General features: G+C 58.1%; 46 protein-coding genes and 1 tRNA gene (1 of these 47 cut by a window edge). 12 read left to right on the top strand and 35 right to left on the bottom strand.

Going from position 1 to position 41,447, the window contains the following annotated elements:
- The 3 genes in view from yfcD to yfcF are tightly spaced (at most 57 nt apart) and all read right to left on the bottom strand, a layout consistent with a single transcriptional unit that may run on beyond the window.
- Positions 1–215: the start of an NUDIX hydrolase YfcD gene (gene yfcD, locus ACOI7Z_RS10300; RefSeq protein WP_002913197.1), read on the bottom strand. The gene continues 337 nt to the left of window position 1, outside the view; 215 of the gene's 552 nt are visible here — the first part of the coding sequence; its start codon is at positions 213–215; its stop codon lies beyond the left edge, outside the window.
- Between the two features lie 57 nt (positions 216–272).
- Complete coding sequence (gene yfcE / locus ACOI7Z_RS10305) at positions 273–824, bottom strand: phosphodiesterase (protein WP_023290517.1); 552 nt, start codon at positions 822–824, stop codon at positions 273–275.
- 56 nt (positions 825–880) lie between these two features.
- Complete coding sequence (yfcF, locus tag ACOI7Z_RS10310) at positions 881–1,525, bottom strand: glutathione transferase (protein ID WP_032453600.1); 645 nt, start codon at positions 1,523–1,525, stop codon at positions 881–883.
- A 180-nt stretch (positions 1,526–1,705) separates the two neighbouring features.
- Here yfcF and yfcG point away from each other — a divergent pair, with 180 nt between their 5' ends.
- The 3 genes from yfcG (at position 1,706) to ACOI7Z_RS10325 (ending at position 3,675) form a co-directional block, all read left to right on the top strand.
- Positions 1,706–2,335, top strand: a complete 630-nt coding sequence (gene yfcG, locus ACOI7Z_RS10315) for a GSH-dependent disulfide bond oxidoreductase (protein WP_023290519.1) — start codon at positions 1,706–1,708, stop codon at positions 2,333–2,335.
- Between the two features lie 65 nt (positions 2,336–2,400).
- Entirely contained in the window at positions 2,401–2,763 is a 363-nt protein-coding gene (folX, locus tag ACOI7Z_RS10320; protein ID WP_002913200.1) for a dihydroneopterin triphosphate 2'-epimerase, read from the top strand.
- Between the two features lie 18 nt (positions 2,764–2,781).
- Positions 2,782–3,675 carry a TIGR01777 family oxidoreductase gene (locus ACOI7Z_RS10325; RefSeq protein WP_087849540.1) on the top strand — a complete coding sequence of 298 codons (894 nt, stop codon included), beginning with the start codon at positions 2,782–2,784 and terminating at the stop codon, positions 3,673–3,675.
- Here ACOI7Z_RS10325 and ACOI7Z_RS10330 read toward each other — a convergent pair.
- Positions 3,655–3,762 (bottom strand): hypothetical protein, encoded by a 108-nt coding sequence (locus ACOI7Z_RS10330; protein WP_167878903.1) that lies wholly within the window; start codon positions 3,760–3,762, stop codon positions 3,655–3,657. The two genes, ACOI7Z_RS10325 and ACOI7Z_RS10330, sit on opposite strands and share 21 nt — an antisense overlap.
- Positions 3,763–3,890: 128 nt before the next feature.
- On the opposite strand from ACOI7Z_RS10330, the gene ACOI7Z_RS10335 reads away from it, so the two are divergent.
- Positions 3,891–4,418 (top strand): GNAT family N-acetyltransferase, encoded by a 528-nt coding sequence (locus ACOI7Z_RS10335; protein ID WP_023290520.1) that lies wholly within the window; start codon positions 3,891–3,893, stop codon positions 4,416–4,418.
- Between the two features lie 5 nt (positions 4,419–4,423).
- On the opposite strand, the gene hisP is transcribed toward ACOI7Z_RS10335, so the two are convergent.
- The 5 genes from hisP to argT all read right to left on the bottom strand — a co-directional run bounded on the left by hisP (position 4,424) and on the right by argT (position 8,503).
- Positions 4,424–5,197 (bottom strand): histidine ABC transporter ATP-binding protein HisP, encoded by a 774-nt coding sequence (gene hisP, locus ACOI7Z_RS10340; RefSeq protein WP_002913206.1) that lies wholly within the window; start codon positions 5,195–5,197, stop codon positions 4,424–4,426.
- A 7-nt stretch (positions 5,198–5,204) separates the two neighbouring features.
- Positions 5,205–5,921: a histidine ABC transporter permease HisM gene (hisM, locus tag ACOI7Z_RS10345; RefSeq protein WP_002913207.1), complete on the bottom strand. Its 717-nt coding sequence runs from the start codon at positions 5,919–5,921 to the stop codon at positions 5,205–5,207.
- Positions 5,918–6,604 carry a histidine ABC transporter permease HisQ gene (locus tag ACOI7Z_RS10350; protein ID WP_087849541.1) on the bottom strand — a complete coding sequence of 229 codons (687 nt, stop codon included), beginning with the start codon at positions 6,602–6,604 and terminating at the stop codon, positions 5,918–5,920. The genes hisM and ACOI7Z_RS10350 overlap by 4 nt, the downstream gene beginning before the upstream one ends.
- Before the next feature lie 66 nt (positions 6,605–6,670).
- Positions 6,671–7,453, bottom strand: coding sequence for a histidine ABC transporter substrate-binding protein HisJ (hisJ, locus tag ACOI7Z_RS10355; protein ID WP_002913209.1), 783 nt, complete (start codon positions 7,451–7,453; stop codon positions 6,671–6,673).
- Positions 7,454–7,720: 267 nt separating this feature from the next.
- Positions 7,721–8,503, bottom strand: coding sequence for a lysine/arginine/ornithine ABC transporter substrate-binding protein ArgT (gene argT, locus ACOI7Z_RS10360; protein WP_004180753.1), 783 nt, complete (start codon positions 8,501–8,503; stop codon positions 7,721–7,723).
- 40 nt (positions 8,504–8,543) lie between these two features.
- On the opposite strand from argT, the gene ACOI7Z_RS10365 reads away from it, so the two are divergent.
- On the top strand, positions 8,544–8,705 hold the full coding sequence (locus ACOI7Z_RS10365; protein WP_170927861.1) for a hypothetical protein: 162 nt from the start codon (positions 8,544–8,546) through the stop codon (positions 8,703–8,705).
- 65 nt (positions 8,706–8,770) lie between these two features.
- On the opposite strand, the gene ACOI7Z_RS10370 is transcribed toward ACOI7Z_RS10365, so the two are convergent.
- From ACOI7Z_RS10370 to pdxB, 10 genes are all read right to left on the bottom strand, one after another.
- The gene (locus tag ACOI7Z_RS10370; RefSeq protein ID WP_087849542.1) at positions 8,771–9,355 is read right to left on the bottom strand and encodes a UbiX family flavin prenyltransferase; all 585 of its coding nucleotides are present in this window, start codon (positions 9,353–9,355) and stop codon (positions 8,771–8,773) included.
- Between the two features lie 137 nt (positions 9,356–9,492).
- A complete protein-coding gene (purF, locus tag ACOI7Z_RS10375; RefSeq protein ID WP_004180758.1) occupies positions 9,493–11,010 on the bottom strand; it encodes an amidophosphoribosyltransferase in 1,518 nt (505 codons plus the stop codon).
- 33 nt (positions 11,011–11,043) lie between these two features.
- Positions 11,044–11,532, bottom strand: a complete 489-nt coding sequence (gene cvpA / locus ACOI7Z_RS10380; RefSeq protein WP_023290523.1) for a colicin V production protein — start codon at positions 11,530–11,532, stop codon at positions 11,044–11,046.
- 218 nt (positions 11,533–11,750) lie between these two features.
- Complete coding sequence (gene dedD, locus ACOI7Z_RS10385; protein ID WP_048336251.1) at positions 11,751–12,443, bottom strand: cell division protein DedD; 693 nt, start codon at positions 12,441–12,443, stop codon at positions 11,751–11,753.
- Complete coding sequence (folC, locus tag ACOI7Z_RS10390; RefSeq protein ID WP_087849543.1) at positions 12,433–13,701, bottom strand: bifunctional tetrahydrofolate synthase/dihydrofolate synthase; 1,269 nt, start codon at positions 13,699–13,701, stop codon at positions 12,433–12,435. The genes dedD and folC overlap by 11 nt, the downstream gene beginning before the upstream one ends.
- A 75-nt stretch (positions 13,702–13,776) precedes the next feature.
- Positions 13,777–14,697: an acetyl-CoA carboxylase, carboxyltransferase subunit beta gene (gene accD / locus ACOI7Z_RS10395; protein WP_004201773.1), complete on the bottom strand. Its 921-nt coding sequence runs from the start codon at positions 14,695–14,697 to the stop codon at positions 13,777–13,779.
- A gap of 186 nt (positions 14,698–14,883) precedes the next feature.
- A complete protein-coding gene (locus tag ACOI7Z_RS10400) occupies positions 14,884–15,543 on the bottom strand; it encodes a DedA family protein (RefSeq protein ID WP_002913221.1) in 660 nt (219 codons plus the stop codon).
- A 26-nt stretch (positions 15,544–15,569) separates the two neighbouring features.
- Positions 15,570–16,382, bottom strand: a complete 813-nt coding sequence (gene truA, locus ACOI7Z_RS10405) for a tRNA pseudouridine(38-40) synthase TruA (protein ID WP_032453605.1) — start codon at positions 16,380–16,382, stop codon at positions 15,570–15,572.
- Positions 16,382–17,395 (bottom strand): aspartate-semialdehyde dehydrogenase, encoded by a 1,014-nt coding sequence (locus ACOI7Z_RS10410; RefSeq protein ID WP_023290529.1) that lies wholly within the window; start codon positions 17,393–17,395, stop codon positions 16,382–16,384. Before ACOI7Z_RS10410 ends, truA begins: the two co-directional genes overlap by 1 nt.
- 63 nt (positions 17,396–17,458) lie before the next feature.
- On the bottom strand, positions 17,459–18,595 hold the full coding sequence (pdxB, locus tag ACOI7Z_RS10415; RefSeq protein ID WP_032453607.1) for a 4-phosphoerythronate dehydrogenase PdxB: 1,137 nt from the start codon (positions 18,593–18,595) through the stop codon (positions 17,459–17,461).
- Positions 18,596–18,705: 110 nt separating this feature from the next.
- Here pdxB and flk point away from each other — a divergent pair, with 110 nt between their 5' ends.
- Positions 18,706–19,683 (top strand): flagella biosynthesis regulator Flk, encoded by a 978-nt coding sequence (gene flk, locus ACOI7Z_RS10420; protein WP_080901554.1) that lies wholly within the window; start codon positions 18,706–18,708, stop codon positions 19,681–19,683.
- An 86-nt stretch (positions 19,684–19,769) separates the two neighbouring features.
- Here flk and ACOI7Z_RS10425 read toward each other — a convergent pair whose 3' ends face one another.
- On the bottom strand, positions 19,770–20,945 hold the full coding sequence (locus ACOI7Z_RS10425) for an MFS transporter (RefSeq protein WP_087849545.1): 1,176 nt from the start codon (positions 20,943–20,945) through the stop codon (positions 19,770–19,772).
- Positions 20,946–21,154: 209 nt separating this feature from the next.
- Positions 21,155–22,375, bottom strand: coding sequence for a beta-ketoacyl-ACP synthase I (fabB, locus tag ACOI7Z_RS10430; RefSeq protein WP_002913291.1), 1,221 nt, complete (start codon positions 22,373–22,375; stop codon positions 21,155–21,157).
- Between the two features lie 158 nt (positions 22,376–22,533).
- Here fabB and mnmC point away from each other — a divergent pair, with 158 nt between their 5' ends.
- Positions 22,534–24,522, top strand: coding sequence for a bifunctional tRNA (5-methylaminomethyl-2-thiouridine)(34)-methyltransferase MnmD/FAD-dependent 5-carboxymethylaminomethyl-2-thiouridine(34) oxidoreductase MnmC (gene mnmC / locus ACOI7Z_RS10435; RefSeq protein ID WP_080901575.1), 1,989 nt, complete (start codon positions 22,534–22,536; stop codon positions 24,520–24,522).
- Between the two features lie 159 nt (positions 24,523–24,681).
- Here mnmC and ACOI7Z_RS10440 read toward each other — a convergent pair whose 3' ends face one another.
- From ACOI7Z_RS10440 to prmB, 6 genes are read right to left on the bottom strand one after another with little or no spacing between them, the layout of a single operon-like run.
- Positions 24,682–24,963 (bottom strand): YfcL family protein, encoded by a 282-nt coding sequence (locus ACOI7Z_RS10440; protein WP_023290534.1) that lies wholly within the window; start codon positions 24,961–24,963, stop codon positions 24,682–24,684.
- A gap of 31 nt (positions 24,964–24,994) precedes the next feature.
- On the bottom strand, positions 24,995–25,543 hold the full coding sequence (locus ACOI7Z_RS10445) for an elongation factor P hydroxylase (protein ID WP_032453614.1): 549 nt from the start codon (positions 25,541–25,543) through the stop codon (positions 24,995–24,997).
- A complete protein-coding gene (locus ACOI7Z_RS10450; RefSeq protein ID WP_004201787.1) occupies positions 25,543–26,352 on the bottom strand; it encodes a sulfite exporter TauE/SafE family protein in 810 nt (269 codons plus the stop codon). The genes ACOI7Z_RS10445 and ACOI7Z_RS10450 overlap by 1 nt, the downstream gene beginning before the upstream one ends.
- Positions 26,352–27,176, bottom strand: coding sequence for a penicillin-insensitive murein endopeptidase (gene mepA, locus ACOI7Z_RS10455; RefSeq protein ID WP_023290536.1), 825 nt, complete (start codon positions 27,174–27,176; stop codon positions 26,352–26,354). The genes ACOI7Z_RS10450 and mepA overlap by 1 nt, the downstream gene beginning before the upstream one ends.
- Before the next feature lie 2 nt (positions 27,177–27,178).
- The gene (gene aroC / locus ACOI7Z_RS10460) at positions 27,179–28,264 is read right to left on the bottom strand and encodes a chorismate synthase (protein WP_087777303.1); all 1,086 of its coding nucleotides are present in this window, start codon (positions 28,262–28,264) and stop codon (positions 27,179–27,181) included.
- A 42-nt stretch (positions 28,265–28,306) separates the two neighbouring features.
- On the bottom strand, positions 28,307–29,239 hold the full coding sequence (gene prmB, locus ACOI7Z_RS10465) for a 50S ribosomal protein L3 N(5)-glutamine methyltransferase (RefSeq protein ID WP_023290538.1): 933 nt from the start codon (positions 29,237–29,239) through the stop codon (positions 28,307–28,309).
- Positions 29,240–29,406: 167 nt separating this feature from the next.
- Here prmB and smrB point away from each other — a divergent pair, with 167 nt between their 5' ends.
- Positions 29,407–29,958 (top strand): endonuclease SmrB, encoded by a 552-nt coding sequence (gene smrB, locus ACOI7Z_RS10470; protein ID WP_004201792.1) that lies wholly within the window; start codon positions 29,407–29,409, stop codon positions 29,956–29,958.
- Positions 29,959–29,976: 18 nt separating this feature from the next.
- Here smrB and sixA read toward each other — a convergent pair whose 3' ends face one another.
- The 4 genes from sixA to ACOI7Z_RS10490 form a co-directional block, all read right to left on the bottom strand.
- Positions 29,977–30,462, bottom strand: a complete 486-nt coding sequence (sixA, locus tag ACOI7Z_RS10475) for a phosphohistidine phosphatase SixA (protein WP_004201794.1) — start codon at positions 30,460–30,462, stop codon at positions 29,977–29,979.
- A 209-nt stretch (positions 30,463–30,671) separates the two neighbouring features.
- Positions 30,672–32,816 (bottom strand): fatty acid oxidation complex subunit alpha FadJ, encoded by a 2,145-nt coding sequence (gene fadJ, locus ACOI7Z_RS10480; RefSeq protein ID WP_087849546.1) that lies wholly within the window; start codon positions 32,814–32,816, stop codon positions 30,672–30,674.
- Complete coding sequence (fadI, locus tag ACOI7Z_RS10485) at positions 32,816–34,126, bottom strand: acetyl-CoA C-acyltransferase FadI (protein ID WP_048336257.1); 1,311 nt, start codon at positions 34,124–34,126, stop codon at positions 32,816–32,818. The genes fadJ and fadI overlap by 1 nt, the downstream gene beginning before the upstream one ends.
- A gap of 158 nt (positions 34,127–34,284) precedes the next feature.
- On the bottom strand, positions 34,285–34,569 hold the full coding sequence (locus ACOI7Z_RS10490; RefSeq protein ID WP_023290542.1) for a YfcZ/YiiS family protein: 285 nt from the start codon (positions 34,567–34,569) through the stop codon (positions 34,285–34,287).
- Positions 34,570–34,942: 373 nt separating this feature from the next.
- Here ACOI7Z_RS10490 and fadL point away from each other — a divergent pair, with 373 nt between their 5' ends.
- Positions 34,943–36,265 (top strand): long-chain fatty acid transporter FadL, encoded by a 1,323-nt coding sequence (fadL, locus tag ACOI7Z_RS10495; RefSeq protein ID WP_023290543.1) that lies wholly within the window; start codon positions 34,943–34,945, stop codon positions 36,263–36,265.
- 58 nt (positions 36,266–36,323) lie between these two features.
- On the opposite strand, the gene mlaA is transcribed toward fadL, so the two are convergent.
- Positions 36,324–37,085: a phospholipid-binding lipoprotein MlaA gene (gene mlaA / locus ACOI7Z_RS10500; RefSeq protein WP_032453618.1), complete on the bottom strand. Its 762-nt coding sequence runs from the start codon at positions 37,083–37,085 to the stop codon at positions 36,324–36,326.
- 289 nt (positions 37,086–37,374) lie between these two features.
- Here mlaA and ACOI7Z_RS10505 point away from each other — a divergent pair, with 289 nt between their 5' ends.
- The 3 genes from ACOI7Z_RS10505 to ACOI7Z_RS10515 all read left to right on the top strand — a co-directional run bounded on the left by ACOI7Z_RS10505 (position 37,375) and on the right by ACOI7Z_RS10515 (position 39,791).
- On the top strand, positions 37,375–38,304 hold the full coding sequence (locus ACOI7Z_RS10505) for a formate/nitrite transporter family protein (protein ID WP_023290545.1): 930 nt from the start codon (positions 37,375–37,377) through the stop codon (positions 38,302–38,304).
- Between the two features lie 89 nt (positions 38,305–38,393).
- Positions 38,394–38,465: transfer RNA gene (locus tag ACOI7Z_RS10510), tRNA-Arg, on the top strand.
- Positions 38,466–38,630: 165 nt separating this feature from the next.
- Positions 38,631–39,791, top strand: coding sequence for a tyrosine-type recombinase/integrase (locus ACOI7Z_RS10515; protein ID WP_004195404.1), 1,161 nt, complete (start codon positions 38,631–38,633; stop codon positions 39,789–39,791).
- A 4-nt stretch (positions 39,792–39,795) separates the two neighbouring features.
- Here the strand turns inward: ACOI7Z_RS10515 and ACOI7Z_RS10520 are convergent, their stop codons facing one another.
- From ACOI7Z_RS10520 to ACOI7Z_RS10530, 3 genes are read right to left on the bottom strand one after another with little or no spacing between them, the layout of a single operon-like run.
- On the bottom strand, positions 39,796–40,827 hold the full coding sequence (locus ACOI7Z_RS10520; protein WP_420702206.1) for a glycine-rich domain-containing protein: 1,032 nt from the start codon (positions 40,825–40,827) through the stop codon (positions 39,796–39,798).
- A gap of 11 nt (positions 40,828–40,838) precedes the next feature.
- On the bottom strand, positions 40,839–41,156 hold the full coding sequence (locus ACOI7Z_RS10525; RefSeq protein ID WP_420702208.1) for a hypothetical protein: 318 nt from the start codon (positions 41,154–41,156) through the stop codon (positions 40,839–40,841).
- On the bottom strand, positions 41,156–41,395 hold the full coding sequence (locus tag ACOI7Z_RS10530) for a hypothetical protein (protein ID WP_048336948.1): 240 nt from the start codon (positions 41,393–41,395) through the stop codon (positions 41,156–41,158). The genes ACOI7Z_RS10525 and ACOI7Z_RS10530 overlap by 1 nt, the downstream gene beginning before the upstream one ends.
- Positions 41,396–41,447 lie beyond the last annotated feature (52 nt).

Consider the following 41,447-nt stretch of genomic DNA (forward strand, 5'->3'; position numbering starts at 1 on the left):
GCGGTGGCATCCAGCATGCCCGGATGAAAGTCTTTTGTCTCGGTGCGTCGCTGCACCAGAATTTTCCCCATTCCGTCGTGAACGACGATATAGGTCGCCCGGTGGCGCAGGCACTGCGCGCGCATCTGCTCGCGGCTGGACTGTGCTATCACCTCATTGTTTTCATTAACAATATCGACCCATTCTGTGCTTGCCAAATGATTCTGTTCCGCCATCAGGAAACCTTACTTTAAAAGCGCTCTTGCGGCGCGTCTTTATGATTGAGGGCTAAATTACGGGTAAATTGCGACCTCTGCAATAACCTGATTATCATTGAGTGCTAAAACCTGCAGACGCCCCTCATCCAGTAGCCCATAGCTGGCGGAATATCCCCCTTTCGGGATACTCACTGAGCCAGGATTAAACAGAGAGATCGCCCCGCGTTTTTCAGCAACCGGAATATGAGTATGGCCATACGCCAGGACATCGCCAGCGGCAAGTGGCGGCAAATTGTCCGGGCTATACAGATGACCGTGGGTCAGAAACAGGCGATAGCCTTCGCCAAGCACCTGCTGCCAGGGTGCGGTCATGGGAAAACGAAGCAGCATTTGATCCACTTCGCTGTCGCAGTTACCGCGGACGGCAATGATGCGCTCCGCCACGCTGTTCAGCCGCTCGGCCACCTCCGCCGGCGCATAGCCCTCCGGCAACGCGTTGCGCGGTCCGTGATTAAGCACATCGCCGAGGATGATCAGCCACCTGGCGCCACTTTGCGCGAACCGTTCAAGCACGCGTTCCGTGGCGGGCAGCGAACCATGAATATCGGAGGCAAACATCAGCTTCATAGGTTCCATCTCCACTGGTTACGATGCCTCTATGATAGCGGAAGCGCAGCGGGTTATCAGCCTCCGCGTTTGGCGGAAAGCGCCACGTAACGCTGGATTGAGGCCCGCTGCCACTGGAACGCCGCATAATCCGCCAGCGCCTCCGGCACCTCATCGCCATTGAGAACCAGACGATTGAGCATCAGCGCCAGGTCGGCGTCGGCTATAGACCATTCGCCGAATAAATTTTGCCCGCCGTGGGCCAGCAGCGTGGTCGCGGTGGCAAACAGTTTTTCCGCCGACCGCTTGCCTGCCTCGCTGAGCGCCGGCATTTTCACTCCGCCAAACACCACGGCGGTGGATCGCTCTTCACGAATGGGCACCAGATCGCTGCGCAGCCAGGCCTGGATCTGCCGGGCGCGGGCCCGCTTTTGCAGATCGTGTGGATAAAGGCGCTCCCACTCAGGCGGCGCGAAACGTTCATCCAGATATTCGGTAATCGCCGAAGACTCGCTCAGCGCGAAATCGTCAACCTCAAGCAGCGGTACGCGACGGGTGGCGGCATAGCCCGTCCAGCCGGCCTGCAGATGTTCGCCGCGGTTCAGGTCGATGGTTTTAAGGCTAAAAGGCAGGCTCTTTTCCTGCAGCGCGACATAGACAGACATCACGTACGGTGAGAAAAAATCGGCATCGGACCACAGGGTAATCACAGGCTGGCTCATAGCTTCCTCAGGGTTGGTAGACAGGGCAATAAACCAACATAGCCTGTCTTACAGGCGATGTCACTGCTCGCCCGCTGCGTGGCTGGCGACAGACCGACGCGCCGCTCGCGGATTTTCTCCCGGGTCGCGCAGCTTCACCTATACTCGATCAGTTTGCGACCCACGACGGCGGGAAATATTATGATCGATCTCTACTATGCGCCCACCCCAAACGGCCACAAAATCACCCTCTTTCTCGAAGAGGCGCAGCTGGCCTATCGGCTAATCCGGGTCGATATCGGTAAAGGGGAGCAGTTTCATCCGCAGTTTCTGGCGATTTCGCCGAATAACAAAATTCCGGCTATCGTCGACCACATGCCTGCCGACGGCGGCGCGCCGTTGAGCGTCTTTGAGTCTGGCGCCATTCTGCTCTATCTGGCGGAAAAAAGCGGCAAGCTGCTGAGCGGGGAGCTGCGGGCGCGCTATACCACCCTACAATGGCTGTTCTGGCAGGTCGGCGGCCTGGGACCGATGCTGGGGCAAAATCAGCATTTTTCCCACTCAGCGCCGCAAACCGTGCCCTACGCGATTGAGCGTTTTCAGGTGGAAACCCAGCGACTCTACGGGGTACTGAATCACCGCCTGGGATCCAGCCCGTGGCTGGGCGGGGACCACTACAGCATCGCCGACATCGCCGCCTGGCCCTGGGTGAACTGCCATGTTCGCCAGCGGATCGATCTGGCGAACTATCCGGCGGTGCATAACTGGTATGAGCGCATTAAGCAGCGGCCGGCGACAGTGGAAGCGATGCTAAAAATTCAGTCTTATTAACCCCCTGCTCGCCCGTCGCGCTTTGTTGTATGATTGCAGGACTTACACCACGGAGGAAGCCTGCAATGTCTCAACCAGACGCCATTATTCGTATTAAGAACCTGCGCCTGCGTACTTTTATTGGTATTAAAGAGGAAGAGATCGCCAACCGCCAGGACGTGGTGGTGAATGTGGCCATTCACTACCCTGCCGATAAAGCGCGCGACAGCGAAGACATTAATGATGCGTTGAACTACCGCACCATTACCAAACGCATCATCAGCCATCTTGAGAATGGTCGTTTTTCGCTGCTGGAAAAATTAACTCAGGATGTGCTGAATATCGCATGCGAACATCACTGGGTCACATATGCTGAAGTGGAGATCGATAAACTTCACGCGCTGCGCTATGCCGACTCGGTATCCATGACCATGAGCTGGCGGCGCTAACCATGTCAGGGAGGTGGTATGAAGATCCTGCTTACTGGTGGTACCGGCCTGATTGGCCGACATCTGATACCCAGATTGCTGGAGCTCGGGCATAGCGTCACGGTCTCCACCCGACATCCGGATACCGCCCGCGCCCATCTCGATCCGCGCGTCACGCTGTGGCGCGATTTCGAGGGCCATCACCACCTCAATGACATCGATGCCGTCATCAATCTGGCGGGCGAGCCCATCGCCGATAAACGCTGGACCGCCGAACAGAAACAGCGCTTATGCCATAGTCGCTGGGATCTCACTCAGCGGTTGGTGGGCCTGATCCACGCCAGCGACACCCCTCCCTCCGTGCTGATCAGCGGGTCAGCCACCGGCTATTACGGCGACCTCGGCGAAGTGGTGGTGACCGAAGAAGAGCCGCCGCACAATGAGTTTACCCATAAGCTCTGCGCCCGCTGGGAGCAAATTGCCTGCGAAGCGCAAAGCAATCGCACTCGCGTTTGTCTGCTGCGCACCGGCGTGGTACTGGCGCCGCGGGGCGGTATTCTCGGCAAAATGACCCCGGCCTTTAAGCTCGGCCTCGGCGGGCCTATCGGCAGCGGCAGACAGTACCTGGCCTGGATCCATATCGACGATATGGTTAACGGCATTCTGTGGCTGCTGGATAACGATCTGCGCGGCCCGTTCAATATGGTTTCGCCCTATCCCGTACATAACGAGCAGTTCGCCCACGCGCTGGGTCATGCGCTCAATCGACCGGCGATTTTCCGCGTCCCCGCCGCCGCCATCCGCCTGCTGATGGGCGAATCCGCCGTCCTGGTGCTCGGCGGTCAGCGCGCGCTGCCTAAGCGGCTGGAAGCCGCCGGCTTCGCCTTCCGCTGGTACGATCTCGACGAAGCGCTAAAGGATGTGCTGAGTTAATGGCTGACACGGGGGGGCATTGGCTCCCCTGATTCCATTCTGCTGGCTAATGCCCCACGCCTGGATGTTCTCAGCCTGGCGCTGCAGTGTCGCCCTATCCCGGACAACCCGCGCCCTGAAGCGCCTGAGTTCATCGCCAGCGGGCCGGTTCGCCGGTGTTAACAGGCGGAGTAAAGTGCTAAGGTAGGCCTTTGCTTCTTTGTATTGACTGCTTTATGACGACCATCACCACGCCTCGCCTTTCGCTTACCCGCTTTGTTACCGATGACTGGCCCTTTTTTCTGCGCCTGCGCCAGGATCCGCAGGTGATGCGTTTTATGGGCGAAATGTTAAGCGAGGAGGCGTTGCGCAGCGTGTTCGCCAGTCGCTGCGCCGATCCCGGCGTGTATGTTCTGCGTAATCAGCGCGGCGATGCGCTGGGCGATATTGGGCTTCGCGTCAGCCCTAAAAATCCGCACGAGGCCGACGTCGGCTATGCGCTGCTGCCCGAGGCTCAGGGAAAAGGGTATGCCAGCGAAGCGCTGCGGGCGATCTGCGATTATGGTTTCAGTACGCTGGGGGTGCGGGCTATCAATGCCTGGGTTTTGGCAGAGAATCGTGGCTCATCGCGCCTGCTGGAGAAGCAGGGCTTTGTACGCACGCAGGTGCTGGAGAAAGCCTATCATCTGAACGGCGTCGATTACGATGACTGGATCTACCGGCTGGAGCGTGGATCCCACCCGGCGCCCGCGGACGCCGGGTGAGCCGTTTATTTCAGCGAACCTTTCAGAAACTGCTGCAGGCGCGGGCTTTTCGGCGCGCCGAACAGCGCGTCCGGATGCCCTTCTTCTTCAATTTTTCCCTGATGCAGGAAAATGACATGCGAAGAGACGTGGCGGGCAAAGCCCATTTCGTGGGTCACCACCACCATGGTTTTCCCCTCTTCCGCCAGCTGCTGCATAATGCGTAACACTTCGCCCACCAGCTCCGGATCCAGCGCGGAGGTCGGCTCATCAAACAGCAGCACCTCCGGCTCCATCGCCAGCGCGCGGGCAATAGAGACACGCTGCTGCTGGCCGCCGGAAAGATGCACCGGGTATTTCGCCTGCTGACGTTCGTCTATCCCGACCTTGGCCAGGTATTTTACCGCCCGTTCGCGCGCTTCCTGTTTGCTTAAGCCCAGCACCTGAATCGGCGCCTCCATGACGTTCTCCAGCACCGTCATATGGCTCCACAGATTGAAATGCTGAAACACCATGGTCAACCGGGTGCGCAGCAGGCGCAGCTGGTTCTTGTCGGCTACCTTCAGCTGGCCGTCTTTATCCCGTACCAGGCCAATATTCTGGCCGCTGACGACGATCGTGCCTTCGCTCGGTTTTTCAAGGAAGTTAATACAACGCAAAAAGGTACTTTTCCCGGAGCCCGATGAACCGATGATACTGATAACGTCCCCGGCTTTCGCCTGCAGCGAGACGCCCTTCAGCACCTCGTGTTCCCCATAGCGTTTATGCAGATCGATAACGTTTAATTTATTGTCGGACATGGCGTTCTCAATGCGTTGAAGAAGGTTTGATATGCTGCAACCAGCGCTTTTCCGCTTTGCGGAACAAGCTAATCAGCACATACGAGATAATTAAATAGAGCACCGCGGCGATGCCGAAGGCGGTGAACGGTTGATAGGTGGCCGAGTTGATATCGCGGGCGATTTTCAGCAGATCCGGCACCGTGGCGGTAAACGCCAGCGCCGTTGAGTGCAGCATCAGGATCACTTCGTTACTGTAGGCCGGCAGCGCAATCCGCAGCGCGGAAGGCAGGATGATGCAGCGGTACAGTTTGACCGAAGAGAAGCCGTAGGCCCGCGCCGCTTCAATTTCGCCCGCCGGTACCGAGCGGATCGCGCCAGCGAAAATTTCGGTGGTATAGGCGCAGGTGTTCAGGGTCAGCGCCAGCACCGTACAGTTTAACCCGCTGCGGAAAAAGGCGTTCAGCAGTTCAGTGCCTTTGACGATTTCCAGGGTGTACATGCCGGAGTAAAAGACCAATAGCTGCACGTACAGCGGCGTGCCGCGAAATATGTAAGTAAACAGCCAGATGGGAAACTGGATGAACTTATTGCTCGAAACGCGGCCGATTGCCAGAAAGACCGCCAGGATGCCTCCCATGACCACCGAAGAGATCAGCAACCATAAGGTAATCGCCACGCCGGTAAAGCGATACCCGTCGGTCCACAGCAGTGATTTCCAGTACTCCTGAATAATTTCAATCACAGGTCAGCCCTCTTCACGCCAACGGTATAGCGGCGTTCGAGCAGCAGCAGTACGCCATTAGACAGGGTGGTAAACACCAGATAAATCAGGCCGCAGACGATGGCGAAGTAGAACGGCTGCCAGGTGCTTTTGCCCGCCAGCTGCGTGGCTTTGACCACATCCTCCAGCCCCAGCAGCGAGACCAGCGCCGTCGCCTTGAGGATAACCTGCCAGTTGTTGCCGATCCCCGGCAACGCGTAGCGCATCATCGCCGGGAACAGGATGCGCCGGAACGTCTGCCCGCCGCTGAAGCCAAAGGCGGTGGCCGCTTCGATATGCCCCTTCGGCACCGCCTGGTAGGCGCCGCGGAAGGTTTCCGTAAAATAGGCGCCATAGATAAAGCCAAGTGTAATTATCCCGGCGATCATCGGGTCAATATCAAACTGCGACATGCCCAACGCGTCGGTGACGCTGTTGAGCGCAATCTGCAGGCCGTAGAAAATCAACAGCATCAGCACCAGGTCGGGGACGCCGCGAATCAGTGTGGTATAGCCTTCAAACACCAGCGCCAGAGGACGGTTGCTCGATAGCTTTGCGCCCGCGCCCGCCAGCCCGATCAGGACGGCGAGAACGACCGAGCTGAGCGCAAGCTCCAGGGTGACGAGCGCACCCTGCAAAATAACCTGTGAAAACCCATACAGCATGCTGCCTACCCTGTCTGTCATCCACCACTGCGCGTGAATCGGACGCGCAGTGGTGAGGCGTGAGAATTATTCGCCGTATACGTTAAAATCGAAATATTTTTTCGCCAGCTTGTCGTAGGTGCCGTCCTTACGCATCTCTGCAAACGCCTTATTCAGCGCTTCTCGCAGTTCGTTGTCTTCCTTACGCAGCCCCATACCGGTGCCGACGCCGAACAGCTTTTCGTCTTTAATCGACGGACCGCCAAACTGGTAATCTTTACCGATAGGCTGTTTCAGGAACCCTTCGCTGGCCGCGACCTCATCCTGGAAAGCGGCATCAATACGGCCGGCGGTCAGGTCGGAATAGATATTGTCCTGTCCCTGATAAGAGACAATCTCGATACCTTTCGGCGCCCAGTGCTCATTACCATAAGTTTCCTGCGTCGTGCCCTGCAGCACGCCCACGCGCTTACCCTTCAGGGTGGCGAGGTCCGGCGTCACGGGGCTGCCCTTTTTCACCACCAGACGCGAATCAGCCGCATACAGTTTGTCGGTGAAAGCGATTTCCTGTTGACGCTTTTCGGTAATCGACAGCGAAGACATAATCGCGTCGATTTTCTTCGCTTTTAAAGAGGGGATCAGCGCATCCAGCGGGTTTTCCACAAAGGTACATTGGGTATTTATACGCTTACACAGCTCTTTTGCCAGATCGATATCAAAACCTACCAATTCCCCCTGCGCATTCTTCGATTCGAAGGGAGCATAAGTCGGATCGGTACCGATACGAATTTTTTGCGGAATAGCGGCAAAGACCGTGGAAACGCTGGAAAGGGCCAGCGCTAAAGAGAGAGACAACGCCAGTTTTTTCATAACTATCCTCGACAGACTGTCATTCTAACGGGTTTATTAGAACTATTAACACCAGTTATCGTGCCATTATTCGCCCCTTGAGGGCAAAGATTTATGCACCAGAAAGGCCATTTTTTTGCATCACAAACGCTTAACTATGCATTTTTTAGCCACAAAAGCGGCCGCCTTTGCACTAAAATGATCCACAGCGTCTGGCGATGCACCTTTTCAGGGCTTTTACACGAGCATGGCGGCAGGCCCACCCGATAGCGCGGGCCTGCGGCAGTCTTAGTCGCCGTAGACGTTAAAATCGAAGTATTTCTTCGCCATTTTGTCGTAGGTGCCGTCTTTGCGCATCTCGCCCAGCGCTTTATCAAACGCGGCTTTCAGCTCGGCGTCGTCCTTACGCAGGCCGATACCGGTGCCGTCGCCAAAATACTTTTTGTCTTTAACCGACGGGCCGGCGAAGGCGAAATCTTTCCCGGCGGGCTGTTTGAGGAAGCCTTCGCTGGCGGCGACTTCATCCTGCAGCGCCGCATCCAGACGACCTGCGGAGAGGTCGGAATAGATCAGGTCCTGGTTTTGATAGGCCACCACGTCAACGCCCTGGCTGCGCCAGCGATCGTTAGCATAGGCTTCCTGCGTGGATCCCTGCAGCACGCCGACGTGTTTACCTTTCAGCGCCTCCAGCGTCGGCTGGATCGGCGAGCCTTTGGCCGCGATCAGACGGGAGTCGGCGGCATAAAGCTTGTCAGAGAAGGCGATCTCTTGCTGGCGCTTCTCGGTGATGGAGAGCGAGGAGATGATGGCGTCAATTTTCTTCGCCTTGAGGGAGGGGATCAGGGAGTCAAAATCACTGCCGACCCAGGTACATTTCACCTTAATACGGGAGCACAGTTCATTGCCTAAATCGATATCAAAGCCAACAAAGTCCCCTTTCGCGTCTTTCGACGAAAACGGCGCATAGGTCGCGTCAGTGCCAATGCGAATGCTCTGCGGCAGAGCAGCGAACACGCTGGCCGTGCTGCTCATTCCCACGAGTAAAGAGAGAGCCAGAATCGTCTTCTTCATACAGTACCCTTAAGTGTCGTGATGTGGTGCGTTGCTTGTTATGGTGATTGCCGAGCAATACTGCAGTTTTTGTGCCATCTTCCCGGTGCGTGCCGGGAACAGGGTTAAATTTGTTAAAATAAAGTTGCAGGATTGTCTTAAAAGGGAAGATACCAGCATTACTGGCGAAACCGCAGCGCCTGAGCGCAAAAAGACGAAATAAATGTCGAGGATTTGATCGGGGCGACAAATTTGCACCACCGCAGCGCAAGCGTACATTTCACGCACCTATTTGGTGCAATTCTGGGCCCCTTGCCAGCGAGTAAACAAGTCTTGTTCCAGGCTAATGTCGAACTGATCGAGCACCCGGTTGACGGTCTGGTTGATAACATCATCCAGGCTTTGCGGCCGATGGTAGAAGGCCGGCACCGGCGGCATAATCACCGCCCCCAGCTCCGCGGCCTGCACCAGCAGACGCAGATGGCCAAGATGGAACGGGGTCTCCCGCACGCAGAGCACAAGCGGACGACGCTCCTTCAGCACCACATCCGCCGCCCGCGTCAGCAGACCATCCGTGTAGCTATGGACAATACCCGAGAGCGTTTTCATTGAGCAGGGTAAAATCACCATCCCGGCGGTTTTAAACGAGCCGGAGGAGATGCTGGCGGCGATGTCGCGGGCATCATGCACCACATCAGCCAGCGCCTGCACTTCACGCACGGTAAAGTCGGTCTCCATCGCCAGCGTCTGGCGCGCCGCCTGGCTGAGGATCAAATGGGTTTCAATATCCGGCACATCCCGTAGCACCTGCAGCATCCGCACGCCATAGATGGCGCCGCTGGCGCCGGAAATGCCAATAATCAGTCGTTTCACGTTCAGTTACCCCTTGCGCGTCGTGCCGCAGACTTTGCCGGATTATAGCCGTTGGCGCAACCATTGACGCACGGTTGCCGGGCGAAAAAAAGGCCCGCCGTCCATCAGGAACGGCGGGCCCGCGATGCGCGAACGGCTTAACCCTCGTTGTGCATCTCGAGGTTTTCGACTTCGTTCTGCAGCTGGACCGCTTTGGCATCATCGTTACGCAGGGAATCGAGGTAGTCGAGGTACTGCTGGTCGACATCCCGGGTGACGTATACGCCGTTGAACACTGAGCATTCAAACTGCTGAATATCCGGATTTTCCGCGCGCACCGCTTCGATCAGATCGTTGAGATCCTGGAAAATCAGGCCATCGGCGCCGATGATCTGGCGGATCTCATCCACTTCGCGGCCATGGGCGATAAGTTCGTTGGCGGTCGGCATATCGATACCGTACACGTTCGGGAAACGAATTTCCGGCGCGGCTGAGGCCAGATACACTTTTTTCGCCCCTGCTTCGCGCGCCATCTCGATGATCTGCTCCGAGGTGGTGCCGCGGACGATGGAATCGTCCACCAGCAGCACGTTCTTATCGCGGAACTCCGCACGGTTGGCGTTGAGCTTGCGGCGCACAGACTTACGACGCAGTTGCTGACCCGGCATGATAAATGTGCGGCCGACGTAGCGGTTCTTCACGAAGCCCTGACGATAAGGCTTGTCAAGGATGCGGGCGATCTCCAGCGCGATATCGCAGGAGGTCTCCGGGATCGGGATAACGACGTCAATATCCAGATCTTCCCACTCGCGGGCAATCTTTTCGCCAAGCTTAGTCCCCATATTGACGCGGGCGCTGTAGACGGAAATTTTGTCGATAAACGAGTCCGGACGGGCAAAATAGACATACTCGAACAGGCACGGGTTGCTGACCGGGTTATCGGCGCACTGACGGGTAAATAGCTGGCCCTTCTCGGTAATATAAACCGCTTCGCCCGGCGCCACATCGCGCAGGAATTCAAAGCCAAGGGTGTCAAGCGCCACGCTTTCCGAGGCCACCATATACTCGGTGCGGCCATCGCCTACGTCACGTTTGCCCAGCACCAGCGGACGAATGCCGTTCGGGTCGCGGAAGGCCACCATGCCATGACCGATGATCATCGCCACGCAAGCGTACGCGCCGCGGATCAGGCGGTTGGTCGCCGCAATCGCGGCAAAGATGTTGTCCGCTTCCAGTGGGTAGTGACGGAAGTTATCCAGCTCACTGGCGAAAATATTGAGGAGGATTTCGGAATCTGAGGTGGTATTGATATGGCGGCGTTTTTCTTCAAACAGCTTTTTACGCAGCTCATGGGCGTTGGTCAGGTTGCCGTTATGCGCCAACGTGATGCCATACGGCGAGTTGACGTAAAACGGCTGCGCTTCGGAGGCGCTGGAGCTGCCCGCCGTGGGGTAACGCACGTGGCCAATCCCCATATTGCCCTGCATACGCTGCATATGGCGGGCTTCGAATACGTCGCTTACCAGCCCGTTAGCCTTACGCAACCGGAAGCAGTTGTTGGCATCAATGGTGATGATGCCAGCGGCATCCTGTCCACGGTGCTGGAGCACCGTTAGCGCATCATAAATCGACTGGTTAACCGGCATAACACCGGCGATACCGACAATACCGCACATACGTCTTTTCCTCGTTCAGCAACGACCCAAAGTCTATACTTTAGGCAAGAAACTTGACGAGCTTTGCAGGTATTCAAAAAACCATCTGATGACGGGGGTAAAATAGGGAATAAACTGCGACTGCTGCCAGTCATCGCTCTTCGCCATCCCGGTAAAGGTGTCAAGGAAGAACAGGATAGCGGCGATGATCAGCACCCCACGTAGCGCGCCGAAGCAGATCCCCAATACCCTGTCGGTACCTGACAAACCGGTCTTCTCCACCAGCTGGCCTATCACATAGTTCACGATAGCGCCAACGATGAGCGTCACGATAAACAGCGCCGCAATAGCAATCCCATTTCGAACCCGTTCATCCTCAAAGCCCGTAAACCAGACAGACAGGTCAGCGTAGTAGTGGCTGGCGACATAAAACGCGCAACCCCACGTGACTAACGATAAAGCTTCGCGAACGAAGCCGCGGATCAGGCTGACCAGGCAAGAAAGACCCAGCACCGCCATAATGGCGTAATCAATCCAGACCATATACGTCCCACGATTTTACGCCCTGTCGTCCAGTTCGGGGCGCATTCTAACAGAAAAAGAAAACGTTTGCGTAGGGATTTCCTTGCCCTACAGAAATAAAAATGGCGCTGAAAAAACATTCAACGCCAGACTGCCTTTCGCCTCTTCAGGGCGGCTGAGACAGGGTTTGCGGGGCGTTTAGCCCCGCCGCGTTCTCTCCGCATGGCGGAAAAAAACCATCAGTTCGGGGTGAAGCCCATCACCACCCCGCTGAGCCCGGAGATCTGTTGCAGATCGCCCAGCTGGCCCTTCAGCTTGTCTTTTGACGCATCCGGGCCGACGAGGATACGGGTAATTTTACCCTGTACCGGCGTCGAAGGCGATGTATAGACTTTGAAGCCCGATGCCCGTAGCTTACCGACGATCTCGTTCACCTTATCGGCGTTCTTCAACGCGCCCAGCTGGACCACATAGGCCTTGCCGGTCGGCGCCGGCAGGGCCGCCTGCTGCTGCGGTGGTTGCTGCTGAGGCTTAGCCGGCGGAGGGGTAGGCGTCGCAGCCTGCTGTTGCGGCTTCGGCTGCGGCTTCGGCTGGGGTTTAGGCTGCGGTTTCGCGGCAACCACCGGCTCCTGAACGTCATCGAAGCTGTTGCTGTTCACCGGGATACGCGACGGATCTAACGATGGCGCAGCGGCATCGCCAGCCCGCACCTCCTCCGCCGCCCCTTCCGGCGGCTGCGAAGGCAGCGCCTGAGTCGCCGCCGGCAGCATATCCGGTTCATCGCGATCGCCGGGTTTCGGCACCAGCGGGATCGCGGCAAACTCATCCTGATAATGCTTTTTCTGCCCGTCCAGCAGCCCTGGCAGGATAATCACCCCCAGCGCCACCAGCACGATTGTCCCGACTAAACGGTTCTGAAACTTACTCGCCACCGATTCTCCCCGCGTCAATCTCTTCCATTACCTGCGCTACCGTATGAAATGAACCACACACCAGCACTGTATCTTCCGCTTTAGCGTCAGCCATGGCCGCGCGCCATGCCTGCGCCACGCTGCTATAGACTGTGCCGCCACGCAAATGTTCCACCAGCTGCTCCGCCGTCGCCCCGCGCGGACCCTCCAGCGGCGCGCAGTACCAGACGTCAACTTCCGGCGTCAGATTGGCCAGCGTACCGGCGATGTCCTTATCATGCAGCATACCAATAACCGCCAGCACGCGTCCCGTTTTCGCTAACGTTTTGAGACGCCCGGCGAGATAAGCCGCCGCGTGCGGGTTATGCGCCACATCGAGGATCACCCGCGGGGCGTCGCAGATTATCTGAAAGCGTCCCGGCAGCATCGCGTCGCGGATCCCCGCGCGCAGGATAGCGTCATCGACGGCAAGGCCGCTGGCGCGCAGCGCCGCCACGGCCGTGGCGGCATTCGGCAACGGCACCTGAGGCAGCGGCAGGCGGCTTAACGCCCCGCCCGCGTCGCGGAAGGACCATGTCTCGCCTTCCACCTCATAGCGCCAGTCGACGCCGCGGCGCTGGAGCAGCGCGCCCTTCTCGCGCGCCACTTCAGCAATGGTATGCGGCATATCCGGCTCCCCTACCACCGCCGGTTTACCGGCACGGAAGATACCGGCTTTCTCCCGGCCGATACTGTCGCGATCCGGTCCCAGCCAGTCGGTATGATCGAGGGCGATGCTGGTGACCACGGCGACGTCGGCATCCACGATATTGGTGGCGTCGAGACGGCCGCCGAGGCCCACCTCCAGGATCACCACGTCCAGCTGCGCCTGCTTAAACAACCATAGCGCAGAGAGCGTGCCGTACTCAAAATAGGTCAGCGAGATGTCGCCCCGCGCAGCTTCAATCTCCGCAAACGAGGCCGTATGCGCTGCCTCCGGCAGTTCCGCTCCCTGAATGCGCACGCGTTCGGTGTAGCGCACCAGATGCGGAGAGCTGTAGACCCCCACTTTATAGCCGGCCGCCATCAGGACCGTTTCCAGCGTGCGGCAGGTGGTGCCTTTGCCATTGGTGCCCGCGACCGTAAAGACGAACGGCGCCGGTTTGACGATATCCATCTGCCGCGCGACCTCGCTGACGCGCGCCAGCCCCAGGTCGATGGTTTTACTGTGCAGATGTTCCAGATAAGAAAGCCACGTAGCCAGGGGCGACGTGGCCTGAGGAATAGGATCTTTTTCCATGATGCCCGCAAGAATTGACGGTTAACGCGTTTGAATAAAAAAGGGCAGCGCCGCCAGGCCCTGCCCTCTGCTTTATCAGGCCTCGGGTTCCTGATCCGGTGCCGGCGGCACCACCACGCCTTCATGAGGCGTTTCCGAAGCGGCAACCGGCGCCGGCAGGTTCATCAGCTTCGCCAGAATGCTGGCCAGCTTGAGACGCATTTCCGGACGGCGAACGATCATATCGATCGCCCCTTTTTCAATCAGGAACTCACTGCGCTGGAATCCCGGCGGCAGCTTCTCACGTACGGTCTGCTCAATGACGCGAGGACCGGCAAAGCCGATCAGCGCTTTCGGCTCGGCAATGTTCAGGTCACCCAGCATCGCAAAGCTCGCCGATACGCCGCCCATGGTCGGGTCGGTCAGCACAGAGATGTACGGTAATCCGCGCTCCTGCATTTTTGCCAGCGCCGCGGAGGTTTTCGCCATCTGCATCAGCGACATCAGCGCTTCCTGCATACGGGCGCCACCGGAGGCGGAGAAGCAGATCAGCGGGCAGTTATCTTCCAGCGCCTGCTCCACCGCGCGCACAAAGCGTGCGCCAACGACGGAACCCATCGATCCCCCCATAAAGGAGAATTCAAAGGCGGCGGCCACCACCGGCATCGCATAGAGCGTACCTTTCATCACCACCAGCGCGTCTTTTTCGCCCGTCTCTTTTTGAGCGGACGCCAGGCGGTCTTTGTATTTTTTTGAATCGCGGAACTTCAGCACATCTTTTGGCTCAAGTTCGCTACCCAGTTCCACCAGAGAACCTTCATCCAACAGGCTATGCAGGCGATTACGCGCCGACATGCGCATATGGTGATCGCACTTAGGACAAACCTCCAGGTTGCGCTCCAGCTCGGCGCGGTAGAGTACCTGACCGCAGCTGTCGCACTTGGTCCATACACCCTCAGGAATGCTCGCCTTGCGGGTGGGAGTGATGTTGCTTTTAATTCGTTCAATCCAGCTCATTGATAACCTTTCTGCCTGAACCTGGTCGATGCCAGTTTTGTCGTAAGGGGCGCATAATGCCATTTTTGCCTCTTACAGACCATGAATGTTGCACATTAAATCATATCATCCCGGAACATGGGATAAAAAAGTGGTCAAACCGCTGCGCGTGACGCTCATGTACCGTCACGCGCAACGCAGGCTAAACTACTTCGCCTGCTTCGCCGCCGCCCGCTTATGGCGAATAATCTCAATCACGCCCGGCAGGACGGAAAGCACGATGATCGCCACGATCAGCAGCTTCAGGTTCTCCTGCACCACCGGCAGATCGCCAAACAGATAGCCGGCGTAGGTGAACAGCAGCACCCACAGCAGCGCCCCGACGACGTTATAGGCCGCAAAATGACGATAGGACATATGCCCCATTCCCGCCACAAACGGCGCGAAGGTTCGGACTATCGGCACAAAGCGCGCCAGGATAATGGTTTTTCCGCCGTGACGTTCGTAGAAGCTATGGGTTTTATCCAGATAGCTGCGACGGAAAATCTTCGAGTTCGGGTTGCTGAACAGCTTTTCGCCGAACAGCCGGCCAATGGTGTAGTTGACCGCATCGCCGACGATAGCTGCGATGACCATCAGCAATACCATCAGGTGGACATTCAGATCGTTGGTGGGCAGGGCCGAGAGCGCGCCCGCGACGAACAGCAGGGAATCCCCCGGCAGGAACGGCGTTACCACCAGCCCGGTTTCGCAGAACAGAATCAAAAACAGAATGGCATAAACCCAGACGCCATACTGGGCGACCAGCTCGGCCAGGTGCACATCAATATGCAGGATGAAATCAATTAAAAAGTGAATCAAGTCCATGTTTGTCTTTACCCTTAATGACCCTATTAGTCCGCCAGAAACAGCGGGCCCATTGGCAGCACCGGTAAATCATAATGGGCCGGGTAATCCACCGACACCAGATACAACCCTTCCGCTTTTGCCGTTGCCGCAGCGAGCGTCCTGTCTTTTGCTGCCAGCAGTTCTGCCATCCAGCTCTCCGGCTGGTTTCCGGCCCCGATTTCCATCAGGCTGCCCACAATATTCCTGACCATATGATGTACAAAGGCATTCGCTTTGATATCCACCACCACATAAGCGCCGTAGCGGGTAACGTTAATATGCATCACGTTGCGCCACGGGGTACGCGACTGGCACTGCACCGCGCGAAACGAGGTAAAGTCATTCTCCCCCAGCAGACACTGTGCGGCACGCTGCATGCGCGCGGCGTCGAGCGGCTGGTGAAAATGCGTGACGCCCTGACTTAATACCGCCGGACGCAGGCGATGATTATAGATGACGTAACGATAGCGGCGCGCCGTGGCGCTGAACCGGGCGTGAAAATCCGCCGGGACATGTTTGACCCAACGCACCGCGATGTCACCAGGTAAATTCGCATTTACCCCCAGCGTCCAGGCGGCATCTTTACGCTGCGCCCGGGTTTCGAAATGCACCACCTGGCCGGTGCCATGGACACCGGCGTCGGTGCGGCCGGCGCAAAAGACGGTAATGGGTTCGTTCGCCACCTGCGAGAGCGCCTTTTCCAGCTTCTCCTGCACACTGCGTACTTCGTTTTGCCGCTGCCAGCCGTAATATTTGCTACCGTCGTACTCGATGCCCAGCGCGATTTTACAGACCGGCTGTTGCTCCATCTCAGACATCAGTACAGGTACTCCTCAATCAGCTTCTCGGCGATCTTCACCGCCATCAGCGCGCCGCCGAAGCGGACGTTATCCGCCACCGACCAGAACTGGACTTGCTCCGGCATGCCGTAATCATTATGCACGCAGCCGATGGAGAGACGGGCGTTGCCGGAAGCGTCGCCAACCTGAGTGGGGAATTCGCCCTCTTCAGAAAGTTCGATCTCCTCGCCGCGGGTAAAGGCGTCACGCGCCTCTTCCGCCGCCAGCGGACGCATCGCTTCAAAGTTCACCATCTGCGCATGGCCGTAGAAGACCGGCGACTGGACGACGCTGGCGGAGATCATCAGCCCGTCATCCTGAAGAATTTTGCGCGCTTCATCGACGATACGGCGCTCTTCGCGCACGCTACCTTCACGATCCGGCAGCAGCGGCAGCATGTTGAAGGCCAGCTGGCGGCCAAAGAAATCGTCTTCATCGATGGGGATGCCGTTCAGCAGCTTGGCGCTCTGCCCTGCCAGCGCATCCACCGCTTTTTTCCCCTGCCCTGAGGCGGAGAGCAGGTTAGTGACGCTAATGCGCGACAGTCCACCCTGATCGATAAGCGGCTTCAGCGCCGTCAGCAGTTGGCTGGTCAGACTATTGGGCACCGCAATCAGATTGCGGTTGCGGTAATCGCCTAACACGAACGGGTTCACGTCCGGCACCACCAGCGGTACGTCCGGCTCCAACGCAAACAGGCCGCTGAGATCGATAACCAGACATCCGGCGTTTGTCGCATCTTCGACATACGCTGCGCTGGCTTCGACGCCTGCGGCAAAGAAAGCCAGCTGGGCCTGGGTCCAGTCAAACTCGGCGGCGTCCTTGACGATCACCGACTTGCCACCAAAACGCAGATGTTCGCCCGCGCTTTCATTGCGCGCCAGAGCAAAAATCTCCCCCACCGGGAACTGGCGTTCAGCGAGAGTTTCGAGCAGGGCTTCGCCTACGGCGCCCGTTGCGCCCAGTACGGCAATATTCCAGCCTTCAGACATGGTGGTTTACTCCAGAAATAAAGCGGCCCTGCCGGAGTATCCGGCAGGGGCATTAAGAAGACATTAACGAACAGGATGATGCACGGCGTTAAAACCGAGCTGGCGCAACAGCGTCGCCGCCTGCTCATCGCTGCACTGCACGTACAGCGAAGACCATTCGCGACGTTCCTGATAATTTTTACGCAGCTTGTCGAATTCACCGGCGACGCCCGCCACCTTCCGCAGCGGCGCATCATCGCGGCGCACATCATACACCAAATGAACCAGTCTTTTCAGCGTCGGCTGATCGAGCGGGCCATGCAGGGTGATGCGGCCAAACTCCGGGGCCGGCAGCAGGGTATCCAGCGCCACCTGCTGCGGATGACCGATAAAGGCGCTATAGGCTTCGAATACCTGCGTCGTCCCGCGCGCCTTCCCTTCAAGGGTGTAGCCGGCGATATGCGCCGTGCCGATATCCACCCGCTTGAGAAGCGCTATGTTGAGATCCGGCTCCGGCTCCCAAACGTCCAGCACCACGCTCAGGGACTGACCGGCTTCCAGGCGTTTCAGCAACGCGGCGTTATCCACCACCGGCCCGCGGCAAGCGTTGATCAAAATCGTTCCGGGCTTCAGGCGGCTAATCAGCGCCTCATCCGCCAGATGCAACGTTTTATATTGTCCTTCTTTATACAGCGGGGTATGGAAGGTGAGGACATCGGCCTGCTGGACCAGATCGTCAAGGGAGCGGAAGTCGCCTTCGTCGCCGCGGTCAGCGCGCGGCGGATCGCAGAGCAGAGTTTTGATGCCCAGCGCCTCCAGACGCTTTTGCAGCCGCCCGCCGACGTTACCGACGCCGACAATCCCGACGGTGCGATCGCGCAGCGCGAAGCCGTCACGTTCGGCCAGCATCAGCAGCGATGAAAAGACATACTCCACCACCGCAATGGCGTTGCAGCCTGGCGCCGCGGAGAAACCAATCCCCGCCTGCTGCAGCCACGCCTGATCGACATGATCGGTGCCTGCGGTCGCGGTGCCGACGAACCTGATGGCCTTGCCGGCAAGCAATGCTTCATTGACCCGGGTGACCGAGCGCACCATTAAGGCATCCGCATCGGTCAGGGCATCGGCCGGGACCGGGCGGCCCGGGATCGCCTGCACGTCGCCTAAACGGCTAAAAAGCTCACGGGCATAGGGCATATTTTCATCAACGAGGATTTTCACAGTTCAGTACCTGTCTGAGAACGAGAGTTAACCGGGGAAGTGTGCCATAATCTGGCCGCCAGGCATACTCATCACCTGGTTCCAGCACCGCGATATCGAAAGGATGAATCATGACGCACCCCCTTGCAGATATGCCAGACCGTCCTCCAGGGCGAGGCCCATCAGGCACTGCCGCCACCGGCGAACCTTCGCTTTCCATGCAGCAACGCACCGTCCTGGAGCGACTGATCACGCGCCTGGTGGCGCTGACCTCGCAGCAGAATGCGGAAGTGTGGGCCTGCGTCAAACATGACCTCGGACTGAAAGGCGACACGCCCCTGCTGGCCCGCCATTTCAGCGCCGCCGAGGCCAGTCTCAACCAGCGCCTGGCCGCCGCGCAGGACAATCATCATCATCGCCAGACCCTGGCGCAGCTCAGCGATCTGCTCGGCCAGGGCAATAACCGCCAGGCGGTGAGCGATTATATTCGTCAGCATTATGGGCAAACGGCGCTGCATGCCCTCAGCCAGTCGCAACTGGAGAACATTCTGCATCTGCTGCAGCGCGGTCAGCTGTCGATCCCGCAGCCGCAGCAGCGCCCGCCGACCCTTCGTCCACTGCTGCCGGCCGAGCACAACACGCTCAATCAGCTGGTGACTAAGCTGGCGGCCGCCACCGGCGAACCAAGCAAACTGATTTGGCAGTCCATGCTGGAACTTTGCGGCGTCAAGTCCGGGGAGCTGATCCCGGCGACGCACTTCACGCCGCTTTCGTACTGGCTGCAGGCGCGGCAGACGCTCAGCGCGCAAAGCGCGCCCACGCTTACCTCGCTGCAGGGGGCGCTCAAGCAGCCGCTGGAGGCCGCGGAGTGGCAGAAGATAGTCGACTTTGCCCGTCGCAACTGGCAGGTCACGCCGCAGACCACGCTGAGCCCGGCGCAGATCCTGGCGCTGCTGAATAAGGTGTTTGTGCTGCGGGTGGCCCGCGCCCAGGAGACGCTGGCGATCCCGCAGGAGGAGCCCGCGACCCGGCAGACATGGGCCGCTAAGCCTTGGCAGCTGGCGCTGGGCGCGGTTGTCCTGCTCCTGGTGCTGTGGCTCCTGCTGTAGCCCAGCAGGCACAGGCGGCGTTCACGGCACCCTTTGATGCCAAACGCCGCAGTGTTTACTACGGCGGTTTCTGGTCTGACAACAACCTAGTGGCGAAATGAGATGAGGGTGACGAGGATCCCCAGCGCCGCGCAGAGGGCGCCGGCAAGGAATACCGACGAGTAGCCCAGCGAAGTGGCCAGCAGACCGGTCAGCGGCCCGGTCAGGCCATAAGAGATATCCTGAAAGGCCGCATAGCCGCCGAGCGCAGTGCCGCGCACCTGCGCCGGGACACGCTTCACCACCTCCACGCCAAGCGACGGGAAAATAAGCGAACAGCCGCATCCGGTCAGCGCAGCGCCGGCCAGCGCCACCCAGACGCCGGGCGCCAGCCCCAGCAGCGTCAGACCGACCGCCTCTATCAGCAGCGAGACCATCGCCACTTTAACGCCGCCAAACCGATCCGGCATCCAGCCAAACAGCACCCGCATCAGCACAAAGGCGCCGCCAAACGCCGTCAGGGTAAATCCGGCCATCGGCCAGTTCTGACTGGCAAAATAGAGAGAAACGAAGGTGCCGATCGCCGCAAAGCCGACGCCCTGCAGGCCCAGGCCAATACCCGGCCGCCAGATCATGCCGATGACGCTCCACAGTGAAGGCCGCTCGCCGCCGTGCGCCGCCACTTTGCGCACCGTGCCGTTGATGAGCAAGGCGACAAGCGGTAGTCCCATGGTGACGCAGGCCAGGACCGCCACGCCAAAGTGGCTGTAAATTAACAATCCCAGCGGGGCGCCCACCGCCAGCGAGCCGTACATCGCCATGCCGTTCCATGACATCACTTTGCCTGAGCGGGCCGGCCCCACCAGCCCCATCCCCCAGCTCAGGTTGCCGGTCAGCAGCTGGCTTTCGCCAAACCCGAGGATCAGGCGGCCCAGCAGCAACAGGCCCAGCTTCGCGAACACCGACAGCGGCAGCAGCGCAGCGGCCAGCCAGGCCGCGCCGGCCAGGGCGCAGGCCAGCATCCCTTGCAGGACGGAGCGTTTGGCGCCGTACTGGTCTGCCAGGCGCCCGGCGTAGCCGCGGGTAAGAACGGTGGCGAGGAACTGGATCCCCACCGCTACGCCGACCATGGTGTTACCCAATCCCAGCTCCTGATGGACAAACAGCGGGATCACCGGCAGCGGCAAACCGACGGTCATATAGGTCAAAAAGACGGCGAGCGTAATGCGAAAAAGCGAAAAATTCGCGGAAGAATGAGATGTTGTTTCAGTGACTGCGGACATGCATTACTCCAGATTCGCAGAGTAAGGCGAGCAAAGCGACACGCCCCCTCCACCTGACTATCAGGGTTAAGGCGCGTTGGTTGACGTTAAACGCTTACGCATTAGTGGAGAGACTAATGGATCCGCCAGCAGTGTGCCTGCGGGCTCTTACCCTGTCAAGATGACAAAAAAGGGGAGCCGGTGGCTCCCCTCAGTGCATCGCGTGCCGATTAGGCGTTGTATTTACGCATCACCAGCGTGGCGTTGGTGCCGCCAAAGCCGAAGCTGTTGGACATCACGGTGGTCAGCTTAGCGTCAGTCGGTTTGGTGACGATGTTCAGGCCGGCAGCCTGCTCGTCCAGCTCTTCGACGTTGATGCTCGGCGCGATAAAGCCGTGCTCCAGCATCAGCAGGGAGTAGATAGCTTCCTGCACGCCAGCAGCGCCCAGCGAGTGACCGGTCATTGCTTTGGTCGCCGAGATAGCCGGGCTGTTGTCGCCGAACACTTCGCGGATCGCGCCCAGCTCTTTCACGTCGCCGACCGGCGTGGAAGTACCGTGGGAGTTCAGGTAGTCGATCGGGGTATCAACGCCGTGCATCGCCATCTGCATGCAGCGCACTGCGCCTTCACCTGATGGGGCTACCATGTCTGCGCCATCGGAGGTTGCGCCGTAGCCGACGATTTCCGCATAGATGTGCGCGCCGCGCGCCAGGGCGTGTTCCAGCTCTTCCACCACGACCATACCGCCGCCGCCGGCGATAACGAAGCCGTCACGGTTGGCGTCATAGGTGCGGGAGGCTTTTTCCGGCGTGTCGTTGTATTTGGTGGACAGCGCGCCCATGGCGTCGAACTCGCAGGCCATTTCCCAGCACAGCTCTTCGCCGCCGCCGGCAAAGACGATATCCTGTTTGCCCAGCTGGATCTGCTCTACCGCGTTACCGATGCAGTGTGCGGAAGTGGCGCAGGCGGAGCTGATGGAGTAGTTAACGCCGTGGATTTTAAACGGCGTGGCGAGGCAGGCGGAAACGCCGGAAGCCATCGCTTTGGTGACCACATACGGACCCACGGCTTTCAGACCACGCGGGCTGCGCATGGCATCGGCGCCGAAGACCTGGAATTTCGGGGAGCCGCCGCCGGAGCCTGCGATCAGGCCGACACGCGGGTTATTCTGGTATGCTTCCGGCGCCAGACCTGCGTCGGCAACGGCCTGTTCCATGGACAGGTAAGCATAGATGGAGGCGTCGCTCATGAAGCGCACTACTTTGCGGTCAATGAGGCCAGTGGTATCCAGTTTGACGTTGCCCCATACGTGGCTGCGCATCCCTGAATCTTTCAGCTCCTGAGAGAAAGTGATCCCTGAACGTCCTTCACGCAGAGATGCCAGGACTTCCTGCTGGTTATTACCGATGCTGGAAACGATGCCCAAGCCAGTAATCACTGCACGTTTCATTAAATACCTCTGTAAGTCGCACTATTTTAAGTTTCGTGTCGCACGATAGCGTACACTTGTACGCCGAACAAGTCCGATCAGACATTTTGTGTATAAATTTGCGCCCTCAGGCACACATCGCTAAGATCGCGCTACGCCTTGTGATTCGAGTAACTTACGTGAAACAAAACGCTATACAACCCGCCAACCTGGAATTCAATGCTGAGGGTACACCTGTTTCCCGAGATTTTGACGATGTTTACTTTTCCAATGACAACGGTCTGGAAGAGACACGCTACGTCTTTCTCGGCGGAAATCGCCTTCCGGAGCGCTTCTCCAGCCACCCTCGCCCGCTGTTGATCGTCGCGGAGAGCGGCTTCGGCACCGGGCTCAATTTCCTCACCCTCTGGCAGGCGTTTGACGTTTTTGTTCGCGATAACCCGGACGTTACCCTGCAAAGGTTACATTTCATCAGTTTTGAGAAATATCCGCTGAAGGCGGAAGATCTCCGCCTGGCGCACCAGCGCTGGCCAGAGCTGGCGCCATGGGCGGAACAGCTGCAGGCGCAATGGCCTTCGGCCTTCGCCGGATGCCATCGTCTGCTGCTCGACGGCGGACGGGTCACGCTCGATCTGTGGTTTGGCGATATCAACGAGCTGACCAGAGAGCTGGATGATTCGCTGAATCAGCAGGTGGACGCCTGGTTTCTCGACGGCTTTGCCCCGGCGAAAAATCCCGACATGTGGACCCAGGATCTGTTCAATGCCATGGCGCGCCTGGCGCGTCCCGGCGGGACGCTGGCCACTTTTACCTCCGCCGGTTTTGTCCGCCGCGGCCTGCAGGAAGCCGGGTTCACCCTGCGTAAAACCAAAGGCTTCGGCCGCAAACGTGAGATGCTGACCGGCGAGATGGCGCAAACGCTGACCTTTCCGGCGCGCGCGCCCTGGTTCGCCCGCCCCGGGAGCGAGGCCCGCGAGGCGGCCATCGTCGGCGGCGGTATCGCCAGCGCCCTGCTCTCCCTCGCGCTGCTACGTCGCGGCTGGCAGGTGACCCTTTACTGTGCGGACGACGCCCCGGCGCAGGGCGCCTCCGGTAATCGCCAGGGTGCGCTCTATCCGCTGTTAAGCCAGCACGATCCGGCGCTGGCGCGCTTTTTCCCGGCCGCCTTTACCTTCGCCCGCCGCACCTACGACGCGCTGCCGGTTCTGTTCGATCATCAATGGTGCGGGGTCACCCAGCTTGGCTGGGATGAAAAAAGCGCACACAAAATCAATCAGATGCTGGCCCTGGAGCTGCCCCCTGATATCGCCTGCGCGGTGACGGCGGAGCAGGCCGCGGAGCTGACCGGCGTCGAGACCGGCTGCGGCGGCATAACCTATCCGGCCGGCGGTTGGCTGTGCCCGCAGCAGCTCACCGCCGAGCTACTGGCGCTGGCGGCGACTCGCGGACTGCACGTGCATTATGGTTATCAGGTCGAGACGTTGAGCGCGGAGGGCGATGGCTGGCTGCTCAACCGGCAGCGCTATCATCAGGCGGTCGTGCTGGCCAACGGCCACCGCATATCGGATTTTGCGCAAACCGCGCCGTTGCCGGTCTACCCCGTTGGCGGCCAGGTCAGCCATATACCCACCACCCCGCGGCTTTCCGCCCTGCGCCAGGTGCTGTGCTACGACGGCTACCTGACGCCGCAGAATCCGCAAAATCAGCAGCACTGCATTGGCGCCAGCTACCATCGCGGCAAAACCGACACCACCTTCAGCGAAGAAGATCAGCAGCACAACCGGCAACGGCTGATCGACTGCTTCCCGGGCGCGGAGTGGCCGCAGGACGTGGATATCAGCGCCAGTGACGCCCGCTGCGGCGTGCGCTGCGCCACCCGCGATCATCTGCCGATGGTCGGCAACGTGCCGGACTATGCGGCGACATTGACGCAATACGCCAGCCTCCACGAACGGCAGGATAACGCCGGTAGCGCGCCGGTCTTTCATAACCTGTTTATGCTTGGCGCCCTCGGATCGCGAGGCATTTGCACCGCGCCGTTAAGCGCTGAGCTGCTGGCGGCGCAGATGAGCGCTGAACCGCTGCCGCTGGATAGCGGCACCCTGGCGGCGCTGAATCCGAATCGGCTATGGGTGAGAAAACTGCTGAAGGGAAAAGCGGTGAAGTAACAGCGTAAGAGGAGAAAAATCCCTGGGAAGCACGACATTCCCGGCCTCATCCGGGCGACCAACACGGTAGCCCGGCGAAGCACAGCGCAAACAGGGTAAATCCTGGTTGCGCCGTTAGCGTGTCGGATGGCGCTACGCTTATCCGACCTACATCATGGATCAGGCCTGATTTTTCGCCTGCTGATACAGGTTTTCCCACATGCCCTGCACCAGAATTTGGTCCGGCGGCGACAGTTCGCCAGCGCCGATGGCTTTCTCCAGGCTATGGCTGACTTTGCTGTGTACCGCTTCCGCTGAATGTTCGCCCTCACCTTCCAGCTCAGCCACCGCCAGCGTCAGGTGGCCGCGCAGATAACCGCCGGCAAACAGTTCATCATCACTGGCGTGGTCTACCATGTTGTCAATCAGCGCCAGAATGCGTGATTCAAACTCCGCGATCATCATCTTACCTCTTGTCATTTAATGTGTGGCCTTAGTGCAGGTCTTCCGGCCACGGAAAGTGTTCTGCCGTCAATGGCGGCGTTTGATAATAGTGTTGTAATGCGCGAATAAGACGCGCCGGACGTTCGGGGATCCCTTGTTCAAGCAGAGTCATCACCCGGGCATGTACCCGGCGCTGAAAGGCGATGCGATCGGGTTCAACGTCACCTTCCAGATTGTCGCAGCTGACGTTAAACGGAAATCCCGCCGCCACGCAGAACAGCCACTCCAGGGCCTGCGGTTTCACCTCCACGTCCTCAAACTGGCTTTGGGTCATCGCATCGCGGCCGTCCGGACAGTACCAGTAGCCAAAATCCACCAGCTCGCGGCGGGCTTTGCCGGCGATGCACCAGTGGGAGATCTCATGCAGAGCGCTGGCAAAAAAACCGTGCGCGAAGACGATACGGTGATATGGCGTGTCATCGTCCGCCGGGAGGTAGATCGGCTCATCGTCGCCTTTCACCAGGCGAGTATTAAAATCTGCGGCAAAGCAGCTGTCGAAGAGGTCAATAAGCTGCTGATAATGGTGTTGCTGTTGCATTAATGAATTCCCAACCACTGCAAAATCTCAGCCCCGTGGCTGTCGTAGAGAAGTTTCGCGCTCATCACCGCCGAAACGATAACGATCATCGGTCGGATCAGCGATTGCCCTTTGCTCAGCACCAGCCGGGAGCCGGCGCGGGCGCCAATAAACTGGCCGGCCATCATCACAAAGCCGGTGGCCCAGATAACCTTTCCGCCGATAATAAACAGCAGCAGGCCGCCGACGTTCGAGGTGGCGTTGAGCAGTTTGGCGTGGGCCGTCGACTTCGCCAGGTTAAACCCGGCCAGGGTGACAAACGCCAGCGCATAAAACGAACCGGCGCCGGGGCCGAAAAAGCCATCGTAAAACCCGACGCTGCCGCCGGCGACCAGCGCAAACGGCAGGCCGTAGAGCCGACGCTGTCGGTCCGCTTCGCCCAGTTTCGGCATCAGCAGAAAATAGAGACCGATGCCGATCACCAGCAACGGCAGGATCTGCTTAAGAATATCGGACTGCACGTGCTGGACCAGCAGCGCGCCGGCGGTTGAACCGATAAAAGTCATCAGAATATTCAGCTTCTGATCGGCGAGATTGACCACCTTGCGGCGGACAAAATAGAGGGTCGCCGACAGCGATCCGCCGCAGGCCTGCAGCTTATTGGTCGCCAGCGCCTGGGCCGGCGGCATACCGGCGGCCATTAGCGCCGGCACGGTCAGTAAGCCCCCGCCCCCGGCCAGTGAGTCAATAAAACCGGCCAGGATGGCGACAAAGAAAAGCACCACCAGCACCAGCGGCGATACGGAAAACAACTCGATAAAACTATCCATTACAGCACATGCTCATCCAGTAGCGCCTGACAGGAAGGCGGCAACGGCGGCGGCGTCTTCTTCACAGGTGGGGTAGACCCGGGTTTAGGTGGTTCGAACCAGCTCTGCAGCTCCGCACCGCAGCCATCGCCGGCCGGCGGCGGCGCCTGATCTTCGCACTCCAGGCTGCCCGCCGGGCAGCGCAGACGGACGTGCATATGGGCGCGATGCTGGAACCAGGGACGAACTTTGCGCAGCCACTGGCGGTCGTTGCCCGCATCCAGACACAGCTGCTGTTTAATCGCCGGGTTGACGAAGATGCGGGTCACTTCGCTATCTTCCGCCGCCAGCTTGATCAGCTGGCTGATTTGCGGACTCCACAGCGACGGCACCACGCGTTTGCCATCGCTGGCGACCAGATCCAGGGCCTGCGGCTTCAGCAACTGGGACGAAGTCCAGCGCGTCTGCGGCAGCTGGAGGAAGATATCGACATCGAGGCCCGTCTGATGGCTGGCGTGGCCGCCGTTAAAGCGGCCGCCTGCCGGCATCCCCATGTCGCCAATCAGCACGGTCCCCATGCCTTTATTGTGCACCTGATTGCTCAGGCGCTGAATAAACTGAACCAGATCCGGATGACCGAAGTAGCGACGCTGATCGGTACGCATCACCTGATAGCCGGCGGCGTTCAGCGGCAGCGCCTCGGCGCCAACGATACAGCCATTGGAGAACGCGCCAATCGACTGCGCGCTGCCGCCGATTGGCTGGGATATCTTCTGCCATGGCGTGGCGGCCAGGCTGCCGGCGCTGGCCAGCAGCGCCAGCAGGGCGATAACGGTGTTTTTCATGGTTACCAGCGTGGAATTGTCGTCGTCACGTCGCCATTCTGCGCGCGCTGACGCATAAAGTGATCCATTAAGACAATCGCCAGCATCGCCTCAGCGATCGGTACGGCGCGTATGCCGACGCACGGATCGTGACGCCCTTTGGTGATCATCTCCACCTCTTCGCCAAAGCGGTTAATGGTATGACCGGGAACGGTAATACTGGAGGTCGGCTTCAGCGCGATGTTGGCAACGATCTGCTGACCGCTGCTGATGCCGCCAAGAATGCCGCCGGCGTGGTTGCTCTGGAATCCGGCTTTGGTGATCTCATCGCGGTTTTCGCTGCCGCGCAGCTTCACCACGTCGAAACCGTCGCCAATCTCCACGCCTTTCACGGCGTTGATGCTCATCAGCGCGTGGGCGATATCGGCATCAAGGCGGTCAAAGACCGGCTCGCCAAGGCCCGGCGGTACGCCGTCGGCGACGACGGTCACTTTGGCGCCAATGGAGTCGCCCTCTTTTTTCAGACCGCGCATCAGTTCATCGAGAGCGTCGATTTTCTCCGGGTCCGGGCAGAAGAAAGGATTCTGTTCAACCTGATCCCAGTCTTTAATAGCCAGCGGAATGTCGCCCATCTGCGTCAGGCAGCCGCGAATGACGATGCCGAACTTCGCGGCGAGGAATTTTTTGGCAATCGCCCCGGCCGCCACGCGCATCGCGGTTTCGCGGGCGGAGGAGCGACCGCCGCCGCGATAGTCGCGCAGACCATACTTTTGCTCGTAGGTGTAATCCGCATGGCCAGGACGGAACACATCTTTGATCGCGCCGTAATCCTGCGAGCGCTGATCGGTGTTCTCAATCAGCAGCCCGATACTGGTCCCGGTGGTGACGCCTTCGAAGACGCCGGAGAGGATTTTGACCTGATCCGGCTCGCGACGCTGCGTGGTGTAACGCGAGGTCCCCGGGCGACGACGATCGAGGTCGTGCTGCAGATCGGCTTCGGTCAGCGGAATGCCCGGCGGCACGCCGTCAACGATGCAGCCCAGCGCCAGGCCGTGCGACTCGCCGAAGGTGGTGACGCGAAAGAGTTGTCCAATTGTATTTCCTGCCATCACGGCTCCATTCTTTGTCGTTATGTTGGCGTGTTGTTTTTTTTAGTCTTTATAAATACCGAAGTGCGCGCGAGCGTCAATCAGCTGCTGTTTGGTCAGCATAAAGACGCCGTCGCCGCCGTTATCAAACTCAAGCCAGGTAAACGGCACGTCCGGATACTGCTCCATCAGATGTACCATGCTGTTACCGACTTCACAAATCAGAATCCCGTCGTCGCTGAGATAATCCGGCGCATTGCCGAGGATGCGGCGTGTCAGCTTCAGGCCATCGCTTCCGGAGGCCAGACCCAGAACCGGCTCATGTTCATACTCTTCCGGCAGATCGGCCATGTCCTCTTCATCGACATACGGCGGATTAGTGACGATCAGATCGTACTGTAGCTTCGGCAGGTCGCGGAACAGGTCGGAACGGATCGGCGTCACGTGATGGATCAGGCCATGGGATTCCACATTGTGCTCGGCGACGGCCAGCGCGTCCGGGGAGATATCCACGGCGTCGACTTCGGCTTCCGGGAAGGCATAGGCGCAGGCAATGGCGATGCAGCCGCTGCCGGTGCACATATCAAGGATATGCTGCGGCTTATGGGTAATCAGCCCGGCAAACTGGTTATTGATCAGTTCGCCGATCGGGGAGCGCGGCACCAGCACTCGCTCATCGACGTAAAATTCATGGCCGCAGAACCACGCTTTGTTGGTCAGATAGGCGACGGGAATACGCTCGTTCACGCGGCGAATCACCCGCTCTACAATGCGGTGTTTCTCGCTGGAGGTCAGGCGCGCAGTGCGCATATCTTCCGGAATATCCAGCGGCAGATACAGCGAAGGCAGCACCAGCTGTACCGCCTCGTCCCATGGGTTGTCAGTCCCGTGACCGTACCAGATATTAGCAGCGCTGAAACGGCTTACCGCCCAGCGCAGCATGTCCTGAATGGTATGCAGCTCATTGACTGCCTCATCAACAAAAATTTTATCCACGACATCCTCCAGGGCACACTCTGCTATAAATTCGGCGGCTAGTGTGCCATGAAGACGGCGATAAATCAGCATTCTTGCGTGGGGTGGCGGGGGAAAAAACAGGTTTTCCTTGCCCGAAGGGATATTGAGTCGGGTAAACTAGCGCAAAGTATTAATGAGAGCGGACAATGAAAAAGAAGACATCGCTTAGCGAGGAGGATCAGGCGCTGTTCCGTCAGCTGATGACCGGCACGCGGAAGATCAAACAGGACACCATCGTTCACCGCCCGCAGCGCAAGAAAATCACCGAGGTTGCCCCTAAGCGTCTGCTGCAGGAACAGGCCGACAACAGCCACTATTTTTCCGATGAGTTTCAGCCGTTACTGAATACCGAAGGCTCGACAAAATATGTCCGCGCCGACGTCAGCCATTTTGAGCTGAAAAAGCTGCGCCGTGGGGATTATTCGCCGGAACTGTTTCTCGATCTGCATGGGCTCACCCAGCAGCAGGCCAAACAGGAACTGGGCGCGCTGATTGCCGCCTGCCGCCGCGAGCATGTGTTTTGCGCCTGCGTGATGCACGGGCACGGTAAGCACATTCTCAAACAGCAAACCCCGCTGTGGCTGGCGCAGCATCCGCACATCATGGCTTTTCATCAGGCGCCAAAAGAGTACGGCGGTGACGCCGCACTGCTGATTCTGATTGAGGTCGAGGAGTGGCAACCGCCGGAGCTGCCTTGACGGCGAGCTCCGGGGTCGTCAGATGGCGTTGGCCATCTTGAGATTGCAGGGGCTTTTCTGCCAGAGGTATTCACCCTTGCCGTCGGCGTCCAGATTAACGCAGGCGATAGCCGAGGTGGTGAACATCGGGGGCGTTTCCCCCGGGCACAGCTCTGAGACCAGGTACCCCACCAGCGGCAGGTGGGAGACGACCAGCGCCGTCGCCACGCCTTCATTTGCCAGCGCCTGCAGATAGGCGCTCACCATTCCCACATCGCCGCACGGCGTGAGTTCCGGCATCACGTCGACATGTTTCGGCAGGTTCATGCACTCCCCAACAATATCCAGCGTTTGTTCCGCACGCAGATAGGGACTGACAAGAACGCGCTCAATATCCACTTTTTGACCTTTCAGCCAGGTTGCCATCTGACGAGACTCATCACAACCGCATACGGTTAATGGACGAACCGAGTCGCTGGCTGCATCGAGGGCAGCGTCGCCGTGACGCATAATAAAAACTTGCATATTGCACCGCTTTTGTTAACCAGAAGCACCGTAGTTTGGCCTGCGAAGACAATACGCAGGTGACCCGGTGGCCGGGCATTGTGCCTGATCCATTCAACGAATGAAACGCTGTTTTTTACCTCAATGGCGTAAGTATAGTCAATGATTGTTTACAAAACAGCCAATCAACAGCGTCATCCGCAGCCGGATTTACCTTCTTTGACCATAACTTAGGTCATCCGTTCATCCGCTGGCCAAAAGGTGGTCCCCTGTTCGGCCATGCGTAATAAAGTGTCACAGGGTGTAAAACGTGGGCCGTACTGGGCGGCCAGGCGCTGCAGGATCGCGGCAACTTCACCCGCGCCGATAGTATCCATATACCGGAACGGGCCGCCAAGAAATGGCGGAAACCCTATACCAAATACGGCGCCGATATCACCATCGCGCGCGCTACGGATAATCTGCTCATCAAAGCAGCGCGCCGCCTCGTTAAGCATCATCATCACACAGCGCTCCGCCACCTGCTGCGCGGACAACCGCGACTGGGGGCGGTCGATGCCCAGCAGCGGATAGACTGCCGGGTCGGGCCGTTTTTTGCTTTTACGCCCTTTTGTCTCATAAAGATAGAAACCACGATTATTTTTTCTACCTTTGCGATCGTCCTTCAAAATCGCGTCAATGATGTTTGCAGGCGGGCTGAAACGCTCTCCAAAGGCATTCTCCAGCACGGGAATAATTTTGGTGCCGGTATCAATACCCACTTCATCCAGCAGTTGAACCGGTCCCACCGGGAAACCGAATTTCACCAGCGCCTTATCAATCACCTCAACCGGTTCTCCCTCCACCAGCAGGCGCATCGCTTCATTTATATACGGCGCGAGGATGCGGTTTACATAGAAGCCCGCTTTGTCCGCCACCACGATCGGCGTTTTCCCCTGACGTTTAGCCAGTTGCACCACCGTGGCGATGGTCTGCGGATCGGTTCCTTTATGCGGGATCACCTCAACCAGCGGCATTTTCTCCACCGGACTGAAAAAGTGCAGGCCGATCACCCGCTCAGGGTGGCTGGCATGGGCGGCTATATCGCTTATCGGTAACGAAGAGGTATTCGAGGCAAAGATAGTCTGCGGCCCGCCGTTTTGCTCCACTTCACTGACCATCCGCTGTTTCAGCGCCAGGTCCTCGAATACCGCCTCAATCACCACGTCGCGATGGGTAAAGCCCTGATAGTCAGTTGTGCCTGTGATCAGCGCCAGTTGACGATCGCGCTCGCTGGGGCGCAGTCGACGCTGGCGAACCTGTTTGTTCAGCAGATCCCAGCTGTACTTTAAGGCGTGGTTGATCCCGCCCGGCTGAATATCTTTGATTCGCACCGGCAGTCCGCCTTTACAGGCGGTCACATAGGCGATCCCCCCGCCCATCAGGCCGCCGCCCAGGACGGCAACGCTTCTCAGCGGAGCGGGTTCCGCCTCGGCGCCACGGTCTTTTTTCAGATCGGTACTGGCAAAGAAGATCGATCGCAGCGCCTGCGACTGCGGGGTCATCGCCAGTTCGCCAAACGCACGGGCCTCTTCGGCGTAACCGCTGCTGCAGCCATGGGCCAGACCATTCTCGACGACCTGCAAAATTCGCTTCACCGCCGGGTAGTTGCCCTGGGTCTTGCGCTGCGTTTGCTTGCCGACGTACTGGAATAACAGATGGCGACCCAGGGGGCCCGCCAGCACGCGTTCGCGAACAGGCACCTCGCGGCTGGCCGGGCGCCCCTTCAGCGCCAGCTCCACCGCCGCCTGCAGTAAAATTGTCTGCGGAACCACCTCGTCCACCAGACCGGCCTTCAGCGCCTGGCGCGGCCGTAACTGCCTGCCGGTGAGCATCATATCCAGCGCCGTACTGACGCCGATCAGCCGCGGTAAACGCTGCGTCCCGCCGGAACCCGGCAGCAGGCCAAGCTGTACCTCCGGCAACCCGAGTCGGGTTTTTTCGTCATCGCTACAAATGCGGCCATGGCAGGCCAGCGCCAGCTCCAGTCCGCCGCCCAGACAAGCGCCATGGATGGCGGCAATGACCGGAATCGACAAGCCATGGATCTCGGCCATAATCTGCTGCCCCTGGCGGGCCAGCGCTTCCGCCTCCTGCGCGCTGCGGCAGCGGGCAATCATGTTGATATCTGCGCCGGCGATAAAGTTATCGGCTTTGGCGGAGATAAATACCACGCCGCGCACCGACTTATCGTCGCGTATCTGGCGTATCAGTCCCCGCACCTGATTGCCGAACTCGGCCTTCAGGGTATTCATTTTTTCACCCGGGGCATCGATGGTAATCACCGCGATGTTATCCGCACGGATCTCAAGCTTAAAAGCGGAAACCGTATCCATTATTCAGCCTCCACAATCATCGCCGCGCCCAGACCGCCTGCCGCGCAGGCCGTCACCAGACCAAATCCCCCTCCCCGTCGCCGCAGCTCATGCAGCGTCTGGGTGATCATCCGCGCGCCGGTGGCGGCAAAGGGATGACCGTAGGCGATAGAGCCGCCGAGGACGTTAAATTTACTCTCATCCACCTCACCGGTGGCTTGCGCACGCCCCAGCACCTCGCGGGCAAAGCGGTCGCTTGCCAGACACTGAAGATTGGCCAGCGTCTGCGCGGCGAAAGCTTCATGCATATCGATAAGCGTGAGATCCGCCAGCGTCAGGCCAGCGCGCTCCAGCGCCAGCGGCGTGGACCATGCGGGCCCCAGCAGCATATCCTGCCAGACGTCGATGGCGGTAAAGGCATAGCTGCGCAGATAACCCAGCGGCGTCAGACCCAGCTCTTTGGCCCGCGACTCGGTCATCAGGATCACCGCCGCCGCGCCATCCGTCAGCGGCGTGCTGTTGGCGGCGGTAACGGTGCCATGTTTACGGTCGAAGGCCGGGCGTAACTTTTGGTAATCTGCGAGGGTTGAATTTTTACGGATGTTGTTGTCCTGCTCCAGCGGCTGGCGGAAGGGGGGCGCATAGGCGGTCATCACCTCCGCGGACAACTTTCCCTCTTCCCAGGCTTTAGCCGCCAGCTGATGTGAACGATGCGCCAGCGCATCCTGTTGTTCCCGGCTGATCCCCCAGCTTTTCGCCATCTGTTCGGCGGTGTCGCCCATCCGTAAGCCGGTTGAATATTCCGCCACCGCCGGGGGGACCGGTAGCAGGTCGCGCGGCCGCAGGCGGGAAAACAGCTTCAGTTTCTGGCTCAGCGTGCGGGCTTTGTTCGCATCGACCAGCGCGCGGGCCAGCGTTTTGCTGACGCCGACAGGCAGCACAGAGGAGGAATCGGCACCGCCGGCGATACCGGCGCGGATGGTGCCGGCCATCAGGCTTTCAGCGACATTCGCCACGGCCTGGAAGCTGGTGGCGCAGGCGCGACTGACGCTGTAGGCGTCGGTGTGCACGCTCATTCCGGTACCGAGCACAATTTCCCGGGCGATATTCGGCGCCTCCGGCATCTGCACGACCTGACCGAAGACCAGTTGCTCAATGGCTTCCACAGGAATGTCGCTGCGCGCCAGCATTTCGCCAACCACCATTTTTCCTAAATCAACGGCAGGAACGCCATGAAATGCCGTCGCCTGACGCGCAAACGGCGTGCGTAACCCTGTGACAATGGCAATGCGATCGCCCTGACGGGTGATAAGCGGTAATGCCTGACTCATAACTCTCCCCTGTTAACCAAGACAACCAAGTGGTCTGACCTGATAGCATTGTTAACTAATTTTTTACATTAAGCCAATCGGGGAAGCGAAAAATTGCGAGCCAAAACACATTGAACAGAAAAGATAACGCCCCGTTCACGGGGCGCTAAGCGCAGGGATTAACGCAGACCCAGCTGGAAGATGAGGGATTCGGCTTCACAGCTAAACACAAAATCGATATCCAGCTTTACGCCGCCGTCAACGTCGGCGAAGACGGGATTAATTTTGCACGGTTCAGATTCCACACTGCGGGCTTTTTCGCTCAGCGCGGCGAGCATTTGCTCTGCTTCCGCGCGGTTGGCGAATACGCGGCTGTATGAGGCGGTGCAGTCGGTGTTGTCGACAATGGTCCCAACATCCATACAGCAGCAAACCGGGGTTTCATCAGCGCTACATTTACTCATCGTAGATTTCCTCTGGATATGCACCTGCGGTGCCAGACAATTAATGTGCCTATTTTACGCCCGCCCTCCGGTTTGCCTCCAGCCGAGAATCGCTATCACGGCGTTAAGTGACAGAAATCACACTTAAAAATGATCTAAAACAAAAATCACCTTTTCTCCGTCGCCTTCCCCCCGACAATTTTGCCAGCTGGATCGCGTTTCTGTTATCACAATTGAAAAACTTCATAAACAAACTTGCAACAACTCATCTGGTCAGACCTATACTCAGCGCACTGGTCTGATTTCTCTGTTGTACCGCAGACCCTACACTTCCGCGCTTCTGTTACGGCATGTAACATAGTTTAAAAAAAAATAACTCAATGAGGTTATGGGCATGAGCCAGAAAACCCGCTTTACCCAATCTGCCCTTGCAGTGGCTGTCGCACTTGTTTCCACCCAGGCCTGGTCAGCAGGCTTCCAGCTCAACGAATTCTCTTCATCAGGGCTGGGTCGGGCCTATTCCGGTGAAGGGGCTATCGCAGATGATGCAGGCAATGCCAGTCGTAACCCGGCATTAATTATGATGTTTGACCGTCCGACTATGTCGGCGGGCGCCGTTTTTGTCGACCCGGGCGTCAATGTCTCAGGCACTTCCCCCACCGGCAAAAGCCTGAATGCGGACAATATCGCCCCGACGGCGTGGGTACCCAACTTCCACTTTGTCGCGCCGATTAACGATCAGTTCGGTTGGGGGGCGTCCATCACCTCCAACTACGGCCTGGCAACAGAGTATAACGATGATTATGCGGCCGGCAGCATGGGCGGTAAAACCGACCTGACTACGGCTAACTTCAACCTGAGCGGCGCCTATCGCCTCGACAGCAACTGGAGCTTTGGCTTAGGTTTCGATGCGGTCTACGCTAAAGCGAAGATCGAGCGCTATGCTGGCGATCTGGGTCAGATTGTCGCTGGCTCTGGCGCGCTGCCGCCGGCGCTGGCAGGCCAGGTGGCGAAGATCCCAGCCGACACGCAGATCGCCCATCTTAACGGCAATGCGTGGGGCTTTGGCTGGAACGCCGGTATCCTCTATGAGCTGGATAAGAACAACCGCTACGGTTTAACCTACCGTTCCGAGGTCAAGATCGATTTCGACGGTAACTATCGCAGCAGTCTGCCAGCGGCCTATAACCAGATCCTTGGCAACTTCGGTCTGCCGGCGGGTACTAACGGCCAGACCACTGGCGGTTCACTGACCCTTAACCTGCCGGAAATGTGGGAACTGTCGGGCTATAACCGCGTGGCGCCGCAGTGGGCGGTCCACTACAGTCTGACCTACACCAGCTGGAGCCAGTTCCAGGAGCTGAAAGCCACCGGCAGCAACGGCCAGACGCTGTTCTATAAAGAGGAAGGCTTTAAGGACGCCTACCGCGTAGCGCTGGGGACGACCTATTATTACGACGATAACTGGACCTTCCGCACCGGTATCGCCTTCGATGACAGCCCGGTACCGGCCAACAATCGCTCCATTTCCATTCCGGACCAGGATCGCCTGTGGCTGAGCGCGGGTACCACCTACGCGTTCAATAAGGATGCGTCGGTTGACGTCGGGATTTCCTATATGCACGGGCAGCATGTGGAAATCAAGGAAGGCCCGTATACCTTCCGCTCCGAAGGGACCGCCTGGCTGTACGGCGCCAACTTCAACTACCGCTTCTGATAAGCAGCGCGCAACAAAAAAGGGTGAACATCATGTTCACCCTTTTTTTATTCGCAGATTACTGTGAATCGATATCTTTCAGTTCATCCTGAATGGCCTGGGCGTTCGGATTGTCCGCCGGGGTCAGCTTACCGCCGTTGGCGATAAAGTCATGACGCTGGAAGTAAGCCTCACGCACCAGAATGTAAGGATCGGAAGACTGACGCAGCAGGCCGTCGGAATCCAGCAGCTGAGCGCGTGTCTCAATCCCTTCTACTGCCCATTTGCCGATCGACATCGGCCAGGTCAGCCAGGAGAGCACCGGATAGAGGCCATCGGCCATATCGCCGCCTTCGTCACGCAGGGTAAAGCTGCCGTAGAATGGCAGTTGCACATACGGGCCATAGCCGACGCCATAGTGGCCGAGCGTGCTGCCGAAACGATGCGGTTCAACGCGCTGCAGCTGCGGATTAGCCATCCCGGCGACATCGATCAGCCCCCCCATCCCGAGGATGGTGTTCAGGAAGAAGCGGGTAAAGTGGACCATACCTTTATACGGGTCGCCCTGCAGGAAGGAGTTCACCATCACCGCCGGCTCTTCCAGGTTGCTGGTGAAGTTGCTTAAGCCATTGCGCGCCGGCTGCGGAACATAGTCACGCCATGCCACCGCGACGGGACGAAGCACGTAAGGATCAACCACGTTAAAGTTGAAGTCAAACATCGTGCGGTTAAACCCTTCTAACGGGTCTGAGCGCCCCTGCGGCCGATCGCCAGAGCTGGAACTGGCACATCCCACCAGCAATGTGGCGCCAAGCGCAAGCGCCGACAGGCGATAATTCATAGATGTCTCCCTGGTTTTTATGGCTATCGCGAGTTGCCATCCATGACGGAAAGACAACGTTTCCGCCCGTACAGATGTGAGCGATTGTAACAGCACGTTGAACGATGTCTATATCACCCAAGTTGTTGATTTGATCATAGCCTGGGAATAACGAGATCGCGGGGCTCCTATTCTAGCGGAGCGACAAAAAACTGACGTTACCATTTTTGCGATTTCAGAGTATGCCCAGCCAGACGCCAGGTAAAGCCGCTACGCTATTACTATACAGAGTGATAGCGAGGGCCACGAAATGGATGAACTTGATGATAACAAATTAAAGCCAGCGGACGACGAACGTGAGGTCGAAAGTGAAGAAAAGCAGCGCGGGGAGGAGATAGAAGTGGATGAAGACCGTCTTCCCTCGCGGGCGATGGCGATCCATGAACATATTCGTCAGGAAGGGGAAAAAGAGATGGAGCGCGATGCGCTGGCCCTGCTGTGGTCTGCGATTGCGGCCGGTCTGTCGATGGGCGCCTCGTTGCTGGCGAAAGGGATTTTTCACGTCAAGCTGGAGGGGATCCCGGGAGGGTTTTTACTCGAGAACCTCGGGTATACCTTCGGCTTTATTATCGTGATTATGGCCCGCCAGCAGCTGTTCACGGAAAATACGGTCACCGCCGTACTGCCGGTGATGCACAATCCCACCCCCGGAAACGTCGGTTTACTCATGCGGCTATGGTCGGTGGTGCTGGCGGGCAATCTCATCGGCACCGCGGTGGCCGCATGGGCCTTCAATTATATGCCTGTTTTTGATGAGCCGACCCGCCAGGCCTTCGTCAGCATCGCCGAAGATGTGATGAAAAACAGCCCGACGGAGATGTTCGCCAATGCGATTATTTCCGGCTGGCTGGTCGCCACCATGGTCTGGATGTTTCCCCTCGCCGGCGCCGCCAAGATCGTGGTCATCATTCTGATGACCTGGCTTATCGCCCTGGCGGATACCACCCATATCGTGGTGGGCTCGGTGGAGATCCTCTATCTGGTGTTTAATGGAAGCCTGCCCTGGAGCGACTTCATCTGGCCTTTCGCCCTGCCGACGCTGGCGGGTAATATCTGCGGCGGGACCTTCATCTTCGCACTGCTTAGCCATGCGCAGATCCGTAACGACATGAGCAACAAGCGAAAAGCGGAAGCCCGCGCGCAGGCCGCTGCAAAAGCCAAAAATGCCGACCGGGCATAAAAAAAGCGCTTAGAATGGCGAGGGTTTAAGCAGTCAGACGGTATAGCTCTTACTCAGGCGGGCGAAAAACGCTATACTCGTGCCGCCTTGTCCCCTTAGTTAAATGGATATAACGAGCCCCTCCTAAGGGCTAGTTGCAGGTTCGATTCCTGCAGGGGACACTTTTCTTTAGTCCCCCATAGTCTCACCTAGTTCACGAATCATCACTAAAATCACCACCCTCACCGCCACAACAGTCTCCTGTAGTTTTTCTTAGTGCATTGACAGCCACGCCTTTTGGCGGGTAAAAAACGAGTAAAACAAATTTACCCACCGGAATTTTACCCATGCTCACTGTTAAGCAGATAGAGGCCGCCAAGCCTAAAGACAAACCCTACCGAATGCTCGACAGCAATGGCCTGTACCTGTACGTTCCGGTGTCTGGCAAAAAGGTGTGGCAGTTGCGCTATAAGCTCGACGGCAAAGAGAAGGTGCTGACTGTGGGCAAATACCCTCTCATGTCACTGCAGGAAGCCAGGGATAAAGCATGGACTGCAAGGAAGGATGTTTCTGTCGGGGTCGATCCGGTTAAGGCCAAAAAGTTGTCTGTGAAGGACAATTCATTTTCAGCTATTTATCATGAATGGTACGACCACAAGCGGCAGGTTTGGTCCGAAGGATATGCGGATGAACTTTCTCGCATGTTCCGTGACGATATTCTGCCGATGATCGGATATCTGGAAATACAGGACATCGAGCCGATGCAAATACTGGAGGTGATCCGGAGGTTTGAAGAGCGAGGGGCAATGGAGAGGGCAAATAAAGCCAGAAGAAGATGTGGCGAGGTATTCAGGTATGCGATTGTTACAGGCCGGGCCAAATATAATCCGGCTCCTGACCTTGCTGATGCCATGAAGGGATATAGAAAGAAAAACTACCCTTTCCTCCCTGCAGATCAGATACCAGCATTCAATAATGCGCTATCTGGCTTTTCCGGAAGCATTATTTCTAAAATTGCCACACAGGTTTTGCAATATACAGCGCTGCGCACAAAAGAGCTCCGTTCTATGCAATGGGAAAACGTCGACTTTGAAAACAGGATGATAACCATCGACGAAGAAGTAATGAAGGGGCGCCGCGTTCATGTGGTTCCGATGTCAGATCAGGTAATAAATCTCCTGAATACTCTCAAACCGATCACAAGCCCTGTTTCCTCTTTTGTGTTCGCCGGGCGGAATGATAAGAAAAAGCCCATCAGCGAGAATGCCGTATTATTAGTTATCCGACAGATTGGCTATGAGGGGCTGGCGAGCGGGCATGGATTCCGCCATCAGTTCAGCACAATAATGAATGAGCATGGCTGGCCGGCGGACGCGATTGAAAAACAACTCGCGCACACCGCCAGCGGATCAATACGCGGAATTTACAACCATGCTCAGTATCTGGATAAACGCAGAGAGATGATGCAGTGGTGGGCTGATTACATCGATGGTCGCGCAGGTGAGTAAGCCATTACGCGAATTCTTCCAGGATCAGGATGCCATCCGCGCCATCGCCGCCAGTATAAGCCGTGCTGGTGAACCCGAGGTCATACGCGCCACCACCACCGGAGCCGGGAGCTGCTCCAGCAATACCGGCCTGAGCCCCTGCCCGGCCACCGCCGCCAAAATACGACGCCCCACCGTTACCCGTAAGAAGGCTCGTCCCTGTCTGGCCATCTGACCCAGTGCCACCGTTGATCCTGATGTCTCCGGCCGCCGCCGTACCTCCGGCACCGCCGGCGGTATTGGACACGCCTGACTTCACGCCGCCTTTCCCGCCAGGAGCTGAGAATAGGCTGGCAAACGAGGTGGCCCCACCATCTGCACCACTTACTGCGCCAACTCCTCCCACACCGCCCTTTCCGACAGTAATCGCATATGAACTGGCAGCAGATAAGTCAACCCATACTATAATGGTCGCGCCCGCGCCGCCGCCAGCACCGGAGAAGGTTTCTGTATTGTTGGAGGCCTGGCAGCCGCCACCGCCGCCACCGGCACCGGTCAACGTTACTTTTGCATAACGGGCCAGAGGAGATCGCGTATAGGTTCCGTTTGCATAGAAAGCTTTTGGGGCGCCAAGAGAACGCCCGACAAAACCAGAGGAATCAGATATTCCGAGGTTATAACGGGCTTCATTTACCGCATCATCACCGGCATCTTTAATTTCTGACAGGTTATTGCTGATCTGAAGGAAAGATAACAATGACCCGGCGGTCATTAAATTCGCGACAATGTCATTCGTTGACCATACGCGTGCCGTAGTCCCTTCCTGACCACGAATAACTGTCATCACGTCACCGGATACAGACGTGACGTGCATAATTTCAGAAATTGTTTTCGTGGCCGCGTCGGTTATCGTTAATTTGAAATAACTCTGTCCAGATACAGGGGAAGGGAATAAAGACCCCGCTCCAGTACCCACGGTAATAACGGTAGCGGACGCGCTAATACCCGCAGCGAGCACACTCTTTGCGTTATTATTGGCTAATAGCTTCAGCGCCATATATACCCCAGTTAAATAATAGAATTATCAGAACGAACATCGCAGATAGTAAACGTCACTACACCGATGACGGCGACATCGTCCAGTGCTTCGCCCTCGATCGCTTCTCCATCTTCGGTAATCAGCGACTTTCCTCTCAGCGTGGCAAGCTCCGTCCCGCCGCCGTGCTGGATCAGAACCTGACTTCCCTGCCTTGGTTTCAGGGAGATATCCAACACAACGTAACCGCCAGACCGCTCGAAGAGCAACGTATTAGGACCAACATTGCAGATCGAGTTAACCGTTAATCGCTGTTCCGTGTAGTCCGTCGCGGGTGATGGAAAGCCCATTACAGAACCCTCCCCATGTTGGCCATCATCCACAGGCGGTTTTCGCTGTGCTCTGCCGTTTTGTCGACGAAATAAGACTGCTCGCGTGCGATCCAGGCGTTAGCCTCCACCTCGGAAAAGTGGATGCCACGCCGGCGCAGCGCGGTAACGAAGTCTCGGGTGTGAAGGTACTGAAACCCCTTGGAACTGCGCAAAATGGACTCGCGGAAAGCCGCGGCGATGTCTGACTGCCTAAGCATGATCTGCCCTCCGATAAATACTGTTTTTATATACAGTATTTTTAATGAAGAA

Source organism: Klebsiella sp. C283 (assembly GCF_048822555.1).
Taxonomy (GTDB): domain Bacteria; phylum Pseudomonadota; class Gammaproteobacteria; order Enterobacterales; family Enterobacteriaceae; genus Klebsiella; species Klebsiella quasipneumoniae.

Excerpts from the sequence above, each read along its gene's own strand:
- yfcE (WP_023290517.1), bottom strand. The coding sequence starts at position 824 with ATGAAGCTGATGTTTGCCTCCGATATTCATGGTTCGCTGCCCGCCACG.
- yfcF (WP_032453600.1), bottom strand. The coding sequence starts at position 1,525 with ATGAGCCAGCCTGTGATTACCCTGTGGTCCGATGCCGATTTTTTCTCA.
- yfcG (WP_023290519.1), top strand. The coding sequence starts at position 1,706 with ATGATCGATCTCTACTATGCGCCCACCCCAAACGGCCACAAAATCACC.
- folX (WP_002913200.1), top strand. The coding sequence starts at position 2,401 with ATGTCTCAACCAGACGCCATTATTCGTATTAAGAACCTGCGCCTGCGT.
- ACOI7Z_RS10325 (WP_087849540.1), top strand. The coding sequence starts at position 2,782 with ATGAAGATCCTGCTTACTGGTGGTACCGGCCTGATTGGCCGACATCTG.
- ACOI7Z_RS10335 (WP_023290520.1), top strand. The coding sequence starts at position 3,891 with ATGACGACCATCACCACGCCTCGCCTTTCGCTTACCCGCTTTGTTACC.
- hisP (WP_002913206.1), bottom strand. The coding sequence starts at position 5,197 with ATGTCCGACAATAAATTAAACGTTATCGATCTGCATAAACGCTATGGG.
- ACOI7Z_RS10350 (WP_087849541.1), bottom strand. The coding sequence starts at position 6,604 with ATGCTGTATGGGTTTTCACAGGTTATTTTGCAGGGTGCGCTCGTCACC.
- hisJ (WP_002913209.1), bottom strand. The coding sequence starts at position 7,453 with ATGAAAAAACTGGCGTTGTCTCTCTCTTTAGCGCTGGCCCTTTCCAGC.
- argT (WP_004180753.1), bottom strand. The coding sequence starts at position 8,503 with ATGAAGAAGACGATTCTGGCTCTCTCTTTACTCGTGGGAATGAGCAGC.
- ACOI7Z_RS10365 (WP_170927861.1), top strand. The coding sequence starts at position 8,544 with ATGGTGATTGCCGAGCAATACTGCAGTTTTTGTGCCATCTTCCCGGTG.
- purF (WP_004180758.1), bottom strand. The coding sequence starts at position 11,010 with ATGTGCGGTATTGTCGGTATCGCCGGTGTTATGCCGGTTAACCAGTCG.
- cvpA (WP_023290523.1), bottom strand. The coding sequence starts at position 11,532 with ATGGTCTGGATTGATTACGCCATTATGGCGGTGCTGGGTCTTTCTTGC.
- folC (WP_087849543.1), bottom strand. The coding sequence starts at position 13,701 with ATGGAAAAAGATCCTATTCCTCAGGCCACGTCGCCCCTGGCTACGTGG.
- accD (WP_004201773.1), bottom strand. The coding sequence starts at position 14,697 with ATGAGCTGGATTGAACGAATTAAAAGCAACATCACTCCCACCCGCAAG.
- ACOI7Z_RS10400 (WP_002913221.1), bottom strand. The coding sequence starts at position 15,543 with ATGGACTTGATTCACTTTTTAATTGATTTCATCCTGCATATTGATGTG.
- truA (WP_032453605.1), bottom strand. The coding sequence starts at position 16,382 with ATGTCTGAGATGGAGCAACAGCCGGTCTGTAAAATCGCGCTGGGCATC.
- ACOI7Z_RS10410 (WP_023290529.1), bottom strand. The coding sequence starts at position 17,395 with ATGTCTGAAGGCTGGAATATTGCCGTACTGGGCGCAACGGGCGCCGTA.
- flk (WP_080901554.1), top strand. The coding sequence starts at position 18,706 with ATGACGCACCCCCTTGCAGATATGCCAGACCGTCCTCCAGGGCGAGGC.
- ACOI7Z_RS10425 (WP_087849545.1), bottom strand. The coding sequence starts at position 20,945 with ATGTCCGCAGTCACTGAAACAACATCTCATTCTTCCGCGAATTTTTCG.
- fabB (WP_002913291.1), bottom strand. The coding sequence starts at position 22,375 with ATGAAACGTGCAGTGATTACTGGCTTGGGCATCGTTTCCAGCATCGGT.
- ACOI7Z_RS10440 (WP_023290534.1), bottom strand. The coding sequence starts at position 24,963 with ATGATCGCGGAGTTTGAATCACGCATTCTGGCGCTGATTGACAACATG.
- ACOI7Z_RS10445 (WP_032453614.1), bottom strand. The coding sequence starts at position 25,543 with ATGCAACAGCAACACCATTATCAGCAGCTTATTGACCTCTTCGACAGC.
- ACOI7Z_RS10450 (WP_004201787.1), bottom strand. The coding sequence starts at position 26,352 with ATGGATAGTTTTATCGAGTTGTTTTCCGTATCGCCGCTGGTGCTGGTG.
- mepA (WP_023290536.1), bottom strand. The coding sequence starts at position 27,176 with ATGAAAAACACCGTTATCGCCCTGCTGGCGCTGCTGGCCAGCGCCGGC.
- aroC (WP_087777303.1), bottom strand. The coding sequence starts at position 28,264 with ATGGCAGGAAATACAATTGGACAACTCTTTCGCGTCACCACCTTCGGC.
- smrB (WP_004201792.1), top strand. The coding sequence starts at position 29,407 with ATGAAAAAGAAGACATCGCTTAGCGAGGAGGATCAGGCGCTGTTCCGT.
- sixA (WP_004201794.1), bottom strand. The coding sequence starts at position 30,462 with ATGCAAGTTTTTATTATGCGTCACGGCGACGCTGCCCTCGATGCAGCC.
- fadJ (WP_087849546.1), bottom strand. The coding sequence starts at position 32,816 with ATGGATACGGTTTCCGCTTTTAAGCTTGAGATCCGTGCGGATAACATC.
- fadI (WP_048336257.1), bottom strand. The coding sequence starts at position 34,126 with ATGAGTCAGGCATTACCGCTTATCACCCGTCAGGGCGATCGCATTGCC.
- ACOI7Z_RS10490 (WP_023290542.1), bottom strand. The coding sequence starts at position 34,569 with ATGAGTAAATGTAGCGCTGATGAAACCCCGGTTTGCTGCTGTATGGAT.
- fadL (WP_023290543.1), top strand. The coding sequence starts at position 34,943 with ATGAGCCAGAAAACCCGCTTTACCCAATCTGCCCTTGCAGTGGCTGTC.
- mlaA (WP_032453618.1), bottom strand. The coding sequence starts at position 37,085 with ATGAATTATCGCCTGTCGGCGCTTGCGCTTGGCGCCACATTGCTGGTG.
- ACOI7Z_RS10505 (WP_023290545.1), top strand. The coding sequence starts at position 37,375 with ATGGATGAACTTGATGATAACAAATTAAAGCCAGCGGACGACGAACGT.
- ACOI7Z_RS10515 (WP_004195404.1), top strand. The coding sequence starts at position 38,631 with ATGCTCACTGTTAAGCAGATAGAGGCCGCCAAGCCTAAAGACAAACCC.
- ACOI7Z_RS10520 (WP_420702206.1), bottom strand. The coding sequence starts at position 40,827 with ATGGCGCTGAAGCTATTAGCCAATAATAACGCAAAGAGTGTGCTCGCT.
- ACOI7Z_RS10525 (WP_420702208.1), bottom strand. The coding sequence starts at position 41,156 with ATGGGCTTTCCATCACCCGCGACGGACTACACGGAACAGCGATTAACG.
- ACOI7Z_RS10530 (WP_048336948.1), bottom strand. The coding sequence starts at position 41,395 with ATGCTTAGGCAGTCAGACATCGCCGCGGCTTTCCGCGAGTCCATTTTG.